This is a genomic window from Rhodomicrobium sp. R_RK_3 (assembly GCF_002198715.1).
Taxonomy (GTDB): Bacteria; Pseudomonadota; Alphaproteobacteria; order Rhizobiales; family Rhodomicrobiaceae; genus R-RK-3.
This window is the reverse complement of the sequence record NZ_MWLK01000001.1, coordinates 1-55,279: the sequence shown is the minus strand read 5'-3', so window position 1 is coordinate 55,279 and position 55,279 is coordinate 1. Positions and strand designations below refer to the sequence as shown.

Genomic DNA, 55,279 nt, shown 5'->3' with positions numbered 1-55,279 from the left:
AGAATTTCTCATGCCCGTCAGCAATTTAAGCAAGCAGGCGCTGAACGGGGCAAGGATGAGGGGGGACCCGCGCGCCGCCTTGTCTCGATTGAGCCGAAGAGTAGTTCCGCATTGCTTGCCCGCGTGTATTCATCGAGGTGACAACGTGAAGATGAGAGTTCTGGCCGCTACGGCCATCATTGCGTTTTCGGCGGCGGGCGCGGAAGCGAGGCCGTTCCAAGATCTGTTCGGCCTGCGAAAATATGAAAACCCCGAGCTCCAGCAATTCCTCGAAAGCCTGGACTATCAGGACGGCGCCGTGACGCTGGGCGACAGCGGCGTGCGGCTCAACGTGCCGCGCGGCTTCTATTACCTTTCGCCCGAGCATTCCCGGCGCGTCATCGTCGACGCCTGGGGCAATCCGCCCGGGGCCGGCGACGGGGTGCTCGGCATGGTCCTGCCCTCGAGCAGGACGCCGGTCGAAGATGGCTGGGGCGCCATCGTCAGATTCGAGGCGGACGGCTATGTCTCCGACGCGGACGCCGCCAGCATCAATTATGACGAGCTGCTCAAGCAGATGCAGGACGCCTCCGTCGAGAGCAGCCAGGAGCGGGTGAAGCAGGGCTTCCCCTCGGTTCGCCTCGTCGGCTGGGCCTCGCCTCCCTATTACGACCCGGCGACGCATAAGCTGCATTGGGCCAAGGAGATCGAGTTCGGCGGCACGCCTGCGCATACGCTGAACTATGACGTGCGGGCGCTGGGCCGCAAGGGCGTCCTGGAGATGCGCTTCGTCGGCGGCATGGAACAGCTCGCCGAGATCAAGGCGGTCATTCCGACGGTCCTCGCCATGCCCGAATTCACCGTCGGCGCGCGCTACGAGGATTACCTGCCGGGCACGGACACGGTCGCGGCCTATGGCATCGGCGCGCTGATCGCCGGAAAGGCCGCGAGCAAGGCCGGCCTCCTGGTCCTCGCGCTGGCCGTCCTGAAGAAGGGCTGGGTGGTGATCGTGCTGGCGCTGGGCGGGGCCTGGAAATGGATCTCGCGGTTTTTCGGGCAAAAGCCGGAGGCGTAGAACCGCACGCAACCTTACAAAACCCGGCAATTTACTCCGTCGCCCCGGCCGTCAGAGCCGGGGCCTACTCGCCTCTCACCTTGCCGCAGCAATAGCGGAAATAGGATTGGGTCCCGGCTCGGCCTGACGGCCGTCCGGGACGACGAGAGGAGAGGCCCAGGAGATACGCGAAGGTCTCCATGGGAGCGGGCAAGGCCGCGGCGCTTTAAGGCGCTGAATATGATCGCTCCGAGCCGACGGGCTCAGCGCGCGAGATGGGCGTAGATGTCGCCGGAATTGGCGCTGTGGGGCAGGGCGCGGATGAAGGCGCGCATCTCCTCCGCGCTGACGCCATCGGCGAATTCCAGCTTCTGGCTTTCGCCGAGCGCGGCGTTGAAGCGGTAAGCCCCGAGCGCGCTCAGCCGGTCGATGCAGCCGAAGGCGACGTCGCGCTGGATGGTGGTGAACTCGAAGGACAGTTTCGGCAAAGCGCGGCTCAGGCCCTTCAGCACATGCAGCTCAAAACCCTCGACGTCGATCTTGACGAAAGCGGGCTCGCCATGCTGGGCGATCAGCTCGTCGAGCGTGACGGCGGGGACGGAGATGGTCTCGTCCCAGTTCTGGCCCTCCCAGCCCTCGGCGCCGCGCGCGGCGTCCATGAAGCCGAGCGAGGCCGTCGAGACGGTCGGATTGGCGGTATTGACATGGAAGGTCACCGTGCCGGGCGCATCGCCGACGGCGCGCTGCAGCAGCGTGACCTGCCGGTCGCGGCCGTAGCGCAGCCGCAGCCAGCGGAAGGCGGCCGGCTGCGGCTCGGCGGCGATGACGCGGGCGCCCAGGCTACGGAAGGCGCCGATGCGGTCGCCGACATGCGAGCCGATGTCGAAGACCAGATCGCCCTTGGCCACCATGGTCCCGTACAGCGCCACCATTTTGCGGCGATGCACGGGATTGGCGTAATAGATCCGCAGCGAGCGGGCGATGCCCGCCGCGCCGCGAAGCGACCGCCGCAGACGCACGAAGCGGGTCGGCGCTGGCCCCATCGCTCTAGCTGCTCGCGGCGGCGGGAGCGAGGTCACCGGAGGGACCGGCCGGCATGTCGGGACCGCCCAGCTTCAGATCCGGGCCGGTGAGGCGGCCCAGATCGCGCGGCGTCTCGCGTTCCTCGGGGATGGCGCAGAGGCCGATCCGCACCATGAAGCGGCCGACGCGCGGCGAGGCGGTCAGCACCGCGAAGGGCGCGGCGAAGACGAGGCCCGACAGGAGCGGCAGGGCCCAGATCAGCACGCCCGGCGCTTTCCAGCCGAGGATGCCGAGGATGACTAGGCCGAACAGCGTCTGCGGCCACAGGCCGGCAAAGGCGGTTGCCCAGCTCAGGCCATGCGTGTCGCGCTGCTGGCCGCTCCAGATCACGCTGCGCCCGAACAAGAGGCTGACCATGAAGATGGAGAGGCGGATGGCGGCGATCGGCGACAGCATGATCGAGAACACGATCTCGGTCAGGCTGCTGGCGAGGAAGCGCAGCGGCCCGCCATAGCGCGTGATGGCGCCCGGCGTGAAGGCGGCATCCAGCATCCCCGCGATCTTCGGCGTGATGCTCATCAGGAAGGAGCCGGCGAACAGCGCGATGCCGAGCTCGATCTCCTTCGGCCCGATTTCCGGGTCGAACACCTTGGCGACCGACAGGGCGATCATCACCGTCCAGGCCAGCGGGGCGATGTACATGAAGATGCCCATGGCGATCTGGAAGCGGCTCAGTGGCAGGAGGCCCGGCAGCCCGACCAGCCGCCAATATTGCATGTTGCCCTGGCACCAGCGCAGGTCGCGCTTGGTGAAATCGAGCAGGGTGGGCGGGTTCTCCTCCCAGCTCTCGCCCTCGACCGGCAGCACGCGCACTTCGTAATTGGCGGCGCGCATCAAGGTCGCCTCGATCTGGTCGTGGCTGAGCACGCAGCCGCCGAGCGGCGGCTTGCCGGGCAGAAGCGGCAATTCGCAGAAGCGGGCAAAGGGGGCGACGCGGATGACGGCGTTATGTCCCCAATAGGGCCCGCAATCGGCGTTCCACCAGGCGTTGCCCATGGTGTAGGAGCGCATGCCGTGCCGCATGCCGAACTGGAAGATGCGCGCGAAAGCGCTGGTCGAAGGCGCGCCGGTGACGAGGCTCTGCAGGATGCCGAGGCGCGGATGGGTCTGCATGATGCGGACGAGCTTCACCATTTCGGCGCCCGACATCAGGCTGTCGGCGTCGAGCGGCAGCATCAGGTCGTAGGCGCCGCCCCAGCGCTCGAGAAAGTCGCGCAGATTGCCGGCCTTGTAGCCGTCATTGCGGGTGCGGCGGCGATAGGCGGTGCGGCTCGCATCGGCGAATTCGGCTTCCCATTCGGCGAACAGGCGCTCTTCCTCCGCCGCGACGGCGGGGATGTCGGTGTCGCTCAGCACGTAGAAATCGAAGCGGCTATCCTCGCCGGTGCGCTCCAGGCTCTCCTTCATGATGCGCAGCCGCACGAAGGCGCGCGCCGGGTCTTCGTTGCGCAGCGTCATCAGGACGGCGGTGCGCAGCGCGATCGGCCCGGTCTCATCCGGGATGTCGGCAAAAGGGCTGACGGCCGCCAGCGGGTCCTTGGAGAAATGCAAAAGGCAGAAGCCGATGATGGCATTCCAGAAGCCCATCACGGTCCACGGGGTCGAGAGCGCGAAGGCGGTGAAGATGCCCACATCCAGCCACGTCCAGCCATCGCTGCCCATGACGCGGCCGAGCACGTAAAGCAGTCCGGCGATGGTCGCCAGCGTCAGCGTCGCCATGAACAGGCGCCGCCTGAAAAGCGTTCGCGTTTCTTGGAATCCCCCAGGCGTCAAGCGCGCATTGAGCAGGGGTGCGTCAAGGCGCAGCGGCGATTGGTCGTTCATTCGGCTGTTTCCCCGTGGAATGTCAGCGGCGGTGGCTCAGAAACACGTGAGGGCGTGGTATAATTCGATGGCAGAACAGCGAGGGTTCATGGAACTGAAGGACACGCCAGCCGAGAGAGGGTCTCAACCCCGTGCGCTTTACTATGATGCCCCGTTTTCCGCGAGTATCCGGACTCTGCAAAACCCAATATTAATGGAACATGACGGGGCTAAGGCGGATGTGCTCATACGGATGACATATTCCGGGCTGAGCCGGGGGACGGAGCGGCTGGTTTTCGAGGGTCGGCTGCCGGAAAGCGAATGGGGGCGGATGCGGGCGCCTCACCAATCGGGTGATTTCCCCTTCCCGGTCAAGTACGGCTATTCGGCCGTCGGCCTCGTCGAGGCGGGACCCGCTGCGCTCATCGGCCGCAGGGTGTTCGCCCTCTACCCGCATCAGACGCATTTCGCGCTGCCGGAAAGCTGGGTCATCCCGCTGCCGGATGCGGTGCCGTCGCGCCGCGCGATCCTGTCCGCGAACATGGAGACGGCGCTGAATGCGCTCTGGGATAGCGGCGCGGCCGCCGGGCAGCGCATCGCGGTGATCGGCGCCGGATTGGTCGGCTGCCTGATCGCCAGTCTTGCGGCGCGGCTGCCGGGGGCGCAGGTGACGCTGATCGACATTCTGCCGGAGCGGGCGCAGATCGCCGCGGCGCTCGGCGCGCGTTTCAGCACGCCGGCGGAGGCCGAGCCGGGCGCCGAGATCGTCTTCCATACCAGCGCCTCGGAAGCGGGCCTGCGTCTCGCCCTCGACATTGCCGCTTTCGAAGGCCGCATCGTCGAGGTGAGCTGGTTCGGCGACAAGCAGATCAGTTTGCCGCTCGGCGGCGCTTTCCATAGCCAGCGCCTGCAGATCATCTGCTCCCAGGTCGGCCATGTCGCGACGCCCATGCGCGCCAGCAAAACCCACCGCGAACGGCTTGAAACGGCCATCGGCTTGCTGGATGATGCCCGCCTCGACGCGCTGATTACCGGCGAAGTCGCCTTCGACGATCTGCCCGCCGCCCTGCCGCGCCTGCTCGCGGCCGACGCGAGCGGCATCGCCACCGCGATCCGCTACTGAACGCCACGCTCCGACACCTTGACCCCTGCATTGAGGAGGCCGTCTTGTACGCACTCGAAGTCCGCGACCACATCATGATCGCGCACAGCCTGCCGAACGAATTTTTCGGCCCGGCGCAGAAAATGCACGGCGCCACTTTCGTCGTCGATGTCGCCTTCTTCCGCGAGACCCTCGACGAGCACAACGTCGTCGTCGATATCGGCCGCGCCTCCGAAGCGCTCGCCGCCGTGCTGAAGCCGGTGAACTACGCCAATCTGGACGAGGTCCCGGCCTTCCAGGGCCAGCTCACCACCACCGAATTCCTCTGCCGCTACATCTTCAACGAGATGGGCAAGGCGGTCAGCGCCGGAAAGCTCGGGCCGGGCTCGGAAGGCTTGGCGCGGCTGCGCGTCACGCTGCGCGAAAACCATCTGGCGCGCGCCTGGTTCGAAGGGCCGGTCGGCGCGTGACCAAACTCAGCTTCGCCATCCCCGGCGATCTCGCAACGCCGACCGGCGGCTATGCCTATGACCGGCAGGTGATGGCGCTCCTGCCGCAGCACGGCATCGAGGTCGCCCATCTGCTGCTGCCGGGCGGCTTCCCGTTTCCCTCCGAGGAAGAGGTGCTGGAGACGGCCCGGCTGCTCGCCAGCGTCGCCGACGATACGGTGCTGCTGGTCGACGGGCTGGCATCCGGCGCGCTGCCTGCGGAGTGCTTTGCCGAGCTCAGCGCCCCGGTCGTGGTGATGCTGCATCATCCGCTCGGGCTCGAGACCGGGCTGGACGAGGCGGCGAGCCGCAAGCTGCTAGCGACGGAGAAAGCGGCGCTCGGCTTTGCGCGGCATATCATCGTCACCAGCCGTACGACGGCTGCGACGCTGATCGAGCTGGGCTTTGCGCCCCCGCCCCCCGTCACCATCGCCGAGCCGGGGACCGAGCGGGCGCCGCGCGCGGCAGGGAGCGGCGAGAGCGGCTGCCAGATCCTCAGCATCGGCTCCGTGGTGCCGCGCAAGGGGCATGATCTGCTCGTCGAAGCCTTATCGCGGCTGACGCATCTCGACTGGCAATGCACCATCGCCGGCAGCCTGGACCGCGACGGCGATTTCGCCGGGCCGCTGGTCCGCCGCGTCGAGGCGGGCGAATTGCGCGACCGCATCCGTTTCGCCGGGGTGCTCCCCGGCGAGACGCTGCCCGCGCTTTACGCCGCCGCCGACATCTTCGCCATGCCCTCGCGCTATGAGGGCTACGGCATGGTTTTCGCCGAAGCGCTGGCGCGCGGGCTGCCCGTCGTCGCGGCGCGGGCGGGCGCGGTGCCGGATACGGTGCCGCCGGAGGCCGGCATTCTGGTGCTGAGCGAGGATGTGGACGCGCTGACCGAGGCGCTGGCGTCGCTGATCACCGACCGAGCGCTGCGGCAAAAACTGTCCGACGCCGCCTGGGCGCATGCCGAAACGCTGCCGCGCTGGGACGATACGGCCAAGATCATCGCCAAAGTGGTGAAAGAGGTATCGGCATGAGCGGCTTTTCGCCCGAATGGCTCCGCCTGCGCGAGCCCGCCGACCACCGCGCCCGCGATGCCGGGCTGGTCGCGCGGCTGGCGGCGCATCTGGCGGGGCGGGATAAGGTCAGCGTGGTCGATTTCGGCTGCGGCACCGGCTCGAACTTGCGTGCGCTGGCGCCCGCGCTGCCCGGGAGGCAGAGCTGGCGGCTTGTGGATTACGATCCGCGCCTGCTGGCGGCCGCGCGGGGCGCGATCGAGGCGTGGGATGGCAAGGCGAAGCTGGCCGGGCTGGCCGTGCAATTCGAGACCGCCGATCTGCGCACCCACCTCGCCCGCCTGCTGGCCGAGGACGGCGACCTCGTCACCGCCGCCGCGCTGTTCGACCTCGTCTCGACCGACTGGCTAGGCAGCTTTGTGACGCTCCTCGCCGAGCACCGCCGCGCCTTCTACACCGTGCTGATCTATGACGGCCTCATGCGCTGGCACCCGGCCCACCCGCTCGACGGCCGCATCACCGCCGCCTTCAACGCCCATCAGCAGACCGACAAAGGCTTCGGCCCCGCCGCCGGCGCGGAAGCCGGCCCGTTCCTTGCCGCCCGCCTGCGCGAGTCGGCCTTCGACGTCTGGGAGGCCTCGACACCCTGGCTGCTCGACCGCAAGGAATTGCCGCTGATCCTCGCCGTGTGCGAAGGCGTCGCCCAGGCCGCGCGCGAAACCGGCGCAATATCGGACGCCGAAGCCGCCGACTGGCTCGCTTCGCGCAAGGCGCTGGAGCGCTGCGAAATCGGCCATCTCGACATCCTCGCGCTGCCCCGTGCCTCGATTAGGTGAGATGGATCGACCCGCCTACCCCCTGAACCGAAATCCCCGCGAAGGCGGGGACCAGTATTTACAAACTCGAAATCGACTTTCTGCCCAACCACTTACGCTGCGGCGTACTGGATCCCCGCCTTCGCGGGGATTTCGAGAGACTGAGGCGCCTCCACATCCTCGTCGCCCCGGCCGTCAGAGCCGGGGCCTACTCGCCTCACCTCTTGCCGCAGTGCTCGCGGATCGATGATTGGGTCCCGGCTCACCGCTTCGCGGCGTCCGGGACGACGAGGGGAGGAGCCTCGGGTCTCAATGCCCGTCCGGCAGCACGCTGCGGGCGTCGCGGGCGAGGATATCGCGGATCTCGGTCAGCAGCTTCACCTCCTCGGGCGTCTTCTCCGGCTTTTCGGCGCCGCGGCGGAAGCGGTTGAGCTGCTTCACCAGGAGGAAGATCACGAAGCCGACGATGACGAGGTTGATCAGCGCGTTGAAGAACTTGCCATAGGCGATCACCGCATGGCCGGATTTCTGCGCCGCGTCGACCGAATCGGCGGCCGGCTTGAAGCCGAAGAAGGAGGACAGGTCGGCGTAATAGTTGGAGAAGTCGACGCCGCCCACGATGAAGCCGATCGGCGGCATCAGAACATCGTTAACCAGCGACGTCACCATGCCGGAGAACGCCGCGCCGATGATGAAGGCGACCGCCAGATCGAAGGCATTGCCTTTCAGGATGAACTCCTTGAACTCGCTGAGACCGCTCGTCACCACTGATGGAATCTTGTCGCGTATCATCCTCGATCCTCCAAATGCCCCGTCGCCCGCCGCAATCGTGCATGATTCGTTGCGTTCTACGCAGGAGGACTTAACAATATATTGTGGCGCGGCACCTGGAAAATCGCCCCCCGCTGAGGGCTTTCATATTGCCCGGCTCCGGCTTATCTTAAGCGCGAACGCGAGGCACATCCGGAAATCTCCATGGTCACCATTCTCGACACGCGCGGCAAGGGCGCAGGCGCGCTCCGGCATCCCGAAAAGGCGAACCGCCCGGATACGCCCGTCATGCGCAAGCCGGACTGGATCCGCGTCAAGGCGCCGGGCTCCGCCGGCTACCGCGAGACGGCGGGCATCATCCGCGCGCATGGGCTGACCACCGTGTGCGAGGAGGCCGGCTGCCCCAATATCGGCGAGTGCTGGGAGAAGAAGCACGCCACCATGATGATCATGGGCGACACCTGCACCCGCGCCTGCGCCTTCTGCAACGTCAAGACCGGCATGCCCGGCGCGCTCGACGCCGCCGAGCCGCAAAAAGTCGCCGATGCGGTGGCCAAGCTCGGCCTGTCGCATGTCGTCATCACCTCGGTCGACCGCGACGATCTGAAGGACGGGGGCGCCGCCCATTTCGCCGCCGTGATCCGCGCGACGCGCGCCGCCTCGCCCGCCACGACGATCGAAGTGCTGACGCCCGATTTCCTGCGCAAGGACGGCGCGCTTGAGATGGTGATCGAGGCGCGCCCGGACGTGTTCAACCACAATCTGGAAACCGTGCCCTCGCACTATCTGACCATCCGCCCCGGCTCGCGCTATTTCGCCTCGCTGCGGCTTTTGCAGAAGGCCAAGGAGCTTGATCCGGCGGTGTTCACCAAGTCGGGCATCATGGTGGGCCTGGGCGAAGAGCGGAACGAAGTGCTGCAATTGATGGACGATCTGCGCACGGCGGATGTCGATTTCCTGACCATCGGGCAGTATCTGCAGCCGACCCGCAAGCACGCCGCCGTCGCCAAATTCGTGACGCCTGACGAGTTTGCGGGCTATGAGAAGATGGCGTATGGCAAAGGCTTCCTGATGGTCTCGGCGAGCCCGCTGACGCGCTCCTCCTACCACGCCGGCGACGATTTCGCCCGCCTGCGCGCCGCCCGCGAGGCCCATCTGGCGCGGCGGTAGTCTCCGGGCTCCACGCTCCCCTCCCTACGAAATCACCGCGAAGGCGGGGATCCAGTACGCCGCAGCATTTGGCGTAGGGCAGAGCGAGACCGCCATCTCCGTGATTACTGGATCCCCGCCTTCGCGGGGATTTCGAAAAATTGGGGGTCACCATGCAGCGCGTGCTGGTTCTCGGCTGCTCCGGCAGCGGTAAATCCACATTGGCGCGCCGTCTCGCCGCCGCGCACGGCCTGCCGCTGATCGACCTCGACCGCGAGCACTGGCGCCCGGGCTGGGTCGAGCCTCGAAAGCCGAATGGCTGGCGCGCGTGACCGAACTCAGCGCCGGATCGCGCTGGGTGATGGACGGCAATTACACCGGCAGCCTGCCGATCCGCCTGCCCCGCGCCGACACCGTCGTCTGGCTCGATCATCCGCGCCATCGCTGCGTCCGGCGCGTGCTCTGGCGGACGGCGAGGAGCTATGGCCGCCAGCGCGAGGGCGGCCCGGACGGCTGCCCGGAACGGTTCGACCTCGAATTCCTGCGCTATATCTGGAATTTCCGCGCGCAGCACCAGCCCAAACTCGTCGCCGCGCTCGAAGAATTCGGTTCACACGCCAGGCTGCGCAGGCTAGCAACCGACCAAGACGGAGAAAGGCTGAGGGAAGATCATGCCGCATTATGAAGCGATGGATGGCTTGTCGTTCGTATGCCCGCAGTGCAAGCAGCGCCACACAGGGCTTCCGGCGCTGGCCTGTGGCGAACCGGCAGCATTCCTTGGCGAGCCTGGCCACGAGCGGCCGGTCGAGAGGTTCGGAGACGACTTCTACGTTGTCGAGGGCCAGGATTTCTTTGTGCGGGTGGTATTGGAGATCCCGATTATCGGCCAAAACCAAAATTTGGAATGGGGCGTCTGGGGCTCGCTCAGCCCTGCCAATTTCCAGCGCTACTGGGACAGCTTCGAGGACAACGATCAGAGCAAGCTCGACAGCATGTTCAGCTATTTGAGCAACGAAATCCTCGGCTACCCCGGCAGTCTCGGCCTGCCCGCCTGCCTGTTCCATCGCGACAACAGGCTGCGCCCGCTGCTCCTGCTCGACCCGGATCGCGACCATCCGCTGGTGCACGACCAGAAGCATGGCATAACCGCCGCCCGCGCCATCGAACTGGCCATGCCCGTCCTGCATCCGCAGGGCGGGGCTTAGCCCGCCGTCAGCGGCTCGCCACCGCGACCGCCGACCCCGCGATCAGCAGCGCCGAGCCGCGATTGATGGCGCGGCGGTTGGCGGTGCGGCCGAGAAAGGCGCGCGCTTTCGCCGCCAGCAACGCCCAGGCGCCGAAAACCACGATGAAGGTCAGGGAACTCGCCGCGATCACCAGCGCAAAATCCGGCAGCGACAAATTCTGGATGGGCAAAATGCTCGGCACGACGGCGCTGAAGAACACCAGCGCCTTCGGATTGCTGAGCGAGACCAGCAGGCCCGTCACTATGCCCGCGCGGCCGCTTGGCGCGGGCGCCTCCTCTGCACTCGCCTCCGTGACGGGCGCCGTCCACAGGCTCCAGGCCAGATAGAGCAGATAGGCGACGGCGCCGATCTTGATCAGGATGAAGGCCGCGCCGAGCGCCAGGGCCAGCGCGGCAAGGCCGGTCGCGGCGGCGGTCATCCAGACCGCATGGCCAAGAATGAGGCCGAAAACCACGCGGAAAGCGCGCCCGAGACCCTGGCCGATGCCGGTCGCTACGATCGCCGCGATATCCGGGCCGGGGATCGCGGCGGCGGCGGCCAGGATCAGGATAAAACCGAGCAAATCATGCCAGCTCATCGCCATTTTCCTCACTGCTTGGATCGGCTGCCGGCGCGCCCGCCGGACCCGCCACTGTTTTAATCTGGAAATTGCGCGCCATGTATGAAATTCCATCGAGGCGAAATGGCTGACGGTCCGGTCGGCTGAACTTTTGGAGCCGAGTAGGAAGCGTGCCGCAATTTCAAACCAGCCGCCGCGTCGCCCATAGCGCGACCGACATGTTCGACCTCGTCGCCGATGTGGAGCGCTATCCGGAATTCGTGCCGCTCTGCGAGTCCTTGAAACTCATCGGCCGCACCCGCGACGCCGCCGGCCACGATGTCATCACCGCCCGCATGACGGCGGCCTACAAGATGCTGCGGGAAAGCTTCACCAGCCGCGCCGTGCTCGACCGCGAGGCGAAGGTGATCCGCGTCGCCTATCTCGACGGCCCGTTCCGCCGGCTGGAGAATGTCTGGACCTTCAAGCCGCTCGGCGATGAGAGCTGCGATGTCGGCTTCAGCATCGCCTATGAATTCCGCTCGATGATCCTGCAGACGCTGATGGGCGCGGCGTTCGACAAGGCCTTCCGCAAATTCGCCGCCGCTTTCGAGGAGCGGGCGGACAAGGTCTACGGCAAGAAGTCCTCCGCGCGGACCGGCGTGCAGCCAGCCCCGGACCTGCCGCTCAAAGCGACGCCGCCTGCAGAAGCATCCTGAAGGCCGTCGCGACCGATTCCTCACGCACTTCCGCCCGGCCGATATCGCCGAAATTCTCTTCATGATGCAGGGCGCGGAAATCGAGCTGCTCGCGCGAGACCGAGACCCGCTTGGCGATGGCGAAATGCACGAGGCCGACGGGCTTGTCCGCCGAGCCGCCGCCCGGTCCGGCAATCCCTGTCACCGAGACGGCGAGGCTCGCTTTCGAGCGCCACAGCGCGCCCGCCGCCATGGCCAGCGCCACCTGCCGCGACACCGCGCCGAATTCGGCGATCATCTGCGCGTCGACGCCGAGAAGTTCGATCTTGGCGTCATTGGAATAGGTGACGAAGCCGCGCTCGAAAATGTCGGAGGCGCCTGCGATGTGGGTGAGGTAGGCGGCGACGAGGCCCCCGGTGCAGGATTCGGCGGCGGCGATGGTGAAGTCGTTGGCGCGGCAGAAATCCAAGACCGCTTGCGCCTGCATGACCAGCTTTTCGCGCATGGCTTTAGCCTTTCTCGATGGAGACATATAGGGGTGGGAACGCCGATCCGTCGAGGAGATCATAGGCCGTGCGCGCGCTGACCGTCACCTTTGCACAATCCCGGAGGTCTCTCATCCGTCGCCCCGGCCGTCAGAGCCGGGGCCCACTCGCCTCTCCTCTTGCCGCAGCGCCCGCGGATCGATGATTGGGTCCCGGCTCACCGCTTCGCGGTGTCCGGGACGACGAGAGGGGGGCATCCCACCCGCAATCCTCAGACTACGCCTTACCCAGCTCAACCGTCGCCGAGGCCATCGCGGCGATGCCCTCGCGCCGGCCGGTAAAGCCGAGACCTTCCGTCGTCGTCGCCTTCACGCTCACGCGGGCGACGTCGATGCCCAAAATCCCCGCGACCCGCTCCCGCATCGGCTCGCGATAGGGGCCGATCTTGGGCCGCTCGCAGATCAGCGTCACGTCGACATTGACGATGCGCCCGCCGGCTTCAGCCAGGAGCTTGGCCGTATGCGCCAGGAACACGCTCGAGTCCGCGCCCTTCCATTGCGGGTCGCTGGGCGGGAAATGATGGCCGATATCGCCCGCCCCGATCGCGCCGAGCAGCGCGTCGGTCAGCGCGTGCAGGCCGACATCGGCGTCGGAATGGCCGGCGAGCTTGCTGTCATGCGGCACGGAGACGCCGCAGAGGATGACCTGATCGCCCGGCTCGAAGGCGTGCACGTCGAAGCCGGTGCCGTTGCGTATCTCGCGCAAGGGCGCCTCGCTCGCAAGAATCCGTTCGCCCAGCTCGAAATCCTCCATGGTGGTCAGCTTGATGTTGCGCTCCGCGCCCAGAACCAGCGCGACGTCCATGCCGTGCCATTCGGCGATGGCGGCGTCGTCGGTGAAATCGTCGCGGCCGACGGCTGCCGCCACGCGGTGCGCCTCCAGGATCGCCGGGAAGCGAAAACCCTGCGGCGTCTGCGCCCGCCACAGCCCGGCGCGGCTGATGGTGCGGGAGACGAGCCCGTTGCTCTCGGCCTTCAGCGTATCGGACAAGGGCAGGGCGGCAAGGCTCGCCGCGGAATTGGCCAGGCTTTCGATCACCCGCCCGATGGCGGCGGCGGGAACGAAGGGGCGGGCGGCATCGTGGATCAGCACATTGTCCGGCGCGCGTTCCTCCAGCGCGTCGAGGCCGGCGAGCACGGATTGCTGCCGGCTCGATCCGCCATCGACCGGCGGCAGCAGCTTGGGCGAGGGCAGGGCGCTTGCAATTTCATCATAGAGCGCGCGGTCGCCGGGATGGATGACGGCCTGGACCAGATCGATGCCCTCATGGCCCAAAAAGGCGGCAAGCGTGCGTGCCAAAACGGCTTGGCCGCCGACCGGCAGATATTGCTTGGGGCGCATCTCGGCGCCCGCGACGCGGGTGCCGCGTCCGGCGGCGACGATGATGGCGGCGTTGCGCATAAAATAGCGGCCCTGCTTAGGGAAAGGCGTGTGCGGTGTTGCGCCACACCTAGCGGGAAGGGCGGCGCTTGCCAACGAAATAGCGATGCTGCAGTGCGAGATAAATTGTAATGACAATGCAACCACGTTTGCTATTATGCCTATCGAATAGTCGCATTTACGGAATGCTGACTTTTTGGGCATCTGAACAGGGTCAACCGCGGCTTGGCACGCTTGGAAACGAAAGAACGCAGAACTCCGCCCCCGTTTAGCGGGATCGCATCGATCGCACCGGATATTTTGCTGCACGCCTTGCCGCATCCGGTGCTGGTACTGCGTCAGGACGATCGCATCACCTATGTCAATTTCGCCGCCGAAGTGTTTTTCGGCATGAGCGAGAATGTCCTGCGCCGCCGCAAGGCCGAGGCGTTGGTCGCCTTTGCCAGCCCGCTCTTGGCGCTGATCGCGCAAGTCCGCCAGACCAACACCGCCGTCAATGAATATGCCGTGGACCTCGGCATGCCCGATACGGCCAGCCAGCGCCCGGTCGACGTCTTCGCAGCGCCCCTGCCCGAATATGAGGGCCATATCATCGTGATGCTGCAACAGCGCAGCATGGCCCAGATGATCGAGCGCCAGCTCACCCACCGCGGCGCGGCGCGCTCGGTGTCGGGCATGGCGGCCGTTTTGGCGCATGAGATCAAGAACCCGCTTTCCGGCATTCGCGGCGCCGCCCAGCTCCTGGAGCAGGGCGCCTCGCTCGAGGACCGTCCGCTCGCCCAGCTCATCTGCCGCGAGACCGACCGCATCTGCACGCTGGTCGACCGCATGGAAGTGTTCGGCGATGAGCGGCCGCTGAAGCTGGAGCCGGTCAACATCCACACCGTGCTCGACCATGTCCGCCAGCTCGCGCTGAACGGCTTTGGCCGCGGCATCGTCATCTCGCAGAATTACGATCCGTCGCTGCCGCCGGTGCCGGGCAATCGCGACAAGCTGATCCAGGCCTTCCTCAATCTGGTCAAGAACGCCGCCGAGGCCATCGGTCCGGGGCGCAATGACGGCCAGATCATGCTGTCGACCGCCTTCCGGCCGGGCCTGCGCATTTCCCTGCCGAACTCCGAGACGCGGGTCAGCCTGCCGCTGGAGATCACCGTCACCGATAACGGGCCTGGCATTTCGGACGAGCTGAAGCCGCATCTGTTCGAGCCCTTCGTCACCACCAAGGCCGGCGGGGCAGGGCTCGGCCTCGCGCTGGTCGCCAAAATCTTCGGCGACCATGGCGGCACCATCGAATGCGAGACCAAGGCGCGGCAGACCGTCTTTCGGGCGATGATGCCGATGTATCAAAGCGCCGACCGGCGCGTGAAGGAGACCTGACCGTGGGACGTGGCAATGTTCTCATCGCCGATGACGATGCGGCGATCCGCACGGTCGTCAACCAGGCACTCGCCCGTGCGGGCTACTCATCGCGCGCGACCAGCAACGCCGCCACCTTGTGGAACTGGGTCAGCCAGGGCGAAGGCGATGTCGTCATCACCGACGTGGTGATGCCGGACGAAAACGCCTTCGAGCTGATCCCGCGCATCAAGAAGATCCGGCCCGACCTGCCGATCATCGTGATGAGCGCGCAAAACACCTTCACGACAGCCATCAAGGCCGCCGAGCGCGGGGCTTACGAATATCTGCCGAAACCCTTCGACCTGAAGGAGCTGGTGGCCGTGGTCGGCCGGGCGCTGCGCGAGCCCAAGGGCGCCAAATCCGCCGCCCAGCGCCCGCCCGAGGCCGAGGACCTGCCGCTGATCGGCCGCTCGCCCGCCATGCAGGAAGTCTACCGTATCATGGCGCGGCTCATTCACACCGACCTGACCGTGATGATTACGGGCGAGTCCGGCACCGGCAAGGAGCTGGTCGCCCGCGCCCTGCATGATTACGGCCAGCGCCGCAAGGGCGCCTTCCTCGCCATCAACATGGCCGCCATCCCGCGCGAGCTGATCGAGTCCGAGCTGTTCGGCCATGAGAAGGGCGCCTTTACCGGCGCGCAGGCCCGCACCATGGGCCGCTTCGAGCAGGCCGATGGCGGCACGCTGTTCCTCGACGAAATCGGCGACATGCCGATGGAGGCGCAGACGCGGCTGCTGCGCGTCCTCCAGGAGGGCGAATATATGACCGTCGGCGGCCGCACGCCGATCAAGACCGACGTGCGCATCATCGCCGCCACCAACAAGAACCTCGAGGAGCAGATCAGCCAGGGCCTGTTCCGTGAGGACCTGTTCTACCGCCTCAACGTCGTGCCGCTGCGCCTGCCGCCCTTGCGCGAGCGCCTCGAGGACGTGCCCGACCTCGTGCACAACTTCCTGCAGACCGCCAAGAAGACCGGCCTGCCCTGGAAGACCTTGCAGCCCGACGCCTTCGAACGGCTGAAGCGCTATAGCTGGCCGGGCAATGTGCGCGAGCTCGAAAATCTCGTCCGCCGCCTGACCGCGCTCTATTCGCAGGAAGTCATCACCGCCGACATCATCGAGGCGGAACTGGCCACCAGCCAGCCCTCGCGGCTCGACACGTCGGACGGTCCGGCCAACAGCCTCAGCGAATGGATGGAAGGCTATCTGTCCGACTATTTCGGCGGCTATGGCGATACGCTGCCGCCCGCCGGCCTTTACGACCGCATTCTGCGCGATGTCGAGAGCCCGCTGATCACGGCGGCGCTGGCGGCGACGCGCGGCAACCAGATCCGCGCGGCTGAACTTCTCGGCCTCAATCGAAACACCTTGCGAAAAAAGATCAAGGACCACAAAATCCGCATCGTTCGCGCTCCGGTCTGACAAGAGGCGAGGGCGGGTATGGATTTTCCACCGGAAGATCCGCTCCGCCCTGAACACAAGACGCGAATCCCGCAGGAGAAATGTTCTCCATCTGCCTAGTTCCGTCTTATTTTTTCCGCAGTCATCGCGGAATCTGTTTCCGAATTGCCACAGGGTGTTTATGCTGCACCAGTCGCAGCCGCTTCGGCACGGGCGGCTGGTGAGGGAGCTATTTGTCAGACAATATGCCATCACTTCGCTCGCGATGGAGGGATTCCGCTTTGCTATCGGTCATCACGCCGTGGTTTGAGCGGCTGGCCGCCCTGCTGGTCTCGATCCGCGGACGCGGGGCGGAGCACCTTGCTCCCTTGTCGGCCTCGACGGGCAAGGCGCGCGAACGCGCCCGTCTGCGGCTGGCGCGGCTGTCGGACAGAGGACGGCCGGTGGCGCGCCGGCTCCGGCGGCGGCTCTTGCGGGGGCAGGTTGCCTTGCGCAAAAGCGTGCGACGGGCAGGCGCCGCGGCGGTTCCGTCCTATGACGACGACAACGACCAGGCGCCATTTCAGACCGGCACCGGGATGTTCCGTGCCGGGCTGGTCATCGTCATTCTCTCGCTGATATCGGGTCTGCTGACCTATCTCGTGCTTGCGGGTTTCACCGCGATCCAGCCAACCCGCGACGTCACCGTCATCGTATGGCTGATCAACGGCGTGCTGGTGACGGCGATGATCGCGATCATCGCCTATCAGGTGATCGGGCTATGGGCCGCGCGCAAGCGGCAGGCGGCAGGCGCCGGCCTGCATGTGCGCATCGTCAGCCTGTTCAGCCTCGTCGCGCTGTTTCCGGCCATTCTTCTTGCCGTCTTCGCCAGCATTTCGCTCGACCGCGGCCTCGACCAATGGTTTTCCGAGCGCACCAAGAGCATCATTCGCGAGAGCGTCAACGTCGCCAAAGCCTATCTGAGCGAGCATGGCAAGATCCTCGGCGCGGACGCCGTCGGCATTGCGCGGGATCTTGAGAATGCGGCGCAGCTCATGCAGGACAATCCGGAGGATTTCCAGCGCTATGGCGCTGCTCTGGTGGTCGAGCGGGGGTTGAACTATGCCTATCTGATCAATGGCGCCGGCCGGCCCGTCGTCGAGCTCATCAAGGACCCGCGCGCGCCCTTCTATCCGCCGCCGCCGGAAGCGCTCGCCCGCGCCAGCAACGGACGCATCGCCGGCCTCAGCGATCTCGAACGCATCGTCGCCATCAAGAAGCTGGGCGGGTTCGATGATCTCTATCTCTATGTGCTGCGCCCCGTCGATCCGACGGTGATCGGGCATCTGACGCGCACCGACAACAATGTGAAGGAATATGCCGCCCTCGCCCAGGGCCGCACGGGGCTGCAGATCGCCTTCGCGATGATGTATGTGGTCATCGCGCTGACCTTGCTGCTGGCGGCGATCTGGATCGGCCTGTGGTTCGCCAACCGGCTGGTGACGCCGATCAGACGCCTGATCGGGGCGGCGCAGGAGGTCTCCCGCGGCGATCTCAACGTCACCGTGAAGGTGGAGAGCCCGCGCAGCGACATGGGCCAGCTCGGCGCCACCTTCAACCGCATGACCACCGACCTGCGCAGCCAGCGCAATGCCCTGATCGACGCCAATATCAAGTTGGACGAACGCCGGCGCTTCACCGAGACCGTGCTCGCCGGCGTGACGGCGGGCGTCATGGGCGTCGACGCCCATGGCGTGGTGACGCTGGTCAACAGTTCCGCGCTCAAGCTTCTGGGCCGGTCCGAGGCCGAGCTGATCGGACGCCCGATCGAGGACGCGGTTCCGGAATTTGCCGCCATCGTGGCGAAGGTGCCCGGCCATACCCGCCGCGCGGTGCAGGCGCAGATCACCTATCGCCGGGCCGGTTCCGACCTCACCTTCTCCGTGCGCGTGACGCAGGAGGGCAGCGGCAAGAAGAATTACGGCTTCGTCGTCACCGTCGACGACATCACCGAACTGGTGGTCGCGCAGCGCACCTCGGCCTGGGCAGAAGTCGCCCAGCGCATCGCGCATGAGATCAAGAACCCGCTGACGCCGATCCAGCTTTCCGCCGAGCGCATCCGCCGCAAATACGGCGATTCGATCAAGGTCGACCGCGAAATCTTCGACCGCTGCACCGACACCATCATCCGGCATGTCGGCGACATCGGCCGTATGGTTGATGAATTCTCTTCCTTCGCCCGCATGCCCAAGCCCGTCTTCGAGGAGCATGACGCCCCCGCCATCGTCAAGGAGGCGGTCATCCTGTTCCAGATGAGTAACTCCGAGGTCGAGTACCGGATGGAGCTGCCGGAAAAGCCGCTAAAGATCGACTGCGACCGAAGGTTGATCACGCAGGCCGTGACGAATCTGGTTAAGAATGCGGGCGAGGCGATTGCCACCGCGCGCCAGTCCGGCCAAAAAGGCGAGAATTATCACGGCCGCATCATCGCCCGGGTCGTGGAGCACGGCACGCGCTGCATCATCGAGGTTGAGGACAATGGCTGCGGCCTGCCCTCCGAAAACCGGCACCGGCTGACCGAACCCTATGTCACCACGCGGCAGAAGGGGACGGGCCTCGGCCTTGCCATCGTGCAGCGCATTGCCGAACAGCATGAAGGGCTGCTCGAACTCGACGACGCCCATGACGAGACCGGCGCGGTCACGGGCGCCATCGTCAGAATGGTGATCCCGATCCGCCGCGCCATCGAGGCGGGCGAAATTACGGACGTTCCGGACATGCGCGGCGACGCTTTCGCCGAGGAGCAATCGAAACTCCGCCAAGCGGGCGGAAAACAGGGAGTAAGCTATGGCGTCTGACATCCTGATTGTGGACGACGAGGCCGATATTCGCGAACTGGTCTCCGGCATCCTTGAGGATGAGGGCTATGCCACGCGCCTCGCCAAGGACAGCGACGAAGCGCTGAACGCCATCGAGGAGCGGCGCCCTTCCCTGGTCATTCTCGATATCTGGCTGCAAGGCAGCAAGCTTGACGGTCTCGAAGTGCTGGCCAAGGTCAAGCGCCAGCACCCGGACCTGCCGGTCGTCATCATCAGCGGCCATGGCAATATCGAAACCGCCGTCGCGGCCATCAAGCGCGGCGCCTATGACTATATCGAAAAGCCGTTCAAGGCCGACCGGCTGGTGCTGATCGCCCTGCGCGCGCTCGAGGCCTCGAAGCTGAAGCGGGAGAACCGCGAGCTGAAGGAGCGCAGCGCCTATGGCACCGAGCTGATCGGGCGCTCCAGCCTGCTCAACAGCCTGCGCCAGACCATCGACAAGGTCGCGCCGACCAACAGCCGCGTGATGATTTCGGGCCCCTCCGGCTCGGGCAAGGAGCTGGCGGCGCGGGTGCTGCACGCTTCTTCGGCCCGCACCAGCGGCCCCTTCGTCGCCGTCAATGCGGTGGCCATGGCGCCGGACCGGGTCGAGAGCGAGTTCTTCGGCACGGAAGAGCAGGGCGGCCAGCCGCGCAAGGTCGGCGCGCTCGAAGAGGCGCATAGCGGCACGCTCTATATCGACGAGATCGCCGACATGCCGCTGGAGACGCAGGGCAAACTGCTCCGCGTGCTGGTCGAGCAGAAATTCCAGCGCGTCGGCGGCGGGCCAAAGGTGCAGGTCGATGTGCGCGTGGTGTCCTCCACCAGCCGCGACCTGGAGCGCGAGATGGGGGCCGGGCGCTTCCGCCAGGACCTCTTCCACCGGCTGAACGTGGTGCCGCTGAAAGTGCCGAGCCTTGCCGACCGGCGCGAGGACATCCCGGAGCTGGTCGAATATTTCGTGCGCCAGATCTCGCTGTCCTCGGGCCTGCCGCCGCGCCGCATCGGCGACGACGCCATGGCCGTGCTGCAGTCGCATGAATGGCCGGGCAATGTCCGCCAGCTCCGCAACATCATCGAGCGCCTGATGATCATGACCAGCGGCGAGACGGACAGCGTCATCACCGCCTCAATGCTGCCGGAGGACATCGGATCCAACGTCCCTTTATCCCCAAACGGTTCCGGCGGTGAGCACCTGATGTCGCTGCCGCTGCGCGACGCCCGCGAGATCTTCGAGCGCGAATATCTCATGGCGCAGATCAACCGTTTCGGCGGCAACATCTCGCGCACCGCCGAATTCGTCGGCATGGAGCGTTCCGCCCTGCACCGGAAATTGCGGGCGCTCGGCGTCAATTCCAATGAGCGCGGCTCCGACGTCCGGCACTAGCGGGCGCTCGGTAAACCAGACCGGCTCGACTTACGGGCGGCGGGATTTTTCTCCCGTCGGCCTTGAAATATTGACTTGCGGCAACGATGATCTCGCTGGGGCTGCAAGAGGGGTATGCGGATGGCGCGAGTCGTTTATGTCAACGGGTCTTATTCGTCCTATGGCGAGGCCTGCGTGCATGTCGAGGATCGGGGCTTTCAGTTCGCTGACGGCGTCTATGAAGTCTGCGAGGTGAAGGCCGGCCGCCTGATCGACGAGCGCCGCCATATCGACCGGCTGCACCGCTCCCTGTCGGAGCTTAGGATGAAAGTGCCGATGGGCCGCGCGGCGCTCGGCATCGTCCTGCGCGAGACGGTGCGCCGCAACCGGGTGCGCGACGGGATGGTCTATCTCCAGGTCACGCGCGGCGTGGCCAAGCGCGATTTCGCCTTCCCCTCCGACGACACCGCGCCGACGCTGGTCTGCCTTGCGCGCAGCGGCTCGCCCGCCGCCGCCGAGAAGCGCGCGAGCGCCGGCATCAAGGTCATCACCACCCCCGACATCCGCTGGCGCCGCCCCGACATCAAGACGGTCGGCCTGCTGCCGCAGGCGCTCGCCCGCCAGGCCGCTTACGACGCCGGCGCCAAGGAAGCCTGGCTGGTCGACGACAATGGCTTTGTGACGGAGGGCGCCTCCTGCAATGCCTGGATCATTACGCCGGAGAATGCCATCATCACGCGGCCTGCCGAGACGGGGATTCTGCGCGGCATCACCCGCACGGTGGTGGTCGACCTTCTCGGCAAGGAGGGTTTTGAACTGATCGAGCGGGCGTTCAGCGTCGAGGAGGCGAAGGCCGCCCGGGAGGCGTTCAACACCTCCGCGACAGGGATCGTCACGCCGGTCATCGCCATCGACGGCACGCCGGTCGGCGACGGCAAGCCCGGCCCCCTCGCCTTGCGGCTGCGCCAGCATTTCCACAATTTTGCGGAACAGTCTCCGCTTCGCGCTTTGTTAAGGTAAGGGCGACAAGCTTCACTCAATATTTTTCGATGTAACCAGTTAGGGCAAAAAATGACAAAATGGGGCGATAAGCTCTAATACTGACGTCTAACCAGATCCTATAATGCGAGCGGGACCAACCGCCGCCTCAACAAAAAACGGAAAAAACATGGCCGCCGAAAGAGCACCTAGCCTTCAAGACACTTTTCTCAACTATGTCAGGAAACATAAGACGCCCCTCACGATCTTTTTAGTGAACGGCGTAAAGCTACAAGGCATCGTGACCTGGTTCGATAATTTCTGTGTCTTGCTCCGCCGCGACGGGCACTCGCAACTCGTCTACAAACACGCCATTTCTACCATCATGCCGGGGGGACCGATCCAATTGCTCGACGGCGACCAGAATGGAGGAGCGTCAACTTAGTTGACAGCCTCACGCGCAAAGACCAGCGGAGACAGCAAGGACACGCGCCGGCGTGGGGCTTCGAGCGAAGCCGCGCCGCGCGATCCCATGCGCGCGATCGTGCTGCATCCGGTGTTCCGCGAGGATGTGAAGGCGACGCGCGGCCAGCGTTCCGCCGACGGACATGCCTCCACCCGCAAACCCGTACCGCCCGAAGCCCGGCTTGAAGAGGCCGTCGGCCTCGCGCGCGCCATCGCGCTCGACGTGGCGCTGAGCGGCCTCGTGCCGATCCCGCGTCCGCGCCCCGCGACCCTGTTCGGCTCCGGCAAGGTCGAGGAATTCAAGGGCATCGTCGAAGCCGAACGCGCCTCGCTGGTCATCGTCGACCATGCGCTCACCCCCGTGCAGCAGCGCAATCTCGAGCGCGAATGGAACGCCAAGGTGCTCGACCGCACCGGCCTCATCCTGGAGATTTTCGGCGCCCGCGCGCGCACCAAGGAAGGCGGGCTTCAGGTCGAGCTGGCGCATCTGCTCTATCAGCGCAGCCGCCTCGTGCGCAGTTGGACCCATCTGGAGCGCCAGCGCGGCGGCTTCGGCTTTCTCGGCGGCCCCGGCGAGACCCAGATCGAGGCCGACCGGCGCGTCATCGGCGAGCGCATCGACGCCATCAAGCGCGACCTCGGCGCCGTCCGCCGCACCCGCGAATTGCATCGCGCCAGCCGCCGCCGCACGCCGTTTCCGACTGTGGCGCTGGCGGGCTATACCAATGCCGGAAAATCCAGCCTGTTCAATGTGTTGACCAAGGCGGACGTGGTCGCTGAGGACAAGCTGTTCGCCACGCTCGACCCGACCATGCGCCGCATCGAGCTGCTCGGCGGCGTCGCCATCCTCTCCGATACGGTCGGCTTCATCTCCGAATTGCCGACGACGCTGGTCGCCGCCTTCCGCGCCACGCTGGAGGAAGTGTCCGGCGCCGACCTCATCCTGCATGTCCGCGACATCGCCACCACCTATTCCGATCAGCAGAAGGAGGATGTGGAGGGCGTGCTGGCCGGTCTCGGCGTCGAAATCGGCGGCCACGAGGCCAAGATCGTCGAAGTCTGGAACAAGATCGACCTGCTCGGCGAGGAGGAGCGGCAGTTTCTGGCCAGCCAGGCCGCCCGGCTCGATCCGCAGCCGATGCTGGTCTCGGCCCAGACCGGCGCGGGTTTGCCGGAGCTGAAGCGGCGCATCGCGGATTTCCTGGCCTCGAGCCATGTCGTGCGCGTGCTCACGATCGGCTCCGGCGAAGGCGCGCTGCTGCACTGGCTGTATGAGCGGGCGCAAATCCGCAGCCGCCGGGACCACGAGGATGGGACGACGGAGATCGAGGTGCGCTTGGCGGCGGCCGACCTGGAGCGCTTCGAGTTCATGCGCGGCAAGCTGGCGGCGGAGAGCGGGGCAGGGCAGGAGGCTTGAGCGGAGATGAGGGTTCACGCGGGTCACCTCGTCGATAAAAGCCGACCGCACCCTCATACTTGTCATTCCCGCAAAAGCGGAAATCCAGTACTCAGCAGCGCTCGCGTTTAGACAATCCCTCAAGGCGAAGTTTGCTTTTTTACTGGATCCCCGCTTTTGCAGGGATGACCATAAAGCTCGTCGCCCCGGCCGTCAGAGCCGGGGCCCACTCGCCGAACGGCTGGGCCGAGTCTCGCGGATATATGATTGGGTCCCGGCTCGCTGCTTCGCAGCGTCCGGGACGACGGAGAGGGTGAAACGAACTTCTGCCCTCACCCCTTCTCCACCCTCTTCGCCTCGAGCCAAAGCGCTTCCATCTCCTCGAGCGTTGCCTGTTCGGGCGCGCGGCCTTGCGCCTTCAGCGCCGCTTCGATATGCGCGAAGCGCCGGGCGAATTTACGGTTGGCGGAATGAAGCGCGGCCTCCGGGTCGATGTCGAGGCGGCGGGCGAGGTTCGCCAGCACGAACATCAGGTCGCCGAATTCTTCCTGCATTTCAGCTTGCCGGCCGCCGCGCAATTCTTCGTAGAACTCGGACAGCTCTTCCCAAACCTTGGCGAAGATCTGCTCGGTTTCCGGCCAGTCGAAGCCGACTTTTGCCGCGCGGCGCTGGATTTTCACCGATCGCGTGAGGGCAGGGAGGTTTAGCGGGATGCCCTCCAGCACGCCTTCAGGCGCGGGCGCCTCGCCGCCGGCCGCCGCGCGTTTCGCCTCGGCCTCTTGCGCTTTGATGCGGTCCCACAGACCGGGCACCCGCACGGCTTCCCGCGTCTCCTCATCACCGAACACATGCGGATGCCGCCGGATCATTTTCCGCGCGATGCCATCGGCGACGGCGTCGAAATCGAAGCGGCTGTCCTCCTTCGCCATCTGCGCGTGATAGACGACCTGCAGCAGTAAATCGCCCAATTCGTCTTTTAGATCAATGAGATCGCCGCGCGCGATGGCATCGGCGACCTCATAGGCTTCCTCGATCGTGTAGGGGGCGATGGTGGAAAAATTCTGCTGCTTGTCCCAGGGGCAGCCGCGCTCGGGATCGCGCAGCACCGCCATGATGGCGATGAGGTCGCCGAGCGTCATCGGCGCCTCGCCCGCGCTCTTGGCCGCCAGCCGCGCGATCGCCTCGGCGGCTCCGGCCGTCTCGTCCATGCCTGTCATCGATCGCCGCCGCCTCGCCACACCAACCGCGCGCAAGGCCGAAAAATTACACTTGACGCGCCGTTAACGCCGATTCGCATAAGGTGTATTATGGAAAACGAGCTCCTGTTGCGCACGAGCCTCACGCGGTCTCGTAAAATTTGCGGGCGAGCCGGTCGAGCAGCATGACGCCGTAGCCGGAGCCCCAGCTCGTGTTGATGTCGGTCGCGGGCGAACCCATCGCGGTGCCGGCAATGTCCAGATGCGCCCAGGCGACGCCCGGCTTGACGAATCGCTGCAGGAATTGCGCGGCGGTGATCGAGCCGGCGTCGCGGCCGCCGATATTCTTCATGTCCGCGACCTTGGAATTGACCTGCTTGTCATATTTGGGGTCGAGCGGCATCCGCCAGACCTTTTCACCCGACTCGCGCCCCGCCGCGGTCAGTTGCTCGGCCAGCGAATCGTCATTGGAGAACAGGCCGGCATGTTCCTTGCCGAGCGAGACGATGATGGCGCCGGTGAGCGTCGCCAAAGTCACCATGGCGCGCGGCTGGAACTGCTCCTGCGCGTACCACATCACATCGGCGAGCACCAAACGGCCCTCCGCGTCGGTGTTGATGACTTCGACGGTCTGGCCGGACAGCGTCGTGACGATGTCGCCGGGGCGCTGGGCGGTGCCGCTCGGCATGTTCTCGGTCAGGCCGATGATGCCGATGGCGTTGACGGGGGCCTTGCGCGCCGCGAGCGACAGCATGACGCCGGTGACGGCGGCCGCCCCGCCCATGTCGCCCTTCATGTCCTCCATGCCGGCGGCCGGCTTGATCGAGATGCCGCCCGTGTCGAAGCAGACGCCTTTTCCCACGAAAACCAATGGCTTGGCGTCCGTTTGCGCCGCGCCGCGCCAGCGCATGATGGCGACGCAGCTCGGCTGCGCGCTGCCCTGCCCCACGGCGAGCAGCGCCCGCATGCCGATCACGCCGAGCCGCTCCTGGTCGAGCACCTCGACCTCGAGCCCCTGCCCTGCCAGCTCGGCGACGCGGCGGGCGAACTCGTCCGGAAACAGCACATTGGCCGGCTCGTTGACGAGGTCGCGGGCCAGCATGACGCCGTCGCCGACGGCCTTCAGCGCGGCGAAATGGCTGGCGGCCTCGTCCGCCTGCCGGGTCAGGATGCGCAGCGACGACAGATTATTGGTATCTTCGTCTTCTTCGTCCGCTTCTTTCTTTTTACTCTTGTATTTCTTGAATTCATAGCCGCGGAGCATGATGCCGAGCGCCACCAGCGCCACGTCCTTCCCCGGGATGACGCCGCCGTCGGCCAGCTCGAGCACCACGTCGGCGGCGTTCGCGCGGGCCGCGATCAGCCGCGCCCGGATGCGCCCGCCGAGCGCCAGCCAGTCGGTCTCGGTGAATTTGGCCGCGCTGCCGAGGCCGACGACCAGCAGCCGGTCGAGATCGAGGCCGGACGGTGCGACGAGATCGAGAAACGCCTTCTTGCCGCCGGTGAATTTGGCGATGCCGGCCGCCTTGGAGACGATGCCGCCGGAGCGGGCGTCGAGCGCCCGGAGCGCGGGGCCGAACGCCTTGTTCTGCTCGCTGAACAGCACGCAGACCTTGGCCTTGATGTCGTCTGAGCCGGCAAATTGAATGTCTAAGGCTTTCGTCATGGATCGTCTCACCTCATCGCCGCAAATGGCGGCTGAGCATCGTGAAAAAAGACCGCCGCCGCATCCGGCCCGGCGCGAACAGAACGGATGGCGCTGAGGGAATTAAGCACTGGCGTGGCTGGAGCGTTTACTCTACACAAGCTGCACGCCATTTCAACGTCCAGTGATGCTTAGCCGAAAATCCGCCATTATACCGTGCGACCGCAGGTGGTGGCGCCGGCAATCCGGCGCGTGAACCCCGGCGACATGTTCTCATGGATATTATCGGCCGCTATATTTTCCGCCAGACGGCCACGTCGCTGGCCACGATTCTGATCACGCTGACGCTCATCGTCTGGATGACGACGGCGCTGCGGCAGATTTCGCTCGTCACCAATCAGGGCCAGAGCTTCTGGATTTTCATCAAGATCACGCTGCTGGCGATGCCCAATCTGATCGCCATCGTGGCGCCGGTCGCGCTTCTGATCTCGGCGCTGCATTCGCTGAACCGGCTGAGCGGCGACAGCGAGCTGATCGTGCTGTCGGCTTCGGGCTCCAACACCTGGCGGGTGATGAAGCCCTATCTGCTCCTGGGCATCATCGTTTCGATCTTCACCATGGCGTCCAACGCCTATCTGGCGCCGCAGTCGATGCGGATCCTGCGCGATTACGCCATCAAGGTGCGCACCGACCTGATCTCGCAGGTGCTCCAGCCGGGCAAGTTCTCCTCGCCCGAAACCGGGCTCACCATCCATATCGCCGAGCGCGCCGCCAATGGCGACCTGCTCGGCCTCGTCATCCATGACGAGCGCGACCCCAGCCAGATCATGACCTATCTCGCCGAGGAGGGTCATATCACCAAGCAGGAGGACGGGCGCGCGCTGCTCATCATGCGCAACGGCCATATCCAGCGCCAGAACGGCGCGACCAAGGCCGTGCAGATCGTGGTTTTCGACAGCTATCTGTTCGACATCAGCCAGTTCGGCCCCAAGGAAGGCCCGCGCGATTTCAAGCCGCGCGAGCGCTTTATGGAGGAGCTGTGGGACCCCGATGTCAACGACCCCTTCTATAAGGCGCAGGCCGGCAAATTCCGCTCCGAGCTGCATGACCGGCTGTCCAATCCGCTCTATCCGATCCTGTTCGTGCTGATCGTCGGCGTTTATCTGGGCTTTCCCCGGACGACTCGCGACAGCCGGATGCAGAGCCTGTTCGCCGGCTTTGCCGTGGCGACGGTGCTGCGAATCATCGGGCTCGCCGGCGTGAACATGGCGGCCAAGGACGGCAATACCGGGCTCATGGTGCTCTGGGGCGTGCCGATCGCCGGCATCATCATCACGCTGATCATGATCCATTTCGAAATCCGGCCGCCATCGCTGCCGAGCTTCTCCCTGCGGCTGTGGCCGCGCGCCAAGCTGGCGAGCCGGCCGACTTGAAACGGCCAAGAAGAGCAAGATGAACGCAGTCAATACATTAGGCCGATATTTCGCCACGCGGCTGTTCGTCATGATCCTGGTGGTCTATGGCGTCTGCATCATGCTGGTGTTTTTCATCGATTTCGTCGAGATGATGCGCGAGGCGAGCAAGGTCGAGGTCTCCGCCGGCGAGGTGGTGTTCCTCACCCTGCTGCGCCTGCCCGGCTTTGCCGAGCTGATGATTCCCTTCGCCGTGCTGATCGGCTCGATCGGCGCCTTCCTGATGTTGAGTCGCTCGTCGGAACTCGTGATCGTGCGCGCCTCGGGCATCTCGATCTGGCAGTTCCTGCAGCCGGCCATGCTGCTCGCCGCGCTCGTCGGCGTGTTCGCCAGCACCGTCTACAACCCGTTGGCGGCAAAGGCGAAATTGGCGTCCGAGCAGATTTTTGCCACGTCCTTCGCGGCCAAGGGCGGCGGACAAAGCAAGAACGGAACTTCGTCGTGGATTCGCCAGGACGGCCCCGACGGGCAGTCGATCATCTACGCGCGGGCCACCGCAAATCGCGGCACTTTGCTGGCCGGGTTAACGCTGTTGCAATTTGATCTCAACAAAAAATTTATTGAGAGAATCGAAGCAGATAAGGCGAATTTGCGGCCCGGTTATTGGGAGCTGGAGAACGCTAATGTTTCCAGTTCAGGCAATGCGCCGCAACATTACAACAGGTATTTGGTCAGCACATTTCTCGACGCTAGCCAAGTAACGGAGAGCGTGGATACCGTGGAGGGCGTAGATTTCTGGGAGCTTCCTAAGTTTATAGAGTTTGCCAAGAAAGCCGGCGTCGATACGACTGCGTATAGTCTCTATTATCAGCAGCTCCTGGCACGGCCGCTGCTGATGGTCGCGATGGTGCTTCTGGCGGCGACTTGCGCGCTCAAACCCTTTCGTTTCGGCAAGATCCAGACTATGGTGATCGCCGGGTTGAGCGGGGGCTTCGGCTTTTTCATTCTAGTCGAGTTGTCGCGCAAATTGGGCATGTCCGGTTATATAACCGTGGGGGTGGCGGCATGGGCGCCGATAGTCATAGCCAGCTTGCTGGCGGTGACCGTCCTGCTGCATCAGGAGGACGGCTGACGTATGGGATTTAAGGCTTTGCATGGGGGACGCAAGCCTTCTTCGGCGGCGATGTCGATTCGGACACGCCTCGGGCTCTCGTTCAGTAGAGTAAGCGGAGCGGCGTTAGCCTCCGCACTGGGCGTGGTGCTGTTGCTGGGTGCTGTTGCGCCGGCTGCCGCCAAGGAAGATATGCTGAAGCCGCAGATCGGCAATAACGAAACCAATCAGCCCCTGCTGCTGCAGGCGGATGAGCTTGTCTATGACAAGAAGAACAACAGTGTCATCGCCAAGGGCAATGTCGAGGTTTACTACAAGAACAACGCGCTGCAGGCCGACCGCCTGATTTACGACCAGACCGCCAATACTCTGAACGCCAGCGGGCATGTTCGGATCAAGGAGGCGGATGGCGCGGTGGTCAATGCCGACCAGATGACCTTATCGAGCGATTTCCGCGACGGCTTCATCCGGTCCTTCAAGGCCGTGACGAAGGACGAGATGCGAATCGCCGCCTCCAGCGCCGTCCGCAAGGACGGCAACACCACCGTTTTCGAAAAGGGCGTGTTCACGCCTTGCAAACAATGCGTGGAGAAGCCGGACGCGCCGCCGATCTGGAGCATCAAGGCGAACAAGATCACCCATGTGAAGGACGAGGGTAACGTCTATTTCGAAGACGGCGTCTTCGAAATGTTCGGCGTGCCGCTGGTCTGGGTGCCGTATTTCTACTATCCCGATCCGACCGTGAAGCGCCGCTCCGGCTTCCTGACGCCGGAATTCAGCAATTCGGACGATCTCGGCCTGACGGTCGGGGTGCCCTATTATTACGCCCTGTCGCCGAGCGCGGATCTGACCGTCACGCCGGTGGTGACCACCGAGGCCGGCTTCCTGCTGAAGACCGACTGGCGCCAGCGCCTGTCGACCGGCAGCTACCGCGTCGAAGCGGCCGGCGTGTTCGACGACGATCCAGATGACAGCACCCGGCGCGACAGCGAATTCCGTGGCAGCATCGTCACCAAGGGCGAATTCGAGCTCGGCTCGTTCTGGAAATGGGGCTGGGATGCGACGCTCGAAAGCGACGACACCTTCCGCCGTTTCTACAAGCTCGACAACATCTACGACACCGACCGGATTTCGACCGTCTACCTCGTCGGACAGAGCGACCGGAACTATTTCTCGGCCAATCTGTATAATTTCGGCGGCTTGACGGCGGACGACCAGGCGCAGTCGGACTCCACGGTCCACCCGTCCATCGACTATAATTACATCTTCGGCGAGCCGGTGCTCGGCGGCGAACTCAGCTACGACGCCAATGTGCTGAGCCTGTCGCGTGACAATGGCGGCGACGTCAACCGCATCGTCAATCAGGTCAAGTGGCGCCGGTCGTTCAACGATTCGATCGGCGAGATCGTCACGCCCTTCATGCAGGCGCGCGGCGATATCTATAAGACCACCAGCTTCGACGACGCCATTTCGTCCGACGAGCGGGAAGACGGCACGACCGCCTTCCGCGGCACGGCGGTCGCCGGCGTGGAATACCGGTTTCCCTTCGTGAAGCACACGGAGAACGCCACCCATGTCATCGAGCCGATCGCCCAGGTGATCGCCCGCCCCGATATCAAGGACCAGGGCGAGATCCCGAACGAAGACGCGCGCAGCCTGGTGTTCGACGACACGCTCTTGTTCGATATCGACAAGTTCTCGGGCTATGACCGTATCGAGACCGGCACCCGCGCCAATGTCGGCGTGCAGTACACGATCGACACCAATGGCGGCTGGAATGCCCGGGTCGTCGCGGGTCAGAGCTATCAGATCGCCGGCGAAAACTCGTTCGGCGCCGATACCGGCCTGTCGAATACCGAGTCCGACTATGTGGCGGGCGTGTATCTCGACCTGTCGAAGAACCTGCAATTCGTGTCGCAGGTGCGCGTCGGCGAGGACGATCTGGAGATTAAGCGCCAGGATCTGCAACTGACCGGCTCCTACGGACCGTTCATGCTGTCGGCCAATTACGTCGATGCCAAAGCCCAGCCGGCTCTCGGCTTCGACGAAGAGCGCGAGGAAGTCGCGGCGCTTGCGGCGATCAAGGTGGCCGACCATTGGACGCTGTTCGGCGACATTCGCTACGATCTCGACGAAGACCAGGTGGTTCGCAACAGCATCGGCCTGAAATATGCCGACGAGTGCTTCATGCTCTCGGTCACCTATATCGAGTCGAACGTCGAGGACGGCGAAATCAAGCCCGACCAGACGGTCCTGGTGCGCTACAATCTGCTGCAACTCGGTGGCAACGAAAGCCGTACCGACACAATCGGCACATTCTCGTCGGAATCGCCGATTATTAAATAAGCGTATGGCGCAAAAACCCGCCACCCTATATGGGTGGAGGCAACATTGAGCTGGAAAAGGTTAACGCGAGGTTGAGAAGGCCTCGCGAATCCCCCAAGCTCAATGGCGCTAGAGGGTTTTTGGCCGCCTGGGGCGGCCTGACCATTGCCAACGCATGGCGGATCTCTGACTATGACTCTCAGACCGAACACTGCCCATGGCTCATGGCCGTTGCGGTTCGTCCTCTTCGGGCTCTTGCTGCTGGCCCATTTGCCGGGCGCGATGGCGCAGAGTGTCGTCGTGCTGGTCAATGACGAGCCGATCACCAGCTACGACGTCGCCCAGCGCCAGCGCTTCCTCGCCCTGACCGGCGGTCTGGGGGACAAGGTCCGCGCCAAGCTGCAATCCGAGGAAACCAAGGCGGCCTTTAAGGCCTATATGACCGAGCAGCGCCCGCAATCGCGCGAGGAGGCGCAGGAGCTGCAGAAGAAATTCGTCGCTAAGCTGCAGCAGGACGTCGTCGCCTCGTCGAGCGGCTCCAAGCGCCAGGAGGCCATCGACCAGCTCATCGAAGAGCGGTTGATGATGCAGGAAGCCAGGGCGCAGAAGATCTCCGTCTCCGATGCCGACGTCAACGAATCGCTGACCCGCATGGCCAAGGGCGGCGGCCGCGACGCCAGCCTGGAGGAATTTCTGGGCCAGTTCCAGAACCAGGGCGTCAACCCCTCCACCTTGCGCGAGCGCATCCGCGCCCAGACCGCCTGGCGCGAGGTGATCCGCCGCATCTACGGCTCGCGGGTGCAGGCGGCGGTGTCCCGCGTCGATAACACGGCGCCGGCCGAGGCCGATTCCGGCACGCTGGTCGATGTCGAGATCGTCAAATTCACGCTGCCGGCCAATGCCGACCAGAATGTCTTCGCCAAGCGCCTCGTCGAGGCCGAGGCGATCCGCAAGGGCTTTTCCACTTGCCCCGCCCTCGTCGCCCAGATTAAAGGCAAGACGGGCATCACGGTGCAAAGCCTGCGCAAGGCCAATCTGAAGGATTTCTCCGGTGATGTCCGCGCCGCGCTGGTGAAGGCCAAGCCCGGCGAGATGACGCCGCCGGTCATCAATGGCGGCAATATCGAATCGCACGCCGTCTGCACGAAACAGGTCTCCGTCGCCAGCGGCAAGTCGGAGAAGAAGGACGAGAGCAAGGACAGGATGCAGGAGGAATTTCAGCTTTATTCCCGCCGGCATTTGAAGGACATGAAAGACCGCGCCTCGATCAAATATCTCAGCAAGTGAGCCGGCCGAGCGCCGCTCCCAGGCCCCTTGCGCTGACCTGCGGCGATCCCGCCGGGATCGGCCCGGATATCACGCTGGCGGCCTGGCTCCGCCGCGAGGCGGATGCGATCGCACCCTTTGCCTTGCTGGGTGATCTGCCGCTGCTTCGGGCGCGGGCGGCGGCGCTTGGGCTGGACGTGCCGTGTGTTGCCATCGAGCGCATCGGCGAGGCGGTTTCGGTCTTCCCGAAGGCGCTGCCGGTTTTGCCGGTGCCCCTGCTCGCCCCCGCCGCGCACGGCGTGCCGGAGCCGGCCAACGTCCCCGCCATCCGGACCAGCATCGAGCGGGCGGTGGAATTCACCATCGCCGGCGAAGCGCTCGGCGTCGTCACCAATCCGATCGCCAAATATGTCATGGAGGGCGGCGGCTTCGCCTTTCCCGGCCATACCGAATTTCTCGGCGTGCTCGCCGCCGAGCATGGCGCCACCGCCTTTCCGGTGATGATGCTGTGCGGGGCGGGCCTGCGCGTCGTGCCGGTGACCATCCACATCGCGCTGGCGAGCGTGCCGCAGGCGCTGACCTGTGACCTGATCGCCGAGACCGCCCGCGTCACCGCCGCCGGGCTGACGCGCTGGTTCGGCATCGCCAAGCCCCGCCTCGCCATGACCGGCCTCAATCCCCATGCCGGCGAGAGCGGCCTGATGGGCGACGAGGAGAGCCGCGTCATCGCCCCGGCGCTGGCGCTGCTCCGCCGCGAGGGCATCGACGTCACCGGCCCGCATCCGGCCGATACGCTGTTCCACGCCCGCGCCCGCGCCCGCTATGACGCCGCCATCGCCATGTATCACGATCAGGCGCTGATCCCATTGAAGACGCTGGCCTTCGACGAGGGCGTCAACGTCACGCTCGGCCTGCCCTTCATCCGCACCTCGCCCGATCACGGCACCGCCTTCGACATCGCCGGCAGCGGCAAGGCGCGGCCAGACAGCTTGATCGCCGCCCTGCGTATGGCCGCCGCGATGGCCGCCGACGACCGGGACGCGCCCGCCAGACGCCGATGACCGAGCTGCCGCCGCTCCGCGAGGTGATCCGCGAACTCGGGCTGTCGGCGAAGAAATCGCTCGGCCAGAATTTCATCCTCGATCTGAACCTGACCGCCCGCATTGCCCGCTCGGCCGGGCCGCTCGAAGGCGTGACCGTGGTCGAGATCGGCCCCGGCCCCGGCGGTCTGACCCGGAGCCTGCTCGCCGAGGGCGCGGCAAGGCTGATCGCCGTCGAGAAGGACGCGCGCTGCCTGCCCGCGCTGGAGGCCATCGCCGCGCATTGGCCCGGTCAGGTCGAGATCATCGAGGGCGACGCGCTGGACATCGACTGGGCCGCCACGCTGCTCCCCGGCGGCAAGGCGCGCATCGTCGCCAACCTGCCCTATTCCGTCGGCACGCCGCTGCTCACCGGCTGGCTCAAGACCGAGCCCTGGCCGCCCTGGTTCGACCGCATGATCCTGATGTTCCAGCGCGAAGTCGCCGAGCGCATCGTCGCCAAGCCTGGGGATAAGGCCTTCGGGCGCCTCGCTATCCTGACGCAATGGCGCTGCGAGGCGCGCATCCTGTTCAACCTGCCGCCGCGCGCTTTCGTGCCGCCGCCCAAGATCGAGTCCTCGGTGGTGGAGTTCCGCCCGCGCGCTGCCCCGCTCGACGCCGGCAGCCCTGCCATGCTGGAGCGCGTGACCGCCGCCGCCTTCGGTCAGCGCCGCAAGATGCTGCGCGCCAGTCTGAAAAGCCTGCCCGGCGCGGTCCCGCTGCTGGAGGAGCTCGGCATCGACCCTTCCGCTCGCGCCGAGCAGCTCGACATCGCCGATTTCTGCCGCCTCTCGGCTCGGCTGACGGAGCTGGCGGGAGGGTAGCGCCGGGATGGCGTGATGTGTCGGGGTGGCGTTGTGACGTTTCGAGGTGGTGTGCCGTGTCGCGCGAACACCCGTTTTTGTCATCCCCGCGAAAGCGGGATCCAGTAAAAGGCAAACTTCGTGGCTGGCTCGGTCTTAAACGTGAGCGCTGCGGCGTACTGGCTTCCCGCTTTCGCGAGAATGACACTGTGTGTTTGAGCGGCGGGCGGATTGACTGATCTGAAACGCCAGTCTTCGGACGCGAAGCCGCCCCCGACGCCGGCGACATCTCTACCCAGGGACACCCTGGCATGGATCGGTGCGGACGATGGTCCCTGCCCCATCGAGAGTTTGTAACCCCTCACCCCATCCCTCTCCCCATGGAGACCTTTGCAAAACTTCGATTCCTTCGCCCCGGCCGTTAGAGCCGGGGCCCACTCGCTTCTCCGCTTGCCGCAGCAATAGCGGAAATATGATTGGGTCCCGGCTCGGCCTGACGGCCGTCCGGGACGACGGGGAGAGGACCTTCGATACGCAAAGGTCTCCAATGGGAGAGGGAGCTCCGCCGTGCCGACTTGAAGGCTCTGCCTCCTGGGCGCATCGCGGTATATGGAATCGTTCCATAGCGCTCGCGACGATTCTTAGCCCCCGAAGGCGCCGCAGCCTTCCCTCTCCCATGGGGAGAGGGTGGCGCGCATGGCGCGCCGGGTGAGGGGGTAATGCCTCTCGGCTAAGGCACGAAACCCCGACGAGCCTCCCTTTTGGGGCGAGGACTCGGCGGCGAATTGCGTCAACGGCCGCGATTGGTCTCTCCCCGCAGCCGCGCCTAACCCTCGCGCAGCAGCCCGGCGACGAAGTCGCCCAGGCCGGGCTGGCGGGTCCGCTTCAGCCGCTCCGCCGCCAGGATCGCGCGCAAGGCGGCAAGGCTATCCGAGAGATCCTCATTGACGATGACATAATCATATTCATCCCAATGCACGATCTCGCTGGAGGCGCTGGCCAGCCGGTGCGCGATCACCTCGGGCGGATCGCCGGCGCGGGATTTCAGCCGCTCCGCCAGCACCCGGCGCGACGGCGGCAGGATGAACACCCGCGCCACATCGCCCGGCGCGCTCGCCGAAAGCTGGCGCGCGCCCTGCCAGTCGATGTCGAACACCACGTCGCGCCCGCCCGCCAGGGCCGCCTCGACCGGCTCCTTCTGCGTGCCGTAGAGATTGCCGAACACTTCCGCCCATTCGATGAAATGGCCGCTGTCGCGCCGCGTCTCGAATTCGGCGCGGGCGAGAAAGACGTAATCCTCGCCGTCGCGCTCGCCGGGGCGCGGCGGCCGCGTCGTCGCCGAGACCGACAGCAGGCAGGCCGCGCCCTCTTCCGCCAGCAGCCGCCGCGTCAGCGTGGTCTTGCCGGCGCCCGAGGGCGAGGACAGGATCAGCATCAACCCGCGCCGCCCGGCGCCGCCCCCTGCCCTGCCCGGGCTTGGCTCATTCGACATTCTGCACCTGCTCCCGGAACTGATCGATGGCCGATTTCAGCCGCAGCCCGACCTTGGTGATCTCCGCCGCATTCGATTTCGAGCACAGCGTATTGGCCTCGCGCTGAAATTCCTGGGCGAGGAACTCCAACTTGCGCCCGACCGGCGCGTCGCTGTCGATCAGCTCGCGCGCGGCGGCGACATGCGCGTGCAGCCGCTTGATCTCCTCCTCGATATCGGCCTTGGTGGCGATCAGCGCCGCCTCCTGATAGAGCCGGTTCTCATCGAGCGCATTGCTCTCGTTCAGCAGCCTTTGCAGCTGGACGCGGATGCGCTCCGCGATCGCCTCCGGGCTGCGCTCGGGCGCCGTCTCGGCCTGCCGCGTCAGCATTTCGACCTCGTCGACCTTCTCGGCCAGGATGTCGCGCAGCCGGGCGCCCTCCGCCAGCCGGGCGGCGGCGACGCTGTCCAGCGCGGCCTGAAACGTCTTCAGCAGCGCCTCGATCAGCGGCGAGGCGCTCTCGTCGGCGGTTTGCGCCTCCGAGGTCTCGATGACGCCCTTCATGGCGAGCAGAGCTTCCAGCGGCACCGGCTCGGCGCGGCCGGTCAGCACCCGCGCCCGCTCGGCCAGTTCGGCCAGCTTCGCCAGCGCGGCCTCGTTGAGGCGCAGGTCGGAGCCGATGGCCGGCGCCTTCAGCGCCAGATTGACGGCAAGGCTCCCCCGCGTCAGCCGCTTGGCGATGGCGTCGCGCACGCGCAATTCGAACTCCTCGAAGCCCGGCGGCAGGCGCAGGCGGATGTCCAGCCCGCGATTGTTGACGCTGCGCACTTCCCAGCTCCAGGCGGCCTCGCCGTCCTGGCCGCCCGCCCGGCCGAATCCCGTCATGCTTTTCAGCGGCATTGGCTCAAAACTCTTTCCGAGACCACCGTCTCACGGCGCCGGATGCCCGGCAAAATCGCGCCAAGGTTAAACCAGCCGCGCCGATTCCTGAAAGAAAGGATTTTTGGCCGCGCGGGCAATGTGCTACGCGAGGCGGATCACGGCGCTGGGGACGCCCGATCGAGGAGAGCCAGATTGGCCGATAACGATGATTTCCCGGCCCCGCTCGACCGCATCTTCGTGCGCGGCCTGGTCCTGCCCTGTTTCGTCGGCGCGTTCGAGGAGGAAAAGGCGAGCCGCCAGCGCGTGCGCTTCACCGTCGAAGTGTCGGTCTTGCCCTCGCGCCATCCCGGCAGCGACGATGTCAGCCATGTCGTCAGCTATGATTTGATCGTCGAGGCCATTCACGCGGTGACCGGCGAGGGCCATATCAACCTCCTGGAGACGCTGGCCGAGCGGGTCGCCGCGCGCTGCCTTGCCCATCGCCGCGCGGCGGGCGTGCATATCGTGGTGGAAAAGCTCGACCGGCTCGAAGGCGCCAGCCTCGGCGTCGAGATCGAGCGCTTCAAGCTGTCCTATGCCTGAGGCCGCACCGGGAAGAAGGAGACGCGCCGATGCCGGGCCGAGCCGACGAAACGGTTTACACGCCGGATGAGATCGCCGAGCGGCTCGAGGATATGCCGGACTGGCGCTTCGAGAACGGCCACATTGTGCGCAACTGGAAGACGCGCAACTGGCCGGACACGCTGATGCTCATCAACGCCATCGGCTATCTCGCCGAGATCGCCTGGCACCACCCGGAGATCAGCGCCTCCTATGGCGCGCTGAAGGTGCGGCTGATGACCCATTCAGCTCACGGCATCACCGCCAAGGATTTCGAGCTGGCCGCCAAGATCGAGGCCGTCGCGGGCTGGAACCCGGCGGCGGAGGGCGGCGCGCTGGAGGGGCGCCCGAAACCGAAGCGCTGAGGGCGGCCGGAGCGCGCTTCCCATGCGCCGCTCCTATTGACGCCGCCGCCTCGCCTACTTATGGTCTGCCCAGCCGGCGCCACGCCGGCAGATACCGCCACGCCTTGCAGGGGCCCATAGCTCAGCGGTAGAGCAACTGACTTTTAATCAGTAGGTCGATGGTTCGAATCCATCTGGGCTCACCAATGATTTCAAGGACTTAGGTCCTACTCACCCAGAACGAAATCAGAACGGCCAGCGGGGCGAAAAGTCGGATTTCCGACTTTTCGGTTTTACTGCGCTGTTCACGTCGCAAAGCTCTGCTTTTTCATCACACACGTCAAAAATCCAGTATTGAATTCGTTGCAATTTGCAATTTCTTAAATCTTCGTTGCAGTAGTGGAATGCAACGGGCATATTAATACTCACAGACGATGAGCGGGCCCACGATGTACTGACTAGACGGTGGTGGGGAACACCGACCCGACGAGGAGAAGCCCAGGCCGAAGAACATGCAGGAGTGTACGGGACGACCGTGATCCGAGTTATCCCAGAGGCTTCAATACCGAAGCTAAATGTGCCAAGTAAATGGCACCATTGAGAAGAACTCACAATGTTGATGTTTCGTGACCCAGATGCGCTCAAACCTTGGTGCCCTGATAACGCTTTGAAAATTCCGTAGGTTTATAAAGCAAGTAACGGCGCTTCCAGAAAAGCGATCATGATTACAGTTTCGAAGGCATATCTAAATGCCATATCCACATTTGCACGAGGCTATTCAGGATACAGGAATTCTTTTGCTCAATCCGGGCCGCTCCCCGGTATTTCATGCAAATACCGCCGATGCTTCACTACAGGTTTGGTTTAAGAATAGCGTATACGACCGAGAGGTCATGTACATAACCGCGGGACAGACCGGCACAGTCAATTTAGGGCCAATGTTGCGCCAATTTGAAAATTTACTATACGTGAGAGCGTACAATCCGGTTGATCTTAAGTCTGCTTATTCATATAAAATTTATTTAGACCCCAATGAACTTCCTGTTATTTCAATTGGCGACATCCGGATTCATGCCGGCGAGTCGCCGCTCGCAGGTGGGGAAGTACCGCAGCATGGCGTCTTTCACCATGTAGTTTATTGGTTTTCGGTAAGCTAAAGCCATGGAATATCCGTATCAACATCACTATCCATTCACGCACCCTGAACCGTCATTCAAGGCTTGAGGATACGAAAGCTGTTGATAGAAGTCACAGATACTAGTGATCGTTTAGAATTTTTCTTGATCGTCAGAGGTAGGATTGAAACCTTTGTTGTTGTCACATCGAAGCACGAACCTACCGCGAAAGTGCTCCTTCAATTTCCGGAAATTCTGGTTCCTGGTCCATACTGCAATTTGTATATTAAAGCCTATAATTACTATCGCGGAGACGGGGTAGCAGTAGCTGCTTTTAAAATGGATTTCCTGGATCAAGATAACAATATTTTAGTCAACGGATCGGACACTTATCGACGTAATTCAGGACAGCCTTCTCATTTTTACCATCGCCTGTGGCGCTTCGAAATTGAGTGGCCATGACTTGACCGAGTTGGGATTTGCGCTCCAGAGCGATAAAATTCTCACTCATTGGAGGTAAATTGGGGCGGTGAAGTCGGACTGCGGCACTTAACAGCTACGCGTCGCCTAAGTGCCAGGAGACTTCATCCGTTGACGATTTTGAAGAAATTGCACTAGGCGGCCCACACCTAGTACCAATCCGACTACAAGCGTCAGGGTCGTCAACACTTGGTTGAGATCCCCCAGCCACGACGCCCAGGCGGGAGCGGCCACCAGCCCCGTCGCCAACACGCTATCGCCCACAGCTCGCGGCTCGATCGACATGGCCGTCTCCTATTGCGTCTTGCAGAGCGCGTCCCAGACCGCGTTGTGCTCGATGATCTGGCGCCGGGTTTCCTCGGTATCGGTCCGCGAATAACGGATCGGCTCATAGGCAAGGCAGGATGTGTCAGTCACGGAGGTAGGGGTCGTCGTCTTGCATGCCGGCAGCACCAGCAGCGCGGCGAGCAGCCAGAGCCTTTTCAACGCGGGCATTGGTCTCCTCCAGGGCTTCGCGGATCGCATCGGCCTCCCCGGCCTGCAGCAGCCGGCGTTCGCGGAGCATAGTCACGAAGGCCAGTGTGACCTGCAGCGCGACGCCGATGATCTGCAGCCAGGTCATGCGGGAGGCGTGGCGCGGTTGCGTTCCCAGAACCACCACCAGGCGAAGGCGGCGACGTTGACGGTGCCGGCGATCAGGCCCTGGTAAAGTTCGGCCGAGGCAACGGCGTCGCCGAGGACGAATGCGCCGACGCTGTAGAGGATGATGCGCAGCAGCTGCTGGACGGTGTCCCAGTTCATGTCTTTCAAGCTCCGGTTGGTTTCACTCAGGCCAGCCCCATCGGCCCGGCCGCCTTGCCGAGGGCAAGCTCGCGGCAGAGCTCGAGGGGGAAGAGCGGATTCGGGTCGACCTTGCGCTTGGGCGAGATGGCCCAATGCGTGGTGATGTCTTTGAGGTGGTAAGCCGCGACCAGCGCCTTGCAGAGCGCGATCGTCATGCGCACCTGCGGCTCGGTGAAGGGCATCCACCAGCCATCGCCATGCGCGGGCGTGCGCATGCGCCGGATGTCATATTTGTCGATCGGAAAATCTTCGCCGAACCAAGCCCGCGCGAAACCCGGCTTGCTCGAGGTCATCTGCCCAGGGCCGACCATCTCGATGCCGATGCCGAAGCCGTTGACCCCGCGCCGGCCCTTGTAGCTCGACTGGCCCGCGTGCCAGGCGATCAAATTGAACGGGGCGAGCTGAGTCACCTTGCCCTCGCGGTCGACCACAAGATGGGCGCTAGCCTTGGCGGCCGGGTTGCAAAGCGAGGCGAAATACCTCGCGAAGATGCGGGCGATTGCCCGGAAATTGGACAAGGTTTTCAACGGCAGGGCGAGGGGAGAAAAGCGGCAGGTCGGCTTCGTGTTGCTGGTTTTCCCGTTCGGAAGTCAGGACGGGCGCTGCAATTACATTTCGAACGGTGCCGATCGCGCGGACATCGTTGTGCTGATGAAAGAGCAGATCAAGCGCTTCGAAGGCCAGCCGGACGTGAGTGGGCGGGGGTGATGAACGTCGCCGAACGACTATCCCGCGAGATCGTGCGCGTCACCGTCCTGCGGGCGGCCTATGTGCATGGCGACAATCCGCTCAGCGTGCCGAACACCGTTGCGGTAATCGCGATCATGACAGCGGCCATCGAGACAGGCCATAATGCCGCAGGCAGCGGCAGTGTGGTCAAAATGATGTCAGCCATTCGGACGCTCGAGGGCTTCACCGCATGAAGATCAAAGTCTCATATCTCAAATGGCGCGCCGGCCGGCCGCGCTGGGAGCCGGGCCCAACGTTGCGCGACAAGGGCTGGAAAGGCCGAGACCTCAGGAACGAGGTCGGCGAATGGCTCGACATGGCGCGGGCGATCGAGGCAGCGCGCCGGCTTAATGACGAGGTGACGGCATGGCGTGCCGGAGGTGAGAAAAAGCGCCGTGCACCCACGCCCCTCCGGCCCCCTCGCACGGGTGATCATTTGTGGGAGGTTTGGCGGACCTCGCCAAAATTCACGAAGAAGGCAGAGACGACTAAGGCGGATTACAGACGCAAGATCAGTGTGTTTCTGGCCGACTTCGGCGAGACGCCCGTCGCCTCCATCGAGAAATCCCATCTCTATCGGTGGTGGGAGGAGATGCACGCCACACGCGGCCACCACATGGCCAATGGCGTTCTCGCCGTTGTCCTTGCAATGCTGAGCCACGCCTCGCGCATTGGCTGGCGGGCTGACAATCCCGCGCGCGAACTCGGCCTCGATACCGCCCCGCCGCGCCTGGTGTTCTGGCTGCCGGAGGAGGTAACGGCCGTCGTCGGGGCTGCCGATAGCCTCGGCCTGCACTCGGTCGGCGATGCAATCATTATCGCACTGCATTCCGGCCAGCGCCTCAGCGATGTGCTCGCACTGCCCGACCGGATCTTCGACGAGCAGCGCATCCGCCTAAGCCAAGCGAAGATGCGAAGTCGGGGCGGCGCCCTCATCGATGCGCCGATGACACCTGCACTGCGTGACCGGGTGACCGCGATCAAGGCGCGCAAGCGCCAAGCGGGACTGACCCGGATCGACGTGCTGATCCTGCGCGAGGACAATGGTGATCCCTACGACAAATTTTCGCTGAACAAGGCATTTCGGCAGGCTCGAGATCTCGCGGCCAAAACCTCGCCGTGTGTCGCCGATAAGCGCTTTCAGGATCTGCGCGACACAGCGGTTACGCGTCTAGCGCTGGCCGGTTGCGAACTGGCGGAGATCGCCGCGATCACAGGCCATTCCTTAATCTCTATTACCAGCATCATCCGCCATTACTTGGTCTTGCAGCCAGAGATGGCTGATTCGGCGATCAAGAAGCTCAGTGCCTGGCTCTCAGCGCAGGAGATCGCGCTTTAGCTGGCGTACCCATTATTTCACATTTAGCTTTCAAGTTGCTTCCGAGAAGGCATCGTGAATTTTGCAACGTCCAGCCTGAAATAATTCAATCAAATTGCCGATCATTGCCGCATTTATGTTACGCTGGGCAGCGCGTTTATTCGCCTTCTCCCAGTATTTCTGATCCTCCCTAATGGCGTCCGAATAAGACAAAGCAGCGTGAGCAGGAAAATTTACTTCGCCGTCATCAATTACGCAAAATACCTGCGCATCATCTGTAGCTAACGATCTAATCGAACCAGCAGTCGCGGTAAAAACCCACTCGGAACTTCTTTGCAGATCCTTAGCAAGAAGCTTATCGATAACTTGGCTTTGAACTTCCTCTTGACTGCTGAATTTCTGCCTGCAGACTGATTGCTCCCCCTTCTTAAGTTTGCGATGATCAATAGCCGCGTCAAGAAGCTCACCATTGACGCAATTCGTCGGATAGATGCCAGCTAAGAGTATTTTCTCCTCATCTAGAACTGGACCAAACGTGTGGATTGCATCATGTGTTCGCTGCATTTCTTCAGCTTTACAGTTGCAGGTCATCCCCCATAGATATCCTTCAAGTAAAGAACAAGATCTTGCGGCAATCTATCTTCTTCTAAACGGCCATCCGCTTCGCCAGCTTCAAAACGGCCATTTCGGTACATGGCATAGCCAAAGAAACCATCGCCTTCGAATCGCGCAGAGGCCTTCCCTCGAGACGTTCGCCAAGAGAAACAAATATCACCAGAAAAAGAAGCAGAAATGGCTGGAGCATGAAGGCCTTCCCTGATCCCCCGTGCGATAAAGTGCTCTGCATCGGCAAGCGCAACTTGATTGGGTGCGCTACTACCCTCCCCCATCCAACCTGATTTTAAGCTCCGAAGCTGAGCCAGTTCGGGAATGCGATCGCGATCAGACGAAGAAGCGAAACCATCAAGCACAGTCTGAATACGCTCTACCTGAAGACTGAATGTCTTATGCATAGCCTCCGGAAAGCTTTGCTCCAAAATCCTTTGAACACTACGAATTATTTCATCGCGATAACCGCTCCGCACATCTGCGGTTGTCTTCTTCGTTTCTAACTTGAACTCCTCGCTCAACGCAGCAACACCCTCAATTAAAAGGTATTTTGTTGCGTGAGACAGCCTTAAATGGGCACGAGCCCAAGCTTGGGGCGGCAGATATGCGCGCACCTCTCCGTGGTGCCAGTCATGGATCGAAAGAGGCTTAACCAAAACGACTTCGTCAACCGAACTAACTGCGGAAAGATCTCGACCGCGGTCACTCCTTGGGAAAGGCAGCGCCTTAGGGTTCGTGAACGTTATATGGGTTGCATGGGTCCCGTACGATCCACCGATCATATTTCGCCCCCTTTATTCGAACTCATCTTAGCGATCAGTTCTGGGTTGGCCAACTTGAGAAAAAGGTCTCTCACGACCGTATGGGCATTTTCAAACCACACTTCGACGTGGTGCGAGGGCATTACCGCAGCCGCTTTGTCTTGCCGACGCACAAGAAGCTCAGCGAGAAGAGCGGATGATCCTCCTACGATCCCCTTTGTAAGGCGAATGACCGCATTTGAATTCGTTAAACTCTTTATAGGAAACACGATAAAGTTCGTCACGTCCACATCATTGAGATCCGCCACATGCTCATCCAAGATACTCGAGGGCACGGCCGTTTTCAAATTGAGGTGCTCAGGCGCAAACTGAAGATAGGAAGTATACCCGAATTTCTTGTCAAACGCGTTCAAGTAACGTAATTCCAGCCCCTTAATTTTAAGATATTTAACCGATATGGGATAGCTTTTAAATAGTAATTCTATCGATTCTGCAAGGAACAACTTGAAATTATTCCACCCGCCATAAGGCGGAGTAACATTGACCGTAAACAACCCTGGCCCAATTTGAAATAACGGCCACTCACCTTGCTGTTTTCGAAATCTGCGTTCAGGGATATAAGGCCGAAATTCTCTTGGAAAATCCGGTGACTGAAGTTCTTCAACAAAACCAAATCCCTTCGCCTTTGCGAGCATAGTTATATCATCATTGAATGAATCATAATGGGGATCAATTAATGTGTCTGGCATCGTAGTAATTGTACGAAGCTCCCATCTAATTTCACAGATCACCTCGACCAATGGCGGACGGGCAAAAAGTAAATCGGCCATTTGAGCTCCTATGGGATCGGTGGGCAACCAGTATGATTGTACGGATTCGGTTCTAGCAACATCTGGGAATTGAGGTAATGCGACACTCAACCACAATCATGTTACTGACCCTCAAATGACAGAATACATAAAGTTCTAAGAAGCAGGCGTCTACAACATCGTATAATAACGAAGAGCTCAGCAATATGAGAATATACAAATATCGTCCGGGCGCCTCGAAAAAATGAATGGAGCGTATCAGGTTCGGCACTCCACAAACGCTTTGGCGTTAGAGCAACTAGGTAGGTGCGAGTCAATCGCATAGTTTTGAGCGATCGGACCGAACGGAAAGCGTCTCTCTTGAGGTCGGATCTGCGTCCGACTTTGCAATAGCAAACCGGCAAAAATTTGATCCGTCCGATTGATAAGTATTTGATAGGAAACGCTATCTCCCAAACTTTTAATCAGTAGGTCGATGGTTCGAATCCATCTGGGCTCACCAATAAATCAAGGACTTAACGGATAAACGGGGATCGCCAAAGCGGCTCGGATCGACTCCGGAGTCGCAAACCACCCGGCCGGCCTCAGCCGGGCGGGGAGAAGGCGAAGCGGTCGAGCCCCATCGCTTCGGCGCCCTTGAGGTAGCTCTTCACCGAGCGGACGACGCGCGGGCGGCTCTCGTCGGCGGCCTCGAAAGACGCCGCGATCACCTCCTGAAAGCCTTGCACGAAAGGTCCGGCGGCGGCGAGCGGTCCCGCCAGCACCACCTGTTCCGTCCGCACCATGGCGCAGACCGGCACCGTGCTGACCGCCAGCGCGTGGCCGGCGTCGCGGAAGGCCAGCATCGCGGCGGGGTCGCCGGAATTTGCCTGGCGGATGGCATGCGGCAGCCCGGAGATCAGCCCGGCCTGCGGGCTGCGCGGCACGCCGGTATGGCCGAGCCGCTGCATGATGGCGCTGCCGGAGGCGCGGTCCTCGAGCCGGGTCCAGCCCGCATCGCCGCCCGAGCGGTCGACGACGACGCGGCCGAGCGACTGATGCGCGATGCTGGAGGCGACGCCGTTCATCATCAGGCTGGCGCCGAGTTCGAGGCCGGCATGGATCAGCAGACTGCGGCTCGCCGCGCGTCCGCCCTCGCGATATTTGGTCTCCGCGATATGCAGAGCGTTGGAGATGTCCTCGACATGGCCGGCGACGCCGAAGCCCTCCTCCAGCGCGGCGGTGAGTTCGCCGACGCCGTCCTTCGCCGTTCCCGACACGGCGATGGCGATGCCGGCGAGGCGCGGCGCCTCGATCTGCGGATGTACGCCGTGCCGCCCGATGCGGGCGCGGATGCCGGCGGCGATGTCGGCCGCGCCCCGCTCGGTCAGGGCGGCGAGTTCGCCCTCCAGCAGCCGCGTCCCGTTCAGCATGACGACGGAGAATTTCTGCTCATAGGCTGAGAGGCACAGGCACAGCACGGCGATGCCCGACGGGTTGAGGAACAGCCCGACATTGGGACGGCCGCGACGGGCATGGCTGCCGGCGGTCTCGGTCTCGACGATCAGGCCGTCGCCGATCAGGTCGCGGGTGATGCGCGAGACGCTGGCGTCGGTGAGGCCGGTCAGCTCCGACAGGCCGCGCCGCGAGATGCCGGGGTCCCGGCGGATTTCGGAGAGGATGCGGACGCGGTTGCGCTGGCGCAGATCGGACGGAGTCATCGAGCCGTCCTCGCGGATGATATGGCGCTTGATCGCAAGCTGGTCCTGATTGTCGCTCACGCTGCCCTTCCGTTTCCCCGACAGGCCGAGGCGATTTAAGCCGGAGCCAGCCCGCCCCCTCACCCGGTCGCTACGCGCCTGCCCTCTCCCTCGAGGAGAGGGCAAGAACGAGAGGCGCCCGCCGCTCTTTGACTCGCCCCCAACTGAGCCGTCCCGCCATCCCTGCCTATAAGTGTAGCTGCGGATGTGATGAGAAGATAGGCGCTTTGCGCGATGCCCGCGATTTGATCATCCGTAGCCATTTCATCATAATATCGCGCGTTCCCAACAGCTTAGCCATTTATTTTCACTGCGTAACAAATTCGGCACGCTCTTTGCAATGATGCATGGCGTTAGGGGTTCGCGTTAACAGCCGAAGAGGTTCGACATGAACAGAAGAAAATTTCTGAAGGCCACGGCGGCGCTCGGTGGCGCGCTGGCGATGCCGTCGCTGATCAAAAGCGCGCAGGCCGCCGATAGCGTCAAGCTCGGCTGCCTGTTTTCATCGTCCGGAACCATGGCGAATATCGAAGGCCGGCTGAGCGCCGTCGTCAAAATGGCCGCCGACGAGCTGAACGCCAAGGGCGGCGTGCTCGGCAAGAAAGTCGATGTGCTCGTGACCGACCCGGCCTCGGACTGGCCGCTTTACGCCCAGCTCGGCCGCCAATTGCTGCAGCAGGAGAAAGCCGCCGCGCTGTTCGGCTGCTGGACCAGCGTCTCGCGCAAATCGGTGCTGCCCGTCGTCGAGCAGAGCAACGGCCTCTTATTCTACCCGCTGCATTTCGAGGGCGAGGAGAATTCCAAGAACGTCGTCTATATGAATTCGCCGCCCGCCAGCTCCGTGCTGCCCGCGCTCGAATATCTGATGAGCAAGGATGGCGGCGAGGCCAAGCGCTTCTACATGCTCGGCTCGGATTACGTCTGGCCGCGCACCATCAACAAGATCTGCAAGGGCTTTTGGAAGTCCAAGGGTTTTGCCGAGACCGCCTGGAAGGAAGAATACGTCCCCTTCGGCTTCTCGAACTTCCAGACCATCGTCAACAATATCCGCAAATTCGCCGCCGAGCCGGGCGGCCAGCCGATCATCGTGCTGACCGTCGTCGGCTCCTCCATTCCGGATTTCTTCAAGGAAATCATCAACCAGGGCATCAAGGCGACCGACATCCCGGTGCTCGGCCTCGACGTGCTGGAAGCGGACCTCGAAGGCCTCGACACCGCGCCGATGGTCGGCCATCTGAATTGCTGGGCCTATCTGCAGAACGTCGAGGCGCCGGCCAATGCCGCGTTCAAGACGAACTGGGCGAACTACGTCACCAAGAACAGCCTGCCGTATAAGAAGGACACGATCATCGACCCGATGGTCTCGGCCTATGACGGCGTGCATATGTGGGCGCTGGCCTGCGAGAAGGCGAAAAGCACCGAGGTCGACGCCGTGCGCGCCGCCTTCGACGGCGTTAGCTTCGATTGCCCGTCCGGCTACAAGATCTCGATGTCGGGCGAGAACAATTACGTCAAGCGCGGCGTCTTCATCGGCTCGGTGAACGACCAGCAGGCGTTCGACATTCTCTGGAAGTCGGAGGATACGCCCAAGCCCGTGCCGTTCAGCCCCTACGCTTGACGGGCGGGCATTGATGCGCATTCGGGTCACTCCAGCGGAACCGGCGGCATGAAGCGTTGGGTCTTGGCCATGTTGAGGCTGAGCGTGTTCATGGCCGCCGGGGCCGGATGGCTGGCGGCGCCCGCGCGGGCGGATGGGGACGCGCGCGCCAGCATCGTCGACCGGCTCTGCACCAGGGAGACCGAGGCGCGCATCGCGGCAGTGGATGAGCTGCTCGCGGGGGTGGCTCGCAAGGAGATCGCCGCGGATTGGGGCGCGGCGATCATCGGCGCGGCGGGCGATGCCAGCCTCAAATGCGGGGAAGGCGGCGTGCGCGTGATCGCCAAATCAGGGCGATTCCGTGACCCGCTGACTTTGGCCGATGTCTCCGAGTCATCGGCCAAACTCGCCGCGCCCTTCGTCAACCTGCGCGTCCGCGCCGCCTATGAGATGGCGGGCGGCCTCCTCTTGCTCATTACCGCGCCCGCATCGCCGCTCGCGGCGAAGGCCGCCGACGATCTGCAAAAGCACGCCGGCATCGCCAATCTCGATGCGCTGCAAATGGCGGTCGAGGCCCAGCCTTCGCCCGACCTCGCCGGACGGCTGCAAGCCATCGCCGCCTTCCGCGCGCTGCGCCATCCGGACCTGGAGCGCCGCATCGCGGCCATCGGCAAGCTCGCCGACGATCCGACCGAGCGCAACCGCACCGCCCTCCTCGACCTGCAAGGCGACAAGACCGCCGCCGGCGATCCGAAAGTCGCCGCAGCCCTCGCCGCCTCCATCGCCAGCATCGACCGCTGGCTGCAATTCAGCCGCTTGATGGCGACCGTCTATAGCGGCCTCTCCTATGCCAGCATCCTGTTCATGGCCGCGCTCGGCCTCGCCGTCATCTTCGGCCTGATGGGCGTCATCAACCTCGCGCAGGGCGAACTGATCATGGTCGGCGCCTATACGACTTATCTCGTGCAGGAGGCGATCCGCGCCGCCGCGCCGGGCATTCTCGACCTCTATCTGCTGATCGCCATCCCCATCGCCTTCTGCGTCACGGCGCTGGTCGGGGTGCTGATGGAAATCACCGTCATCCGCCATCTCTACCGCCGCCCGCTAATGACGCTGCTCGCCACCTGGGCGATCAGCCTTTTGCTCATCAACCTCGTGCGCGTCTTCTTCGGCACACAGAACCTCGAATTCGTCACGCCCGCCTTCCTCTCCGGCGGCGAGCGCATCGTCGGCGACTTCATCGTCACCTATAACCGGCTGTTCGCCATCGTCTTCGCGCTCGGCATCCTGATCGCCGCGCTCATCATCCTGCGGCGCACCAAACTCGGCCTGTTCATCCGTGCGGTGACGGAGAATCGCGACATGGCGGGCTGCGTCGGCGTCTCGGCGCGGCGGGTGGACGTGCTCAGCTTCGGCATCGGCTCGGGGTTGGCGGGTCTCGCGGGCCTCGCTTTGTCGCCGATCTACACGGTGAACCCGAATATGGGCACCAACTTCATCGTCGACGCCTTCATGATCGTGGTGCTCGGCGGCGTCGGCAGCCTGATCGGCACGCTGATTGCATCCGTCAATATCGGCATGATCAACGTCATCATCGAACCCGCTTACGGCGCGGTCGCCGCCAAGGTGATCGTGCTCTTGCTCATCATCATCTTCATCCAGTTCCGGCCGGAGGGCCTGTTCGCTCCGAAGGGACGCCGATGACCGCCATCCTCGAAAGCATTTCACGCGAAATCCAGGGCAAGGGCGGCCCCGCCCGGCGCGGCCTCGCGGCGGAGCGGCTCGCCGGAATGCTTGTCGTCGCCGCGCTCGCCATCCTGGTCGCCGGCACGCAAGGGCTGATGTCGCCCTATGTGGTGAACCTGATCGGACAGGTCGCGACCTTCGGCATGCTGGCCATCGCGCTCGACCTGATCTGGGGCTATGCGGGCATCCTCAGCCTCGGCCACGGCCTCTATTTCGCCATCGGCGGCTATCTGATCGCCATGCATCTGGTGAAAGTCGCCTATCTGCAGACCGGCACGCCCCCCGACTTCATGCTGTTCATGGGCTGGGACAGCCTGCCCTTCTATTACGCCGGCCTCGAAAACTTCCCCTACGCGCTGGCGCTGATCGTGCTGATCTCGGGCGGCGTGGCCTTCCTGTTCGGGCTGATTTCCTTCCGCTCGCGCGTCTCTGGCGTCTATTTCTCGATCATCACCCAGGCGCTGGTCTTCGTCGCCATGCTGCTGTTCTTCCGCAACGACACGGGCTTCGGCGGCAATAACGGCATGACCGGCTTCACCACGCTGCTCGGCTGGCCGATCGCCGCGCCCGAGACCATCGCGGCCCTCAGCGCCGCCTCGGTGCTGGCAGCGGCGGCGTCGCTCTATGTCTGCGCGCGCATCGTGCGCTCCCGGCTGGGGCATATGCTGGTCGCCATCCGCGAGGATGAGAGCCGGCTGCGCTTCCTCGGCTTCGAGACGCTCTGGATCAAGATCGCGGCCTGGGTGATCTCCGCCGTGATCGCGGCGATTGCGGGAATGCTCTACGTGCCGCAGGTCGGCATCATCAATCCGCGCGTGCTGTCGCCGGAACTGTCGATCGAGATCGCGGTCTGGGTGGCGATCGGCGGGCGCGGCACGCTGGTCGGGGCATTTGCGGGGGCGATCCTGATCAGCACGCTGAAAGTGGTGCTGACGGCCTCCGCGCCGGAGCTGTGGCCGTTCATCCTGTCGCTGCTGGTGATCTTCGTCGTGGTGCTGCTGCCGAACGGGCTGCTCGACGCGCCCGCCGCCCTGCGCGGCTGGCTGGAATGGCGGCGGCAGAGGGCGGCGTCATGAGCAAGGAGGCGCTCTACATCGACGGGCTGACGGTGTCATTCGGCGCCTTCCGGGCGATCAACAACCTGTCGATGATCGTCAAATTCGGCGAGATCCGGGGCATCATCGGCCCGAACGGCGCGGGGAAAACCACGCTGCTCGACGTGCTGACCGGCAAGACCCGGCCCAGAAGCGGCCGCGTCCTGCTCGACGGCGCGCTCGATCTGCTGGCGCTCAGCGAGGCGGAAATCACGCTGTCGGGCGTCGGGCGGAAATTCCAGAAGCCGAGCATTTTCGAAGCGCTGACCGTGGCCGAAAATCTCGGCCTTGCCCTGCGCTCGCGCCAGCGCTCGATCTGGGGCGAGATGGTCTACACCCCCGATGAAGGCGACCGCGCGCATATCCAGGACGTGCTCGGCATGATCGGCATGAAAGGCCGGGGTGATCTCTCCGCCGGCAAGCTGTCGCATGGGCAGAAGCAGTGGCTGGAGATCGGCATGCTGCTGATCCAGCGGCCGAAGGTGCTGCTGCTCGACGAGCCCGTCGCGGGCATGACCGACGAGGAGACCGAGCGCACCGTGACGCTGATCCGCGCCCTACGCTCGCCCGAGCGGGCCATCCTCGTCATCGAGCACGACATGGCCTTCGTGCAGGAGGTCGCCGATCTCGTCAGCGTGCTGCATGAGGGGCGGATGCTGCTCGAAGGCCCGATGGAGCGCGTGCGCGCCGACCCCGCCGTCATCGAAGTCTATCTGGGGCGCTGAGATGGAGCAGGAGCACAACGGCGGCTTGCAGGTGACGGGGCTCAGCCAGCATTACGGCTCGAGCCACACGTTGCGCCAGATCGGCTTCGGCGTGGCGAGCGGCAAATGCACCGCCATCCTCGGCCGCAACGGCGCCGGCAAGACCACCTTGCTGAAATGCCTGATGGGCGTGCTGCCGATCAGCGGCGGCAGCATCGTCTATAATGGCCGCGCGCTCACCGCCGCGCCGCCCCATATCCGCGTGCGCGGCGGCTTCGGCTACGTGCCGCAGGGCCGGGACATTTTTGCCAATCTCTCCGTCGCGGAAAACCTGGAGATCGCCCTCGCCGCCAACAGCGTTGCCGACGCGCGCGCGGCGACCGACGAAGTCGTCGCCCTCTTCCCGGTGCTCGGCGAGATGCGGCACCGGCGCGGCGGCGACCTCTCCGGCGGCCAGCAGCAGCAGCTCAGCATCGCCCGCGCGCTGCTAACGCGCCCGAGCCTGCTCATCCTCGACGAGCCGACCGAAGGCATCCAGCCCAACATCGTCAAGCGCATCGAGGAGGTCATCACCGGCCTCAAATCGCGCATGTCGATCCTCCTGGTCGAGCAATATTTCGAATTCGCCCGCGCCATCGCCGACGATTACGTCGTGCTCAGGCGCGGCGAGGTCGCGGCGGCCGGAGCCGTCGGCGACATGGACGCGGACGCCGTGCGCGGCTTCCTGTCGGTTTGATCCCATTGACGAGAAAGGCCCACCCATGAAGGAGCTTCACGCCACGCCCGAGACGGTCTTCTGGGGCTATCTCGACGCGGACACCCCCGCCGTGCTCGAAGTGGAGTCCGGCGAGACGGTGAAGATCCACACGCTGCCCGCCTGCTTCGCCGAGGACGTGCCGCCGGACGGCTCGCTGGTCACCACCGATCACCGCATCGCCATGGCGGCGCTGACCCCCGGCGGCTCGGACGGCAAATACACGGCGGGACCGGTCGGGCCGCATATGATCACCGGCCCGGTCTGGGTGAACGGCGCCATGCCCGGCGACGTGCTCCAGGTCGACATCCTCGCCGCCGAGCCGCGCCAGGATTGGGGCTTTTGCGCCATCCTGCCGCTGCTCGGCACGCTGCCGGAGGAGTTCACCGACTACGAGCGCATCCACCTGAAGGTCGACCGCGAGGCGGGAACCGGCATCCTGCCCTGGGGCACCGCCATCCCGCTCGACCCGTTTTTCGGCATCCTGGCCGTCGCCCCGCCCAAGGAATGGGGCCGCGTCGGCTCGCCCGAGCCGCGCGCTTTCGGCGGCAATATGGACAACAAGGACCTCCGCCCCGGCACGACGCTCTATCTGCCGGTGTTCAACGAGGGCGCGCTGTTCAGCGCCGGCGACGGGCACGGCGTGCAGGGTCATGGCGAGGTCTGCATCACGGCGCTGGAGACGGCGCTCAACGGCACCTTCCGGCTGACGGTGCGCAAGGACATGAGTATCACCCAGCCCTTCGCCGAAACGCCGACGGCGCTGATGTCGATGGGCTTCAACACCGACCTCGACGAGGCCGCGCGCCAGGCCGTGCGCGAGATGATCCGGCTGATCTGCGAGCGCAGCAAGCTGACGCGCAACCAAGCCTACATGCTGTGCAGCCTGGCGGCCGATCTGCACGTCACGCAATTGGTGGACATCTCGAAGGGCATCCACGCCATCCTAGAGAAGCGCTTCCTTTAGAGACCGGCGGCGCGGGGACCGAACGACCCGTCAGGCGCCGCAACGCTCGCGCGCCGAACTTTCATGCCGCAAATGGCTGCGAGGCGCCGCGCAGCCATGCCCATGCCCTATTGGCGCCCCTTATCGAATGCAGTTTTGCATTAACCGGCGAGCCGCCGGGAATGCGGGAAGCAAATTCGATCCGGGAGCGCGAAGATTGGAGACCGTCGCCCACATCCTCGTCGTCGATGACGATGAGGAAATCTGTGCGCTGCTGGAGCGCTATCTCGGCTTTCAGGGCTTCCGCGTCTCGATCGCCAATGATGGCAACGCCATGGATGCGTGTCTGGCGACGGACAATGTCAGTCTCGTCGTCCTGGATGTGATGCTGCCCGACGTCTCGGGCCTCGATCTCTGCCGCGCCCTGCGCGGCCGGTCCTGCATTCCGATCATCCTGCTGACGGCCCTGAAGGAGGATGTCGACCGCATCATCGGCCTGGAGCTCGGCGCGGACGATTATCTCTGCAAGCCGTTCAATCCGCGCGAGCTGGTCGCCCGCATCCGCGCCATCCTCCGCCGCGCCGAGGAATGCCGCGAGCACACCAAACCTTCGGGGCGGGTGTTCCGCTTCGAGGGCTTTGTCGCCGACCCGGAGACCCGGCGCGTCGTCGCCGCGGACGGCACCGAGATCGGATTGACCGCCGCCGAGTTCAGCCTGCTGGTCGCCTTCCTGGAGCGGCCTGGAAAAATGCTGTCCCGCGATCAGCTTCTCGACATCACCCAGGGCCGCGACGCCGAACCGTTCGACCGTTCGATCGACGTTCTGGTCAGCCGCCTGCGGCGCAAGCTCAGCGCCGCCGACAGGCAATTGCTGAAGACCCAGCGCAATGGCGGCTACCAGTTCGCCGCGCATGTGGATTGTGAGGAGGCGGCCAAATGAACACATTGCGGGCCAAGATCACGCTGCTGGTGGTCGCGGCCGTCCTCATCGTCATCGGGCTGGCCGTCTGCCTGTTCTTCGTGACGGTCCCGATGGGGGCGCCGTCATTCGCGCGCCTCGTCGAGATCGATTCCTACCATCTCAGCGTCATCCTCAACAGCGGCAGCGGCAACGGCTATCGGGACGTGGCGGAGACGCCCTTCAGTGGCGCGACCGGCAAATTCGGCATCAGGCCGCAGCCGGCCGGCGGCGAGGTGTCGGAGGAAATGACGCGCTACCTTCGCAAGGCCCTCAAGCAGCGCAACATGGTCGCGACCGCCATCGTCACCCGGACGGCGGAGAGCTATTGGCCGGTGGCCTCGATCGCCCTGCCGGAGGGCGGCTGGCTCGTCATTCCGATCTCCCTGCCCTCGCCGCCGAGCGAGGTGATGCCTTTCCTGATCGGCGGCATCGTGCTGATCGTTGCCGGCACCGCCGTGGTCGCCATGGCCTTCGTCCACCGCTTGATGAGGCCATTCGCCTTGATCGAAAGGTCGCTCGCCAATATCAATCCCGATGGCGAGCTGCCGGTGCTGGCGGAAAACGGACCCGCCGACATCCGGGCGACGGCGCGCGCCATCAATCTGCTGTCGTCGCGCCTCAAGAGCGCGATGGAGAGCCGGATGCGGCTGGTCGCCGCCGCCGGCCACGATTTCCGCACGCCGATGACCCGGATGCGGCTGCGCGCCGAATTTCTCGACGATGCCAGCCGGGTCAAATGGCTGGCCGATATCGACGAGCTGGATCGCATCGCCGACAGCGCCATCCGCCTGGTGCATGAGGAAATCGAACATGGCAGCGGCGACGCGCTGCGCCTCGATCACCTGGTCAGCGACGTGATCGCGGAATTGCAGGAACTGCAACTCCCGGTTTGCGCGATGGAGACGGAGCCGGTGCAGGTTTTGGCAAGGCCGCTGTCCTTGAAACGGGCGATCCGCAACCTGCTCATCAACGCCGCGACCCATGGCGGCGGCGCGACCGTCAGCATGCGGCGCAAGGTCGACTCGGTCTTCATCGACATTGTCGACAAGGGGCCGGGCATTCCCGAGGAGCTTCTTGCGCGGGCGTTCGAGCCGTTCTTCCGCGTCGATCCCGCGCGCTCCTCGACGGCCGGCGCCGGCCTCGGCCTTGCCATCGCCAAGGAGATCATTCACCGCAATCGGGGAACCTTGATCCTCGCCAACGGCGCCAGCGGCGGTCTGATCCAGACCATCGAAGTGCCCGCCGCGCCGAATTGGGTATAGGGGTGGATAGGGGCGCGAACTCGCCCCAGGCGGGATCAGTTTGAATGGAGGCAACGCCCTAAAACCAAAGGCGCAGCCGAGTTCCCTCTCCCATGGGAGACCTTTGCGTATCGAAGGTCCTCTCCCCGTCGTCCCGGACGGCCGTCAGGCCGAGCCGGGACCAATCATATTTCCG

At 64.1% G+C, this 55,279-nt stretch carries 56 protein-coding genes and 1 tRNA gene; 39 read left to right on the top strand and 18 right to left on the bottom strand.

Annotated features, from left to right (window positions below; all coding sequences use genetic code 11):
- Window positions 1-151 precede the first annotated feature (151 nt).
- Window positions 152-1,054 carry a DUF2167 domain-containing protein gene (locus tag BLEFHOIH_RS00260; RefSeq protein WP_088342637.1) on the top strand — a complete coding sequence of 301 codons (903 nt, stop codon included), beginning with the start codon at window positions 152-154 and terminating at the stop codon, window positions 1,052-1,054.
- Window positions 1,055-1,296: 242 nt separating this feature from the next.
- Here the strand turns inward: BLEFHOIH_RS00260 and BLEFHOIH_RS00255 are convergent, their stop codons facing one another.
- Both BLEFHOIH_RS00255 and mdoH read right to left on the bottom strand, forming a co-directional pair.
- A complete protein-coding gene (locus BLEFHOIH_RS00255; RefSeq protein ID WP_088342489.1) occupies window positions 1,297-2,076 on the bottom strand; it encodes an FkbM family methyltransferase in 780 nt (259 codons plus the stop codon).
- Window positions 2,077-2,080: 4 nt separating this feature from the next.
- Window positions 2,081-3,940 carry a glucans biosynthesis glucosyltransferase MdoH gene (gene mdoH, locus BLEFHOIH_RS00250; RefSeq protein WP_088342488.1) on the bottom strand — a complete coding sequence of 620 codons (1,860 nt, stop codon included), beginning with the start codon at window positions 3,938-3,940 and terminating at the stop codon, window positions 2,081-2,083.
- Between the two features lie 232 nt (window positions 3,941-4,172).
- On the opposite strand from mdoH, the gene BLEFHOIH_RS00245 reads away from it, so the two are divergent.
- The 4 genes from BLEFHOIH_RS00245 to BLEFHOIH_RS00230 are packed head-to-tail and all read left to right on the top strand — an operon-like array spanning window position 4,173 to window position 7,352.
- Window positions 4,173-5,042 (top strand): zinc-binding alcohol dehydrogenase, encoded by an 870-nt coding sequence (locus BLEFHOIH_RS00245; protein ID WP_245296804.1) that lies wholly within the window; start codon window positions 4,173-4,175, stop codon window positions 5,040-5,042.
- A 44-nt stretch (window positions 5,043-5,086) separates the two neighbouring features.
- The gene (locus tag BLEFHOIH_RS00240) at window positions 5,087-5,491 is read left to right on the top strand and encodes a 6-carboxytetrahydropterin synthase (protein ID WP_088342486.1); all 405 of its coding nucleotides are present in this window, start codon (window positions 5,087-5,089) and stop codon (window positions 5,489-5,491) included.
- Window positions 5,488-6,537 (top strand): glycosyltransferase family 4 protein, encoded by a 1,050-nt coding sequence (locus BLEFHOIH_RS00235; RefSeq protein WP_088342485.1) that lies wholly within the window; start codon window positions 5,488-5,490, stop codon window positions 6,535-6,537. The genes BLEFHOIH_RS00240 and BLEFHOIH_RS00235 overlap by 4 nt, the downstream gene beginning before the upstream one ends.
- Window positions 6,534-7,352: a class I SAM-dependent methyltransferase gene (locus BLEFHOIH_RS00230; RefSeq protein WP_088342484.1), complete on the top strand. Its 819-nt coding sequence runs from the start codon at window positions 6,534-6,536 to the stop codon at window positions 7,350-7,352. Before BLEFHOIH_RS00235 ends, BLEFHOIH_RS00230 begins: the two co-directional genes overlap by 4 nt.
- 288 nt (window positions 7,353-7,640) lie before the next feature.
- On the opposite strand, the gene mscL is transcribed toward BLEFHOIH_RS00230, so the two are convergent.
- Window positions 7,641-8,123 (bottom strand): large conductance mechanosensitive channel protein MscL, encoded by a 483-nt coding sequence (gene mscL / locus BLEFHOIH_RS00225; protein WP_088342483.1) that lies wholly within the window; start codon window positions 8,121-8,123, stop codon window positions 7,641-7,643.
- 183 nt (window positions 8,124-8,306) lie between these two features.
- On the opposite strand from mscL, the gene lipA reads away from it, so the two are divergent.
- From lipA to BLEFHOIH_RS00210, 4 genes are all read left to right on the top strand, one after another.
- The gene (gene lipA / locus BLEFHOIH_RS00220) at window positions 8,307-9,272 is read left to right on the top strand and encodes a lipoyl synthase (protein ID WP_088342482.1); all 966 of its coding nucleotides are present in this window, start codon (window positions 8,307-8,309) and stop codon (window positions 9,270-9,272) included.
- A gap of 140 nt (window positions 9,273-9,412) precedes the next feature.
- Entirely contained in the window at window positions 9,413-9,583 is a 171-nt protein-coding gene (locus BLEFHOIH_RS27115; RefSeq protein WP_245296803.1) for an AAA family ATPase, read from the top strand.
- Complete coding sequence (locus BLEFHOIH_RS00215) at window positions 9,580-9,936, top strand: hypothetical protein (RefSeq protein WP_245296802.1); 357 nt, start codon at window positions 9,580-9,582, stop codon at window positions 9,934-9,936. The genes BLEFHOIH_RS27115 and BLEFHOIH_RS00215 overlap by 4 nt, the downstream gene beginning before the upstream one ends.
- Window positions 9,923-10,456, top strand: coding sequence for a DUF2199 domain-containing protein (locus BLEFHOIH_RS00210; RefSeq protein WP_088342481.1), 534 nt, complete (start codon window positions 9,923-9,925; stop codon window positions 10,454-10,456). The genes BLEFHOIH_RS00215 and BLEFHOIH_RS00210 overlap by 14 nt, the downstream gene beginning before the upstream one ends.
- Window positions 10,457-10,463: 7 nt before the next feature.
- On the opposite strand, the gene BLEFHOIH_RS00205 is transcribed toward BLEFHOIH_RS00210, so the two are convergent.
- Complete coding sequence (locus BLEFHOIH_RS00205) at window positions 10,464-11,075, bottom strand: LysE family translocator (protein ID WP_170936922.1); 612 nt, start codon at window positions 11,073-11,075, stop codon at window positions 10,464-10,466.
- Between the two features lie 152 nt (window positions 11,076-11,227).
- Between BLEFHOIH_RS00205 and BLEFHOIH_RS00200 the strand changes: the two genes are divergently transcribed.
- Window positions 11,228-11,755: a type II toxin-antitoxin system RatA family toxin gene (locus BLEFHOIH_RS00200; RefSeq protein WP_088342479.1), complete on the top strand. Its 528-nt coding sequence runs from the start codon at window positions 11,228-11,230 to the stop codon at window positions 11,753-11,755.
- Here BLEFHOIH_RS00200 and BLEFHOIH_RS00195 read toward each other — a convergent pair.
- Complete coding sequence (locus tag BLEFHOIH_RS00195) at window positions 11,724-12,239, bottom strand: CinA family protein (protein WP_088342478.1); 516 nt, start codon at window positions 12,237-12,239, stop codon at window positions 11,724-11,726. The two genes, BLEFHOIH_RS00200 and BLEFHOIH_RS00195, sit on opposite strands and share 32 nt — an antisense overlap.
- 256 nt (window positions 12,240-12,495) lie before the next feature.
- Entirely contained in the window at window positions 12,496-13,680 is a 1,185-nt protein-coding gene (locus BLEFHOIH_RS00190) for a bifunctional 2-C-methyl-D-erythritol 4-phosphate cytidylyltransferase/2-C-methyl-D-erythritol 2,4-cyclodiphosphate synthase (protein ID WP_088342477.1), read from the bottom strand.
- A gap of 279 nt (window positions 13,681-13,959) precedes the next feature.
- On the opposite strand from BLEFHOIH_RS00190, the gene BLEFHOIH_RS00185 reads away from it, so the two are divergent.
- From BLEFHOIH_RS00185 to hflX, 7 genes are all read left to right on the top strand, one after another.
- On the top strand, window positions 13,960-15,036 hold the full coding sequence (locus tag BLEFHOIH_RS00185) for an ATP-binding protein (RefSeq protein ID WP_245298224.1): 1,077 nt from the start codon (window positions 13,960-13,962) through the stop codon (window positions 15,034-15,036).
- 2 nt (window positions 15,037-15,038) lie between these two features.
- Window positions 15,039-16,481, top strand: a complete 1,443-nt coding sequence (gene ntrC, locus BLEFHOIH_RS00180; RefSeq protein WP_088342475.1) for a nitrogen regulation protein NR(I) — start codon at window positions 15,039-15,041, stop codon at window positions 16,479-16,481.
- 260 nt (window positions 16,482-16,741) lie between these two features.
- Entirely contained in the window at window positions 16,742-19,297 is a 2,556-nt protein-coding gene (locus tag BLEFHOIH_RS00175; protein ID WP_170936921.1) for a PAS domain-containing sensor histidine kinase, read from the top strand.
- On the top strand, window positions 19,287-20,684 hold the full coding sequence (locus tag BLEFHOIH_RS00170) for a sigma-54 dependent transcriptional regulator (protein ID WP_088342473.1): 1,398 nt from the start codon (window positions 19,287-19,289) through the stop codon (window positions 20,682-20,684). Before BLEFHOIH_RS00175 ends, BLEFHOIH_RS00170 begins: the two co-directional genes overlap by 11 nt.
- A 120-nt stretch (window positions 20,685-20,804) precedes the next feature.
- Window positions 20,805-21,683 (top strand): D-amino-acid transaminase, encoded by an 879-nt coding sequence (locus BLEFHOIH_RS00165; protein WP_088342472.1) that lies wholly within the window; start codon window positions 20,805-20,807, stop codon window positions 21,681-21,683.
- A 148-nt stretch (window positions 21,684-21,831) separates the two neighbouring features.
- Window positions 21,832-22,086: an RNA chaperone Hfq gene (gene hfq / locus BLEFHOIH_RS00160; RefSeq protein ID WP_088342471.1), complete on the top strand. Its 255-nt coding sequence runs from the start codon at window positions 21,832-21,834 to the stop codon at window positions 22,084-22,086.
- The gene (gene hflX / locus BLEFHOIH_RS00155) at window positions 22,087-23,523 is read left to right on the top strand and encodes a GTPase HflX (protein WP_245296801.1); all 1,437 of its coding nucleotides are present in this window, start codon (window positions 22,087-22,089) and stop codon (window positions 23,521-23,523) included.
- Window positions 23,524-23,834: 311 nt separating this feature from the next.
- On the opposite strand, the gene mazG is transcribed toward hflX, so the two are convergent.
- Window positions 23,835-24,641: a nucleoside triphosphate pyrophosphohydrolase gene (gene mazG / locus BLEFHOIH_RS00150; protein ID WP_088342635.1), complete on the bottom strand. Its 807-nt coding sequence runs from the start codon at window positions 24,639-24,641 to the stop codon at window positions 23,835-23,837.
- Window positions 24,642-24,840: 199 nt separating this feature from the next.
- Complete coding sequence (locus BLEFHOIH_RS00145) at window positions 24,841-26,364, bottom strand: leucyl aminopeptidase (RefSeq protein WP_088342470.1); 1,524 nt, start codon at window positions 26,362-26,364, stop codon at window positions 24,841-24,843.
- A 254-nt stretch (window positions 26,365-26,618) separates the two neighbouring features.
- Here BLEFHOIH_RS00145 and lptF point away from each other — a divergent pair, with 254 nt between their 5' ends.
- The 6 genes from lptF to rsmA all read left to right on the top strand — a co-directional run bounded on the left by lptF (window position 26,619) and on the right by rsmA (window position 34,360).
- The gene (lptF, locus tag BLEFHOIH_RS00140; protein WP_088342469.1) at window positions 26,619-27,776 is read left to right on the top strand and encodes an LPS export ABC transporter permease LptF; all 1,158 of its coding nucleotides are present in this window, start codon (window positions 26,619-26,621) and stop codon (window positions 27,774-27,776) included.
- Window positions 27,777-27,795: 19 nt separating this feature from the next.
- A complete protein-coding gene (gene lptG / locus BLEFHOIH_RS00135) occupies window positions 27,796-28,887 on the top strand; it encodes an LPS export ABC transporter permease LptG (protein WP_088342468.1) in 1,092 nt (363 codons plus the stop codon).
- Window positions 28,888-29,058: 171 nt separating this feature from the next.
- Entirely contained in the window at window positions 29,059-31,212 is a 2,154-nt protein-coding gene (locus BLEFHOIH_RS00130) for an LPS-assembly protein LptD (protein WP_170936920.1), read from the top strand.
- 171 nt (window positions 31,213-31,383) lie between these two features.
- The gene (locus BLEFHOIH_RS00125; protein ID WP_088342466.1) at window positions 31,384-32,478 is read left to right on the top strand and encodes a SurA N-terminal domain-containing protein; all 1,095 of its coding nucleotides are present in this window, start codon (window positions 31,384-31,386) and stop codon (window positions 32,476-32,478) included.
- Window positions 32,475-33,518, top strand: a complete 1,044-nt coding sequence (gene pdxA, locus BLEFHOIH_RS00120; RefSeq protein ID WP_088342465.1) for a 4-hydroxythreonine-4-phosphate dehydrogenase PdxA — start codon at window positions 32,475-32,477, stop codon at window positions 33,516-33,518. The genes BLEFHOIH_RS00125 and pdxA overlap by 4 nt, the downstream gene beginning before the upstream one ends.
- Entirely contained in the window at window positions 33,515-34,360 is an 846-nt protein-coding gene (rsmA, locus tag BLEFHOIH_RS00115; protein WP_088342464.1) for a 16S rRNA (adenine(1518)-N(6)/adenine(1519)-N(6))-dimethyltransferase RsmA, read from the top strand. The genes pdxA and rsmA overlap by 4 nt, the downstream gene beginning before the upstream one ends.
- An 805-nt stretch (window positions 34,361-35,165) precedes the next feature.
- On the opposite strand, the gene gmk is transcribed toward rsmA, so the two are convergent.
- Window positions 35,166-35,831 carry a guanylate kinase gene (gmk, locus tag BLEFHOIH_RS00110; RefSeq protein WP_088342463.1) on the bottom strand — a complete coding sequence of 222 codons (666 nt, stop codon included), beginning with the start codon at window positions 35,829-35,831 and terminating at the stop codon, window positions 35,166-35,168.
- Window positions 35,821-36,711 carry a YicC/YloC family endoribonuclease gene (locus BLEFHOIH_RS00105; RefSeq protein ID WP_088342462.1) on the bottom strand — a complete coding sequence of 297 codons (891 nt, stop codon included), beginning with the start codon at window positions 36,709-36,711 and terminating at the stop codon, window positions 35,821-35,823. The genes gmk and BLEFHOIH_RS00105 overlap by 11 nt, the downstream gene beginning before the upstream one ends.
- A gap of 174 nt (window positions 36,712-36,885) precedes the next feature.
- Here BLEFHOIH_RS00105 and BLEFHOIH_RS00100 point away from each other — a divergent pair, with 174 nt between their 5' ends.
- The 5 genes from BLEFHOIH_RS00100 to BLEFHOIH_RS25980 all read left to right on the top strand — a co-directional run bounded on the left by BLEFHOIH_RS00100 (window position 36,886) and on the right by BLEFHOIH_RS25980 (window position 39,214).
- Window positions 36,886-37,275, top strand: a complete 390-nt coding sequence (locus BLEFHOIH_RS00100) for a dihydroneopterin aldolase (protein WP_210191608.1) — start codon at window positions 36,886-36,888, stop codon at window positions 37,273-37,275.
- A gap of 29 nt (window positions 37,276-37,304) precedes the next feature.
- On the top strand, window positions 37,305-37,658 hold the full coding sequence (locus tag BLEFHOIH_RS00095) for a 4a-hydroxytetrahydrobiopterin dehydratase (RefSeq protein ID WP_088342460.1): 354 nt from the start codon (window positions 37,305-37,307) through the stop codon (window positions 37,656-37,658).
- Between the two features lie 110 nt (window positions 37,659-37,768).
- Window positions 37,769-37,843 (top strand) — tRNA-Lys (locus tag BLEFHOIH_RS00090).
- Between the two features lie 543 nt (window positions 37,844-38,386).
- Window positions 38,387-38,794 carry a hypothetical protein gene (locus tag BLEFHOIH_RS25985; RefSeq protein ID WP_125461517.1) on the top strand — a complete coding sequence of 136 codons (408 nt, stop codon included), beginning with the start codon at window positions 38,387-38,389 and terminating at the stop codon, window positions 38,792-38,794.
- Window positions 38,795-38,875: 81 nt separating this feature from the next.
- Window positions 38,876-39,214 carry a hypothetical protein gene (locus BLEFHOIH_RS25980; protein WP_125461516.1) on the top strand — a complete coding sequence of 113 codons (339 nt, stop codon included), beginning with the start codon at window positions 38,876-38,878 and terminating at the stop codon, window positions 39,212-39,214.
- A gap of 312 nt (window positions 39,215-39,526) precedes the next feature.
- Here BLEFHOIH_RS25980 and BLEFHOIH_RS27460 read toward each other — a convergent pair whose 3' ends face one another.
- The 4 genes from BLEFHOIH_RS27460 to BLEFHOIH_RS00075 are packed head-to-tail and all read right to left on the bottom strand — an operon-like array spanning window position 39,527 to window position 40,506.
- Window positions 39,527-39,649, bottom strand: coding sequence for a hypothetical protein (locus BLEFHOIH_RS27460; protein WP_280950367.1), 123 nt, complete (start codon window positions 39,647-39,649; stop codon window positions 39,527-39,529).
- On the bottom strand, window positions 39,642-39,854 hold the full coding sequence (locus tag BLEFHOIH_RS00085; protein ID WP_088342459.1) for a hypothetical protein: 213 nt from the start codon (window positions 39,852-39,854) through the stop codon (window positions 39,642-39,644). The genes BLEFHOIH_RS27460 and BLEFHOIH_RS00085 overlap by 8 nt, the downstream gene beginning before the upstream one ends.
- Window positions 39,851-40,033 (bottom strand): hypothetical protein, encoded by a 183-nt coding sequence (locus BLEFHOIH_RS00080; protein WP_088342458.1) that lies wholly within the window; start codon window positions 40,031-40,033, stop codon window positions 39,851-39,853. The genes BLEFHOIH_RS00085 and BLEFHOIH_RS00080 overlap by 4 nt, the downstream gene beginning before the upstream one ends.
- A gap of 26 nt (window positions 40,034-40,059) precedes the next feature.
- Window positions 40,060-40,506, bottom strand: a complete 447-nt coding sequence (locus BLEFHOIH_RS00075) for an N-acetylmuramoyl-L-alanine amidase (RefSeq protein ID WP_170936919.1) — start codon at window positions 40,504-40,506, stop codon at window positions 40,060-40,062.
- A 16-nt stretch (window positions 40,507-40,522) separates the two neighbouring features.
- Here BLEFHOIH_RS00075 and BLEFHOIH_RS00070 point away from each other — a divergent pair, with 16 nt between their 5' ends.
- Genes BLEFHOIH_RS00070 through BLEFHOIH_RS00060 form a run of 3 tightly spaced genes read left to right on the top strand, consistent with a single transcriptional unit; the run spans window position 40,523 to window position 42,143 of the window.
- The gene (locus tag BLEFHOIH_RS00070) at window positions 40,523-40,783 is read left to right on the top strand and encodes a hypothetical protein (RefSeq protein ID WP_088342634.1); all 261 of its coding nucleotides are present in this window, start codon (window positions 40,523-40,525) and stop codon (window positions 40,781-40,783) included.
- Window positions 40,783-40,998, top strand: a complete 216-nt coding sequence (locus tag BLEFHOIH_RS00065; RefSeq protein ID WP_088342456.1) for a hypothetical protein — start codon at window positions 40,783-40,785, stop codon at window positions 40,996-40,998. The genes BLEFHOIH_RS00070 and BLEFHOIH_RS00065 overlap by 1 nt, the downstream gene beginning before the upstream one ends.
- Complete coding sequence (locus tag BLEFHOIH_RS00060; RefSeq protein WP_088342455.1) at window positions 40,995-42,143, top strand: tyrosine-type recombinase/integrase; 1,149 nt, start codon at window positions 40,995-40,997, stop codon at window positions 42,141-42,143. Before BLEFHOIH_RS00065 ends, BLEFHOIH_RS00060 begins: the two co-directional genes overlap by 4 nt.
- Window positions 42,144-42,173: 30 nt before the next feature.
- Here BLEFHOIH_RS00060 and BLEFHOIH_RS25975 read toward each other — a convergent pair whose 3' ends face one another.
- The 4 genes from BLEFHOIH_RS25975 to BLEFHOIH_RS00045 all read right to left on the bottom strand — a co-directional run bounded on the left by BLEFHOIH_RS25975 (window position 42,174) and on the right by BLEFHOIH_RS00045 (window position 46,061).
- Window positions 42,174-42,713: a hypothetical protein gene (locus BLEFHOIH_RS25975; protein WP_125461515.1), complete on the bottom strand. Its 540-nt coding sequence runs from the start codon at window positions 42,711-42,713 to the stop codon at window positions 42,174-42,176.
- The gene (locus tag BLEFHOIH_RS25970; protein WP_125461514.1) at window positions 42,710-43,252 is read right to left on the bottom strand and encodes a hypothetical protein; all 543 of its coding nucleotides are present in this window, start codon (window positions 43,250-43,252) and stop codon (window positions 42,710-42,712) included. Before BLEFHOIH_RS25970 ends, BLEFHOIH_RS25975 begins: the two co-directional genes overlap by 4 nt.
- A 257-nt stretch (window positions 43,253-43,509) precedes the next feature.
- On the bottom strand, window positions 43,510-44,322 hold the full coding sequence (locus tag BLEFHOIH_RS00050; protein ID WP_088342453.1) for a TIGR04255 family protein: 813 nt from the start codon (window positions 44,320-44,322) through the stop codon (window positions 43,510-43,512).
- Between the two features lie 563 nt (window positions 44,323-44,885).
- Entirely contained in the window at window positions 44,886-46,061 is a 1,176-nt protein-coding gene (locus BLEFHOIH_RS00045) for a winged helix-turn-helix transcriptional regulator (RefSeq protein ID WP_088342452.1), read from the bottom strand.
- Between the two features lie 367 nt (window positions 46,062-46,428).
- Here BLEFHOIH_RS00045 and BLEFHOIH_RS00040 point away from each other — a divergent pair, with 367 nt between their 5' ends.
- From BLEFHOIH_RS00040 to BLEFHOIH_RS00005, 8 genes are all read left to right on the top strand, one after another.
- Window positions 46,429-47,658 (top strand): urea ABC transporter substrate-binding protein, encoded by a 1,230-nt coding sequence (locus BLEFHOIH_RS00040; RefSeq protein ID WP_088342451.1) that lies wholly within the window; start codon window positions 46,429-46,431, stop codon window positions 47,656-47,658.
- Window positions 47,659-47,706: 48 nt separating this feature from the next.
- Window positions 47,707-49,341, top strand: coding sequence for an urea ABC transporter permease subunit UrtB (gene urtB, locus BLEFHOIH_RS00035; RefSeq protein WP_245296800.1), 1,635 nt, complete (start codon window positions 47,707-47,709; stop codon window positions 49,339-49,341).
- Window positions 49,338-50,459 carry an urea ABC transporter permease subunit UrtC gene (urtC, locus tag BLEFHOIH_RS00030; protein WP_170936918.1) on the top strand — a complete coding sequence of 374 codons (1,122 nt, stop codon included), beginning with the start codon at window positions 49,338-49,340 and terminating at the stop codon, window positions 50,457-50,459. Before urtB ends, urtC begins: the two co-directional genes overlap by 4 nt.
- Window positions 50,432-51,202 (top strand): urea ABC transporter ATP-binding protein UrtD, encoded by a 771-nt coding sequence (urtD, locus tag BLEFHOIH_RS00025; RefSeq protein WP_245296799.1) that lies wholly within the window; start codon window positions 50,432-50,434, stop codon window positions 51,200-51,202. Before urtC ends, urtD begins: the two co-directional genes overlap by 28 nt.
- 1 nt (window position 51,203) lies before the next feature.
- Window positions 51,204-51,917: an urea ABC transporter ATP-binding subunit UrtE gene (gene urtE, locus BLEFHOIH_RS00020; RefSeq protein ID WP_088342450.1), complete on the top strand. Its 714-nt coding sequence runs from the start codon at window positions 51,204-51,206 to the stop codon at window positions 51,915-51,917.
- 25 nt (window positions 51,918-51,942) lie between these two features.
- The gene (locus BLEFHOIH_RS00015) at window positions 51,943-52,902 is read left to right on the top strand and encodes an acetamidase/formamidase family protein (protein ID WP_088342449.1); all 960 of its coding nucleotides are present in this window, start codon (window positions 51,943-51,945) and stop codon (window positions 52,900-52,902) included.
- Window positions 52,903-53,098: 196 nt separating this feature from the next.
- Complete coding sequence (locus BLEFHOIH_RS00010) at window positions 53,099-53,821, top strand: response regulator transcription factor (protein WP_245296798.1); 723 nt, start codon at window positions 53,099-53,101, stop codon at window positions 53,819-53,821.
- Window positions 53,818-55,104, top strand: a complete 1,287-nt coding sequence (locus tag BLEFHOIH_RS00005; protein WP_088342447.1) for an ATP-binding protein — start codon at window positions 53,818-53,820, stop codon at window positions 55,102-55,104. The genes BLEFHOIH_RS00010 and BLEFHOIH_RS00005 overlap by 4 nt, the downstream gene beginning before the upstream one ends.
- Window positions 55,105-55,279 lie beyond the last annotated feature (175 nt).

Bases quoted from the DNA above. Each gene is read 5' to 3' on its own strand.
- BLEFHOIH_RS00260 (WP_088342637.1), top strand. From the start codon at position 152: ATGAGAGTTCTGGCCGCTACGGCCATCATTGCGTTTTCGGCGGCGGGC.
- BLEFHOIH_RS00255 (WP_088342489.1), bottom strand. From the start codon at position 2,076: ATGGGGCCAGCGCCGACCCGCTTCGTGCGTCTGCGGCGGTCGCTTCGC.
- mdoH (WP_088342488.1), bottom strand. From the start codon at position 3,940: ATGAACGACCAATCGCCGCTGCGCCTTGACGCACCCCTGCTCAATGCG.
- BLEFHOIH_RS00245 (WP_245296804.1), top strand. From the start codon at position 4,173: ATGACATATTCCGGGCTGAGCCGGGGGACGGAGCGGCTGGTTTTCGAG.
- BLEFHOIH_RS00230 (WP_088342484.1), top strand. From the start codon at position 6,534: ATGAGCGGCTTTTCGCCCGAATGGCTCCGCCTGCGCGAGCCCGCCGAC.
- mscL (WP_088342483.1), bottom strand. From the start codon at position 8,123: ATGATACGCGACAAGATTCCATCAGTGGTGACGAGCGGTCTCAGCGAG.
- lipA (WP_088342482.1), top strand. From the start codon at position 8,307: ATGGTCACCATTCTCGACACGCGCGGCAAGGGCGCAGGCGCGCTCCGG.
- BLEFHOIH_RS00210 (WP_088342481.1), top strand. From the start codon at position 9,923: ATGCCGCATTATGAAGCGATGGATGGCTTGTCGTTCGTATGCCCGCAG.
- BLEFHOIH_RS00205 (WP_170936922.1), bottom strand. From the start codon at position 11,075: ATGAGCTGGCATGATTTGCTCGGTTTTATCCTGATCCTGGCCGCCGCC.
- BLEFHOIH_RS00195 (WP_088342478.1), bottom strand. From the start codon at position 12,239: ATGCGCGAAAAGCTGGTCATGCAGGCGCAAGCGGTCTTGGATTTCTGC.
- BLEFHOIH_RS00190 (WP_088342477.1), bottom strand. From the start codon at position 13,680: ATGCGCAACGCCGCCATCATCGTCGCCGCCGGACGCGGCACCCGCGTC.
- BLEFHOIH_RS00170 (WP_088342473.1), top strand. From the start codon at position 19,287: ATGGCGTCTGACATCCTGATTGTGGACGACGAGGCCGATATTCGCGAA.
- BLEFHOIH_RS00165 (WP_088342472.1), top strand. From the start codon at position 20,805: ATGGCGCGAGTCGTTTATGTCAACGGGTCTTATTCGTCCTATGGCGAG.
- hfq (WP_088342471.1), top strand. From the start codon at position 21,832: ATGGCCGCCGAAAGAGCACCTAGCCTTCAAGACACTTTTCTCAACTAT.
- mazG (WP_088342635.1), bottom strand. From the start codon at position 24,641: ATGACGCTCGGCGACCTCATCGCCATCATGGCGGTGCTGCGCGATCCC.
- BLEFHOIH_RS00145 (WP_088342470.1), bottom strand. From the start codon at position 26,364: ATGACGAAAGCCTTAGACATTCAATTTGCCGGCTCAGACGACATCAAG.
- lptF (WP_088342469.1), top strand. From the start codon at position 26,619: ATGGATATTATCGGCCGCTATATTTTCCGCCAGACGGCCACGTCGCTG.
- lptG (WP_088342468.1), top strand. From the start codon at position 27,796: ATGAACGCAGTCAATACATTAGGCCGATATTTCGCCACGCGGCTGTTC.
- BLEFHOIH_RS00130 (WP_170936920.1), top strand. From the start codon at position 29,059: ATGCTGAAGCCGCAGATCGGCAATAACGAAACCAATCAGCCCCTGCTG.
- BLEFHOIH_RS00125 (WP_088342466.1), top strand. From the start codon at position 31,384: ATGACTCTCAGACCGAACACTGCCCATGGCTCATGGCCGTTGCGGTTC.
- rsmA (WP_088342464.1), top strand. From the start codon at position 33,515: ATGACCGAGCTGCCGCCGCTCCGCGAGGTGATCCGCGAACTCGGGCTG.
- gmk (WP_088342463.1), bottom strand. From the start codon at position 35,831: ATGTCGAATGAGCCAAGCCCGGGCAGGGCAGGGGGCGGCGCCGGGCGG.
- BLEFHOIH_RS00105 (WP_088342462.1), bottom strand. From the start codon at position 36,711: ATGCCGCTGAAAAGCATGACGGGATTCGGCCGGGCGGGCGGCCAGGAC.
- BLEFHOIH_RS00095 (WP_088342460.1), top strand. From the start codon at position 37,305: ATGCCGGGCCGAGCCGACGAAACGGTTTACACGCCGGATGAGATCGCC.
- BLEFHOIH_RS25985 (WP_125461517.1), top strand. From the start codon at position 38,387: ATGCCATATCCACATTTGCACGAGGCTATTCAGGATACAGGAATTCTT.
- BLEFHOIH_RS00085 (WP_088342459.1), bottom strand. From the start codon at position 39,854: ATGACCTGGCTGCAGATCATCGGCGTCGCGCTGCAGGTCACACTGGCC.
- BLEFHOIH_RS00080 (WP_088342458.1), bottom strand. From the start codon at position 40,033: ATGAACTGGGACACCGTCCAGCAGCTGCTGCGCATCATCCTCTACAGC.
- BLEFHOIH_RS00065 (WP_088342456.1), top strand. From the start codon at position 40,783: ATGAACGTCGCCGAACGACTATCCCGCGAGATCGTGCGCGTCACCGTC.
- BLEFHOIH_RS00060 (WP_088342455.1), top strand. From the start codon at position 40,995: ATGAAGATCAAAGTCTCATATCTCAAATGGCGCGCCGGCCGGCCGCGC.
- BLEFHOIH_RS25975 (WP_125461515.1), bottom strand. From the start codon at position 42,713: ATGACCTGCAACTGTAAAGCTGAAGAAATGCAGCGAACACATGATGCA.
- BLEFHOIH_RS00050 (WP_088342453.1), bottom strand. From the start codon at position 44,322: ATGGCCGATTTACTTTTTGCCCGTCCGCCATTGGTCGAGGTGATCTGT.
- BLEFHOIH_RS00040 (WP_088342451.1), top strand. From the start codon at position 46,429: ATGAACAGAAGAAAATTTCTGAAGGCCACGGCGGCGCTCGGTGGCGCG.
- urtB (WP_245296800.1), top strand. From the start codon at position 47,707: ATGAAGCGTTGGGTCTTGGCCATGTTGAGGCTGAGCGTGTTCATGGCC.
- urtC (WP_170936918.1), top strand. From the start codon at position 49,338: ATGACCGCCATCCTCGAAAGCATTTCACGCGAAATCCAGGGCAAGGGC.
- urtD (WP_245296799.1), top strand. From the start codon at position 50,432: ATGGCGGCGGCAGAGGGCGGCGTCATGAGCAAGGAGGCGCTCTACATC.
- urtE (WP_088342450.1), top strand. From the start codon at position 51,204: ATGGAGCAGGAGCACAACGGCGGCTTGCAGGTGACGGGGCTCAGCCAG.
- BLEFHOIH_RS00015 (WP_088342449.1), top strand. From the start codon at position 51,943: ATGAAGGAGCTTCACGCCACGCCCGAGACGGTCTTCTGGGGCTATCTC.
- BLEFHOIH_RS00005 (WP_088342447.1), top strand. From the start codon at position 53,818: ATGAACACATTGCGGGCCAAGATCACGCTGCTGGTGGTCGCGGCCGTC.